We start from the raw sequence: 56,895 nt of genomic DNA on the forward strand, positions 1-56,895 counted from the left end.
TTTATTCGTTGCTGGCGTAATTGGTGGGATCATTAACTCCATAGCGGGAGGCGGAAGCTTTATTACTTTTCCGGCTCTATTGGCATTTGGTGTTCCTCCTATTATGGCTAACGCAACAAACACATATGCTTCATGTGCGGGTTACATTAGTGGAGCCGTCGGGTTCAGAGAAGAGATCATGAAGAACAAGCATGAACTGCTGTTCACAGTCTCATTCAGTTTAGTCGGCGGCGCTGTCGGAGCATATCTGTTGCTCAACACGCCAGAATCGCTATTTATGGAAGCCATCCCTTGGTTACTCTTATTTGCCACCGTGCTTTTTCTCACCGGTTCTCGTTTAACAATGCTAATCAAAACTGTCGCGAAAGAGCACAAACATGCTGGCATACTCGGAGCAATCGCGTTGGGTTTACTACTTGTTGGTGTCTCTGCTTACGGTGGTTTTTTCAACGCAGGTTTAGGGGTTATTGTTCTGAGTTATCTGGTAGTAGCTGGTCACCAAGACATTAATTTAATGAACGGTTTGAAATTGCTCGTATCTACGTGTGTTTCACTCATTGCTATCGTGATTTTTGTTGCCAATGGCTCCATTGATTGGCACACAGGTAGTGTTGTTTTGGTCGGTACGTTGGTAGGTGGGTATCTTGCAGCTCGTGTATCTCGTCAACTGAATCCCAATCATGTTAAAGGGTTTGTTGCTCTTTCTTCTATTCTCATCACTATCTACTTTTTCATTGATGTTTATGTTTAAGCAAAACTTGTACAAGTGGATAACACTCCTACAAAAACACCAGCGCGAAAGATTAATGCAGATAGCTTAACGATTTTTTGTGTCACTCCAGCGAGGTTAGGAATCTAATAGCACTACACTGAGCGGCTAATGAAACCATTTTTATCACAAAGTGCTCGGATAGAAGATCCTGTATCACGCTCCTTCGTCGCTGTACAGGATGACGAGAAATAGAAATATGCCACTCGCGGTTAAACGAGTGGCATTGATCGAGAAAGATGGCGTTTTACATCAATAATAAGAGAAAGTAACGCTTACTTAATCAGCCCTACTTCTTTGTAGTATTTGAGCGCACCTGGGTGAAGAGGCGCAGATAAACCGTCTTTTACCATTTCCTCTTTCTTCAAGTTTGCAAACGCTGGGTGGAGACGGCGGAAATCATCGAAGTTTTCAAATACCGCTTTAACCACGTTATAAACCACATCTTCTGGTACCGCAGTAGAAGAAACAAACGTCGCGCCCACACCAAAGGTTTGAACATCACTATCTGTGCCACGATACATACCACCTGGGACATTTGCGACACGATAGAAGCTGTTGTTTGCAACCAGTTTTTCTACATTAGGTCCAGCTACCGTTACGATATTACTATCACACGACGTAGTGGCTTCTTTAATCGCTCCACTTGGGTGACCAACGGTATAAATCATCGCATCAATTTTGTTATCACAAAGTGCTTTTGATTGCTCTGCTGCTTTTAACTCAGAGACAAGCTTAAAGTCGTCGTTACTCCAACCATACTGGTTCATTAGTACTTCCATAGTACCTCGCTGACCAGAACCAGGATTACCAATGTTAACGCGCTTACCTTTCAAATCATCAAAAGTTTTGATGTTCGCGTCTTTACGTGCAACGACAGTAAACGGTTCTGGATGAACGGAGAATACGGCGCGTAGCTCTTTAAAAGGCCCGCTTTCTTCAAACTTACTGGTTCCTTTGTAAGCATGATACTGCCAGTCTGATTGCGCGATACCGAGGTCCAATTCACCAGCACGAATAGTGTTGATGTTATAAATCGATCCCCCAGTACTTTCTACCGAACAACGGATACCGTGATCTTCTCGCGATTTGTTAACCAAGCGACAAATAGCGCCACCAGTCGGATAATAAACCCCTGTTACGCCACCGGTACCAATCGTGACAAACGTTTCCTCCGCAGACGCAGAAAAGCCTGTTGTGAGTGCCGCCAAAGAAGCCGCAAGTGCGATTTGCTTAAACTTAAACATTGAACATCCCTTTTACTTGTGTTGATGACCGTTTAAGTATAGCAACCGTTAACAATTTGATAACGTTTGAGTTCTCATCCTTGGCGGTTAGCTTAGTAATCACCATTTTATTGGCATATTCTGCCGTTATATAATGGCTCTATATAAGCGTAAACCGTATAGTCTAGAAAATTAAATCTTTAGACTGATATGTCCATTCTAAATTATCTATTAAATAGAAATACTCAGGTCAAATTACTATAATCTTGTTAAATAACCTTTATTCTATATAAATATGATGAGTTATAACTCCAGCCAGAAGACATGATGTACTTGAAATAAATAATACGAATGAGAGAACAAACAATCGTTGAATATGAATTGGAACCTTATCCCTCTTCTCTAACATTTTATATCGTTTCGCATGAAAAGTGCTCAGAAAAACAGTTCCATATTGTAGTACTCCGTGACCTGATAAGAATATATTCAGAGTGTAGTATCGAACTCCATTATCAAGAGCATCTTCAAGATACTTCAACCACTTGGATTTCAAATAAATAACAAACAAAAACCAAGCAAATATACCTAAAATTCCAACCGTAGTCAGATAAATCACTAAATCTGATGCTAAACTGATATCTTCCATCTTCGACTACTTATTAAGTTGAGTTTTATATAATTCTGTTCCCAAATACTCACCAGTCGAACTACCATATTTTGTTATTGAGTATCTAATTACACCCTTCACTACAAAAAATTCTTAAACACACTTTTTGTGAATAATAATGGCACTTTAACTTAATTTTACGCAACAAGGCTACTATGAAGTTGTTAGCTTTGAGCTGAGTTCAACAAAAACAGTAACTTTTATGCAATGTAACTCACTACGTTATATTGCTTTACAAACAAATCACCCAGTAAATATCCGTATCTAGTTTAGATAGCTGAAATAAAAAAAGCGTTGTATAAACAACGCTTTGTAGTTAGTGAAACGGATGGTTACACCGTTGGGACTGATGCTCGCCACGCTTGGTTCTGGCTATCTGAGATAGATCGGAACAAGTCACGTAGCTCTTTCAATAAGCCTTCTTGGAAACCAATGTTTTCATCGGCTTTCTGTTTGGCTGCTTGTGCGCGAGTCGCTTGTACTTCATCATCTTTGCTGCGCGCTTGCGCTTTGGTTTGCTCTACATTCGATGCTGAGTTTGCCATCTGGCCCAAAGCTTGAAGAATCGCGTTCTTTGCTTGGTTTGAGCTCATCAACTTATCGAACTTACGGCCACCACTTGTCAGCTGCGCTGTCGTGTCTGCGATATTGTCTTTCGCTAGTGAGTGCGCACGCTTAACCTGATCTTGCTGAGTTTTAGACAAGCTATTGTTATTTAATAACTCTTCTGCTTGATCGAAGCCAGCTTTTTGCGTTTTCAGTACATTATTGCTCGCCATTTCATTCTTGATTTCTTTCCCTGCTTTGAAAGAACCAAGGGCACCAATAATTGCGGTAGCACCCGCTAATACACCCGAAACGACTGCCATCGCGATCATTGCGCTTGCCGAGTTGTTGAGTTCTGCCGCTTGGCTTTCTAAACTCGCGACGTTTGCTTCAACAGCAATTTCACGTTGTAGCACTTGCTGCTCACGGCTCAGCTTTGATACTTGATACAACAATGTTAATAGCGTCAACGATTGTGATACCGCATCTGATGGTGACTTGATCACCTCCTCACCGTTAAGTGCTTTCATCGTTGTGCTCATTAATGAGCTCACCGTCGGCGCAAGAGCACTCATTAAGTTTGCAACAACTTGAGCTTGATTACTCACTGTAGGAGCTTTAGGTGTCTCTAACTGGTAGCGTGCTGCACCAGAAACACCTGACTCACTTTGGCTTTTAACGGCGCCCGCTTCAAGCTTTGTTTCCGGCGCTTTTTCTGCTTTGTTGGTTTTAATGGTGTCGCCTAAACCGTATAGTTCACCACGACCCGTTCCGCCTACTTTATCTAGCATAATAAACTCCTTATACCGTTGCAGGACGGCTTAACACCGTTTGCATAGTTTCACTTTTCGCTTGAATCATTTGCATGATGAGGCTCATCAGCTCTTGGAAGTCTTCCATCAACTTACCAATCTCTTCTTTGAGCTTATCAATGACAGCCTGGCTTAACGTCATTTTGGCTCGAAGGTCTGTGATATCAGCCTGAATCTCTGTCACGTGAGCATTGTTAGCAGCGTGAACACTGTCCGTTGCGCCTTTACCCACGTTGACGGCAAGATCGACGGTTTCTGCGCCATAACGAATCGCTTTCGCTGTTGTTGTCGCAGCTTTTGTGCCCATATCCGCCACTTTCGCCATGTTTGCAGCGGCTTTCGTAGCGATTTCCGTGACCTTTTGAGCTACCTTACCAGCACCTTTCGCTGCAAGTTTCGCGATACCGCCAGCTGCTGCACCACCAAACGTCACAACAGCTCCGATAACCGCGACGGCGATTTCTAATGCCATTACGACTTTGTTTAGCACATCGACATTTACGCCCGCTTCTTTTAGCGCATCTTGAACGGCTGGCTCTTGCAACGCCATGCTCACTGCTCCCATAACGCCACCAGCGATCATAAGTGCACCGGCTGCTGCACCAACACCCGTTGCCACCATTACGGCACCAACAACAATAGAAACCACCGCACTGATCCAACCAAAGATCTTCGCTGCTAAGCCTGATTTTTGGGCTTCTTTTGCAGCGGCTTCCGATTCTTTGATTTTGTCTTGGTTTTCCACCATCTCTTTTTCGTGTTTAGCTTTTGCGACCTTCACTTCCTGAATTTTCAGCTCGTTTTGAGCACTTTTCAGTTTATCCGTGATAGCAGCAAGCTCTACTTCAAAATCATCAGCAGATCCTGCGATGATTTTGACGGCAATCGAACCTGTTTGGTCTGCAACTGCATGGAGAGATTTTGCAATGGTATCGACGATCTTTTGCAGCTGTGCCATGGCTTTTAGCGTCAAATCATTCACTTTGTCACTAACAGCTGCGTTAGGTGCATCTAACTGAACTTTTACTTTTCCGGTGTTCAGTACATCTGCATCTTTACTCTTCACGTTTTCTACCGTCACAGAAGGCGTCGCTGTAGACGCCGTTTTCTGCAAGTTATCTAACGTGGCTTGGCCAGATTCAGGGCTATAAACCTGTGTCTGGATGCGGTCAAGTGCAATAGAACTCATAGTCTAATTACTCCTTTTTATTTCTCACCGCTTCTAACATGATGCCTGCACGCTCATGCAAATCTGCATATTGTGATTTTCCGGCAGACATCTCCTTCGCGCTGTAAAACCCACTCTCTGCTTCTGTCAGTTGTTCCAGTTTAAGGTGACATTCAGCAGAGTGAAAAGGTGGGCGTGGATCATTTACGTCCACTAGCGCTGCGTAGCTGTAGGCGTCTATTGCCTGCAGATACTCACCCAACTCCTGACGAGCCGCGCCAAGGCCAATGAAAAATCGCGCCTGATAATGATCAAGCATGCTGAGTAATTGAAATACTTTCGCTGCTTGCTCAATCTTTCCCGATTGGAAAAAGTTGTAACCTACGGCATAAATGTGTTCGATGGTGTCCTGAGACACATCGTGCAACATTTTTAGCGTGCCTCCCTCTTCCAAAAAAGACAGCAGTTCTTCTGCTTGCATTTGAGATGGATCGGTCGCGTTTGTTTTAGTCATGGTTGGTTATCCTTAAATGGCTCGTAGGATTTCTTGTAAAATACTGTGGTACTTCTGAACAAACTTATTCATCGCTTCAACGGTCGAGTTGTATTGAGAACTGGTGTCGTTCAGCTCAGTGGTTTTGATTTGCACTTCATCGTTAAGCAACTTGGATTTAGCACTGACAGAACTAGAAAAATTAGACAGCTTTTTCGACTTCTCTTCGTCTTGGTACGAAGCACCATCACCGATAGTAATACCTTGTGTTTGAAGGAAGTCTCGATGGTTTGTTATCTTATTATCCGTCAAATACTTGTACTCAGGTGAAGCTTCAAAATCCGTTTGATTGCTGTAGTTAAAGTCACTCGCTTTGAAGTTACTTTCTGGATATCCCGGTTTATAAACCCCATCAACACTTTGCGTAGAGTGAATTTTTGATTGCACAACACCAAAAACTTTAAGCTGTATTGTGAGATCCTCTAATGCCTCTTTCTGGTCATTACGTTTCTCTAAACGGTTAACACGACGCTCATTTAGTGCAAGCAGCACTTGCTCATCAAAACGGTCTCCAATGCTGGACTCAACAACGGCCAACAAATCACGAGCCGTTAGAGAGTGCTCTGCTCTCACCTCGCGATCCGCTTTCTCTTTATCGGTGATATTGAGTAGACGCTCTTTCAATGCCCCTAAGTTTTTGCGCAATGCCTCGTATCGCTCAGTAAATGAAGCCCCGGTAGATTCACCTTTTACTATTTTTTCAAACTGTAATCGGATATCTCGTTCGGTGTTTTCTTTGATCAAATTAACTTGAGCTGCCGTTATTTGTGTCTTTTGGACATCGGCTATCGCTCTGTCCTGGTAAAAGTCGTCGATTTCTATATTTGTTAAACTCACCGCGAAGTTGGCGAACAGACTAGAAAGGGTCAAAGGCTCAGTTCCACCAATGACAGTATTAAGTGCTGCTTTTAGATTGTTCGTTCCACTCGCCTCACCATAAGCTGCGCTATATTGGCCTTTCACTTGAGCGGCCATTTCATCTAACGCTTCTTTAAGCTGCTGTTTAGAAATACCAGGAGTCCAGGTAATTCTGCTAGCTAGCGCACTTGCGTCATCGGTGCTTAAAGTAATACCGATGCCTTGAAAACTACTTTTTAATTGAGCTGAGACTTGAAGAGCGAAACTCTCTTTAGTCAACAGAAAATCCGAGCTCTTCAGTTGCGCGAGATTAACGGTACCTAAGCTACTAAAGGCATTGCGAAGAAAAGAAATAGAAGCATCTCTCACTTCACGGGAGCCCATTTGATTAGCAAGCTCTGCAACAAAAAGAGAAATTTCTTTGGTGGCATTAGCCAGACCTGTCTCGGAGAGGTTGGCGATCTGCTCCGCTTGGTTACTCTGAGTGCCCAGATTAAATTGACTAACAAACTCAGTAGATAACGAGCTATCTACATTGTCCGTCAGTAACTTACTAAACCAAGACTGAAACTGATTTGATAGCGTTTGGTTTGTTTGAGCATTAAACTCGGCTGCGGTTAATTCACCATCTGAGTTAGCACTTTGTAGCGACTTTAGCCAAACAGATGCGGTGTCGGTCAATGATATACCAGTAAACGCGTTATTTTTCGCTTTTAGGTTTTCAAGCGTATCAACATAAAGCGCGATGCTTTGTGATTCCGTTTGTCCCGAGATAGTTGGCAATGAAGAGATTATCGAGGCAAGTTGCTGAGTCTCTGCTTCACCCAGTACAGGGGTAAATGCCTCTATCACGTTTTGTTGGAAAGTGGGTAATGGTGCACTACTCGCAGCTGTGTCTGTTGCTCCTGTCGTAGAGCCAGTCGTTTTCATATTCGTCATTTCCAAACCTCTAAATCATCATGCCGCGCATCACTGTGGGACGCTTTCTGCGTTTACCTGACGTACCTTGTAGCTGATTTTGTTGTTGCCGGCGGCGCTGGACTTCGTCTATTAGCTCTTGCTCTGCACGTTTCATGGTATCTACTGGCGCTTTTATGCCGCCAAGTAAAACATCCCCCGCAACAGGACCAACACCTAAGCCTTCCAATAGCTCGTTAAAAATATCGGTTCTGTCTTCAGCTTTTCTAATGGCAAGCTCAGCGTTCTCAATCGCATCGGTAAACGGTTGCTTCATCTTGATTCCTATCTTAAAGCGGGTCATCTCATCGGTGCTGTCAGTAACAGTCGTGAGTTTTTACTTTTTCAACTTTTTCAACTTTTTCAAAGGTCTATAATCTGCTAGGCGTAAACAGTACCAGTCTTCTAGCTCATCATGGCTTGCACCGCATGCTTTTAGATAGAACTGTGCCAATCGCTGGCTGCTCATGTTGCTACCACGTAACACATCGACGTTGCCGCGAATGACCCAATCGGAGGGATAAAGTTGAATGGCATGTTCAGCCAAGAGAAATAAGCCGGCAAAGGGGTTACTCAACCCCAATTTTGGACGAACGCGTTTCAGAAGAACGATGATGATTTCACCGTCCTCCACCCGAAAAACGAGCTCTAAGCCCTCAACTTCAATTCGATAACCAAGTTGAATTTCACTTTGTTGCCAAAAGTATGGCGTCACTTCGATCCCCGCTTGCGCCAGCGAGAGTATTAGTTTTGTTTTCATTACATCCCCACCCTTCCCAGTGGCTGAATATTGATTTGCTGGGTTAGTTCTTGAAATGACAAAACGGGCAGATCGTAGTATTCCGATTCAATAAGCTTTCGCACATATCGGCGTACATCCATAGACACAACTAGCACAGGTTTATTCGGCATGCGGCTTAAGTCACCAATGGTCTGTTTCACATCACTGACAAATTGTTGCGTTACTGACGGATCTAACGCCAAGTAACTCCCTGCTGAGGTTTGACGAATACCGCTGCGTATTGTGTCTTCGAGATTTTGATCCAATAAGTAAGCGGGCAACATGTTTTGTCCGCTTGCGTATTTGTAGCAAATGTAACGTTTTAAGCTGGAACGAATGTACTCCGTCAGCTGTACAACATCTTTCTCTTTTTGGCCCCACTCAACCATCGCTTCCAAGATCACGCGAAGGTTTCGGATAGAAATGTCTTCAGAAACCAAGCGTTGCAAGATTTCCGTCATTTTTTGCAACGGAACAATACGCTGGGCCTCTTTGACTAGCTCCGAATAACTGCCTTCCATCTGCTCCAACAGATAACGCGTCTCCTGAATACCAATAAAGTCTTGTGCGTACTCCTTGAGAACATGAGACAAGTGGTACGTTAAAATCCTGTCGGGTGTGAGAAAACCGACATGACTGGCTACGAGTTTTTGCTCATAACTCTGTGCCACCCAAATGCTAGAAATACCGGGTAGAAAATCTTCATCTTGCTCATAAGGCACGCCTAATAAGTCGATCTGCTCATTCCCTTCTGTCACCAAGAGTTGGTCTTTTACAATTCGTCCTCGTGCAACCGGAACTTCTTGTAACTGAATTAAATATTCGCCATTTTGCATCCCCTCGTTAAAGCGCAGGTGGATGCCTGGGAAAGGCACGCCTAGGTCGAGATATAGTGCGCGTCTAACCCTTGCTAGCTCTTCATTTAATGCGACCGCTTCCAAGCTTTCCTGAAGGCTCGCGTCAAGATCGATCAAGAGTGGGACCGTCATGGCAAACTCTTCTTGCTCACCTAATTTGCCTTTACTGTTTCTAGATGGAGTGGGTTTGTTTGGCTTCGCTGCTGGCGAACCGGCCCCTTGCGAAACAAAGCTTGATAAGTCAGTGCTATCTGATTCCGCTTGTTTTTTCTGTTGATAGAAAAGGAAGAAACCACCACCACCAACCACGGCGGCCAAGACCAGAAAAGTGATTTTTGGAAACCCAGGGATGAGCGCGAACAGCACCAAAAGCACACCACCAATAAGAAGCGCACGTGGCTGAGCAATCACCTGCCCACCAATATCCGATCCAAGATCAGAAGAGTCTTCATGAGAAACACGCGTCACGATAATACCGGCGGTAATCGCGATAAAGAGTGCCGGGATCTGCGATACCAAACCATCACCAACGGTCAAAATCGCAAATAATTCAAGTGCTTCAGAAGCACTCATGCCTTTTTGCGTTACCCCGATCGTGACGCCACCTAAGATGTTGACCACAATGATGACCAGACCCGCAATGGAGTCGCCTTTAACGAACTTCATCGCGCCATCCATCGAGCCATACATTTGGCTTTCTTTTTCAATCAGTGATCGTCGGTGCCTAGCTTCGTGTACGTCAATTACTCCGGCACGCATGTCACCGTCAATACTCATCTGCTTACCAGGCATCGCATCGAGTGAGAAGCGCGCACTAACTTCTGCTACCCTTTCTGAGCCTTTGGTGATCACCATAAACTGAACAATGGTAATGATCAGGAACACAACAATACCGACCACTAAGTTACCGCCCACAACGAAGTTACCGAATGTATAAACGATTTGACCAGCATCGCCTTGTAGCAAGATCAAGCGGGTTGTCGTGATAGATAAAGACAGACGAAACAATGTCGTGATCAATAGCACCGCAGGAAATGCAGAGAACTCAAGTGGCGTGGTGATGTAAATCGCTAACATAAGCAGCACCACCGCAATGCTCATGTTGGTGCCAATCAGTACATCCACCAGTGCGGTAGGAAGTGGCAATATCATCATAAAGACGATCGCGAGTAACATCACCGCAAGCATGATGTCTTTGCGTTGCCCTACTTTGTTTAGAATATCGATCAACTTATTCATGTGATTCACTATTTAAAGATTGCAGATAGCGTCGGTGCGCTTGGCGTGCCCCATCGACGTCATTTTGTTTCCAACGCGCTTGGCTTAAACAAAACCAGAGTCCTGCCGAGTCAGGATGAAGGTCGGATTTTAATAGGTGCTCACACACCTCAATCGCCCGGGTATATCGACCACTTTGTAAACACGCCACAGCAAGTGTTTGCATCGCCTCTTTGTGCTGCGGTTCTATTTCTAGAACCGCATCGAGAATAGAAATGGCATGCTCTGGCTTTTGGTATTGAACTTGTAGCGCAGCGTGAACAAGTAAGAGTTCAATGTCTTTGGATCTCAACATGTTGGTTAGACCTGGATAAGGAGATTGAGCGCCATAGTAAGGTAACGCTGATCAAGTTGTGTACTTTGTAGCGTTTCAGATGCTTTGATAAAAGAAGCGGAGCCTGAATCCTGTGCAAGAACTTGCAGCTGAGCTAACGTTTCATCAAATTGTTGACGGTATTTTTCTGGACGCAACAACTCTGAGTGCAGCAGCTTGGGCTTAGTTAACGCGATGAGATATTGGTCTGAAGGCCGGAGGTCATAGAGCTTCTCTAAATGTGTAGCGACCGCCTGACCATCAGGAAGCAATTGAAATCGCTCTGGGAAATCGGCCTTAACTTCACTATGAGTAACATGCGTAAAGGCTTCGATGCCTACGTTTAAAGTGCTGACTCGAGTCATGAGCCTGCCACATCGTTATGCAGACGAGCCAAAAGCGTAAACGCTTGCTCTAAGGTCGGAAGTGTTACTTCTTCTCCTTTTAGCCTTGCTGAAAAAACCAGAGTTTGTTCATCTAACAAGCCGGTTTTAATTTCGAAAGGCCAGCCTTGATCGGCATGACACAAACACAGTGCACTTTGAATAATGTCACTGGTTTGATGCCAAGATAACGCTCGAGACAACATCAAGAATAACTGCTCACCCTGTCGCTCAATATGCAGCGTACCACTTTGCTCAAAATCCAGCTGCACCCGTCCAGCTGATGAGAAATCGACGGCATCGAGCCCCATTCCTCGGCAAAATTCATCGACGGATGCATCAATCCAACTCATCTTCCCACGCTTCCTCTTCTTCTATATCAATGGCTTCGTCTAGCGCCTTTTGTACCGCTTGGATTAAATTCTGTCGTTGTTCTTCATCGGCGAATACGTCAATTGGGATTGCGCGAACTAACTTATGGAACTCTCGAAAAAAATCGATTTTTTGTTCTACCGCCGTCAATTCCATTGCGTTGGCGACTTTCCATATCTCATCACTGCTTACCCATCGCTGCTCTACCAACGCAATCACATCAGCCATCAAATTAGAAACTTGATAAGCCATAATTCGTCCTTTCCGGTTTAAACATTTGGAACAGCTGACTCACACGATCTTGCAACGTATTTAGAGTTTTGAGTTTTTGCATATCGGACATCAACCACTGCAACTTAACCGAATCGATACTGCTACCTTGAACACTAAGATCTGCACTCATGCCTTGCAGCATAAAGTCAACAGCGGTCGATACCTCCTGCTCACCAAAGCGCGCCACCACATCTTGATAAGCAGCGCCGAGCCCTTGATAACTATGAACGGTATCGCGGTAGAAGCCGCGCAGCTGATGCAAAGAGCTAAACTCTTGCTCTTGGCTGTATTCATCAGCAAAATTTGAGACGCGAATTTCCGTATCAATTTGAGACCATGTATCAGGGTTTTGCTCGATTCTTAGAAGTGCTTGGTCAATCAGCGCTAGTAGGTGTTTACTTTCTGGACTCGCACTCAAAAACTTTTTCACGGCTTTTAGCGCGAGGTATTGATGGCTTTTCTCCTCGGAAAACCCATTCAAATAGGCTTGCAATTGCGCGATGGTCGAGATATTCCCTCCCGCCATTTTTGTAGCCAAATCTTTGATCTTTTGATTCTTTTCAAGATCAGGGACTTTTCTTAAGTAGTCCGAAACGAGTTCATGTGCTTCATTAACTCGAACACCACTGTCTTTCACTTTGCGCTTAGTCAGATCTTTCTCTGCTTTTTCGGAACCGAGTGAAGTGAGTTCTTCCATCGCATCAAAAAGTGATTGTGTGGCATTGTGAACACGGACGGTTTCACCGCGATAATTGCCTTTTTGTGAAACGTCGGGGCGAGACGATTCCAACCCGTTTTGGATAGACGCATCAAACTTTGGATTTGTTGCGATATGATTGTTGATAATACTCATTCACTTGCACTCCTTCCGCACAATACAGGCGAATTATAGGAAGTGCGCTTTGTTGAAGCTGTCAAAATCAGACGTGTTTTTTTAGTGCGCTTTCAGTTTTCTAAAAACTCCCGACTGATATTCACTATAAATTGATTCTTATACTTTCTATCCTCTCAGCATCAATCATTGCGCATATTTTTACCTTGAACGATTTCTCATACATCACTGATATCCAACAATCTGCGATTAAACACACGCGTTTGATCCAAATTCGCGGGCGCGTTACACAAGTCACCGGCACCATTATCAAAGCTGTTGTCCCTGGCGTTCGTGTAGGTGAACTGTGTGAGTTGCGTAATCCCGATCAAACTCTGTCTTTGTTAGCGGAAGTGGTTGGCTTCCAGCAGCATCACGCTTTGCTCACCCCGTTAGGAAATATGTTTGGGATTTCCTCAAATACAGAAGTAAGCCCAATGGGTAAAATGCACGAAGTGGGTGTTGGCGACCACCTGTTAGGTACAACGCTTGACGGGCTTGGACGTCCTTTCGATGGTACGCAAAGTCAGGAACCAAGTGCTTGGTATCCTGTTTATCGCGATGCGCCACCACCAATGCAACGTAAACTGATTGAAAAGCCAATCTCTCTTGGCGTTCGATCCATTGATGGGCTACTGACCTGTGGTGAAGGTCAGCGCATGGGTATTTTTGCAGCGGCTGGCGGGGGTAAAAGTACCCTACTGGCAAAACTGATTCGCTCCGCAGAAGTTGACGTGACCGTTCTCGCCTTAATTGGTGAACGCGGACGCGAAGTACGCGAGTTTATTGAGCATGACCTAGGCGAAGAAGGAATGGCCAAATCGGTTTTAGTGGTCGCTACCTCTGATCGCCCAGCAATGGAGCGCGCCAAAGCCGCCTTTGTTGCCACTTCTATCGCAGAATATTTTCGTGACCAAGGTAAACGCGTGCTACTGCTGATGGATTCGGTGACGCGTTTCGCCCGCGCACAGAGGGAGATTGGACTAGCCGCAGGCGAGCCACCAACACGACGTGGCTATCCGCCTTCCGTTTTTGCCGCTTTGCCAAAGCTGATGGAACGAGCTGGACAATCAGACAAAGGATCAATTACAGCACTGTACACCGTGTTGGTGGAAGGTGACGACATGACAGAGCCTGTCGCGGATGAAACTCGCTCCATTTTAGATGGGCACATCATTCTCTCGCGTAAACTTGCCGCAATGAGCCATTACCCTGCGATTGATGTACTTCGGTCAGCAAGCCGAGTGATGAATCAAATCGTTGAATCCGATCATCAGGCGTCTGCTGCTCATATTCGCGAAATGTTAGCTAAGTATGAAGAAGTTGAACTGCTAATAAAAATTGGCGAATACCAACATGGCGCAGATAGCCGAGCGGATTTGGCCATTGCACAAAGTGATGATATACGCGCCTTTTTACGCCAAGGCACTCATGAACCAAGCGATCTTGATGGCACTATCGCTCAACTTAAAGGGATGGCGAAACAATGATAGAACGCTTATTAGAAATCAAAAAAATTCGCGCTGACCGTGCGGATAAAGCCGTCAAGCGTCAAGAATACCGAGTGTCAAACGCCGCAGCACAGGTTCAAAAGGCCGAACGTTCTGTCGCGGACTATCACGTTTGGCGCCAGGAAGAAGAAGAGCGACGTTTTGCTAAAGCAAAACAACAAACGCTCGTTCTCAAAGAGCTAGAAACATTAAGACAAGAAATCGCGTTGTTAAGAGAGAGAGAAGCCGAACTTAAACAACGTGTGGCCGAGTCAAAAAAAGCGCTTGAAATCGAACGCTCGGCACTTAAAGAAAAGCAAAAAGAGGCGCGACAAGCCCATAAAACCAAAGAAAAATTCGTTCAGTTGCAGCAAAAAGAAGTCGCGGAAAAATCGCGAGAAAGGCAATACCAAGAAGAACTCGAACAGGAAGAGTTTCGCACTGTCGACATTATCTAAAGGTTCACTATGCGCATTACCCCAACAACTGAAACATCGAATACGCTGCACAAATCAACGCCGGAACAAGCGCCTCTCGAGAAGGAGGCCGAGCTTCAATCACAATTCGAGCATGCAATGACGAAGAAGCCTAGCAAGGGAAAGGAGTCTATCGTTGGGAATCCCCAAAAAAATCATACTGGCGAAGAAGACATACCGCTAAGGCATAAGACATCTCAAGGTCTAGATAAGAAACTTAACCTATCGAACCAAGAAGCCAACGCTGACAAAAACATCTCCACTTTAAAAGGTCAAAGTGACGTCGTCAGTAAGAGAGATATAGAGAAATCGCAAGACGACGCAGCAAATAGCGAAGAAATAATTAGCAAAAACAATAAATTGCTTAAACATGATGGAAAAAGCGATGGCGACACAGTTCTAAGCTCCCCTTCTACCGAGCGTGTTGATCCTCACTTTCAAGCTCATTTGAAAGATGATAAACCGACGCCGATGGATAAACATACCTCGCCGGAGTATCTCTCTACGCTTGAATCTGGCTTGCTCCCCCAAAATGCGACAGCGACAGAGCTCGCTCAAGATGGGATTAACATTGTTGGCTTAACGAAAAGGCAAACTGAAAAAACGCACAATAAGCGTGCAACTCCGCCGCTACAGAATACAGGCAAACGATCAGACCAAACTGGTGGCCTGCCTGAAACCAAGCCTCTTGAAAAAATCGTGACGAAAAGCGCACTAGTCGCCGTTAAAACGGATGAAGAAAAAGTGCCTTCTCAACCCCTTGCAAGTGCGGTAACACAAGGCGATGTCATCCTAAAAAGTGTTGCTTCGCAGGCTCAACCAAGCCCAACGCGAGACGTAAACCAATTACTCCAGCAATTGGTGGATAAAATCTATGTTGCTCTGCCAACCGCATCGGACAACAAAGAGGTTCGGCTGTTTCTAAGTGAAGGACAATTAAAAGGTGGCGAAATCCACATCAAGTTGGACGCTCAAGGGTATAGCGTGACGATTCGACAAGAGCATGCCCTTTCCATTATTAGCCAGCAAGCTAGACAAGATCTTGCTGAACGGCTAAACCGATTCGGTGGTGAGCAGCCACTTCGCTTAGCGATCAGCGAACAAACTCAACAGCTCGATCAACAACAACATGAACAACAACACTCACGCCAACAACGCAGCGTGTATGAAGAATGGCAAGCGGAGAATGACCTATGACACCGTTAATAATACCCAAAGTGGATGCAGAAAGTATCGCGCTCAGCAATCAACTTTGTGCAAAACAGTGCCACTTCCAAGGGACTGATGGTCAGAGCGTATCGATTACTGTTGCTCAAATCCCTTCATTTGAAGGGTTCCGTTTAACCACGTTGATTGGAGGGCAAACCCTACAAGTAGACTTTTCTCGTGCGCAGCTCCAACATTGGCTGAAATCGACCTTAAATGCTACTGCGTTTGAGTCCCTGCCTAACTCCCTCCAGTTAGCACTTTTGAGCTCACAGATAGAACCGCATAGTGAGGCAATCAAAGCGCTATTTGGTCAGTTACCCATTCTTAGTCAACTACAGCCGTTAGAGGCGAGCCAGGCCCAAGAGCATACTTTAATGTTAACCCTCAATAAGCCTAACGGCTCTCTTTGTTTGTGGGTTAGCGAAGGATCAGACGTGTTGTTGGATGCGCTACCAAACAGCGCTGCTCTACAAGCTCGACACCTCGCTTTACCTGTGTGGTTAAGTCTTGGAAGGACCCATTTGACGTTAAGCGAATTTAAATCGCTCGAGCTGGGAGATGTCATCTTTTTTGACGATGGTTACATCGCCAAGCAACAAGCCATTTTTCAAGTATCTAACCAGAGTCTCTGGCGCTGCCAGCTAGATGACCAAACTCTTCACATTATTGAAAAAGAAACCAATATGAATGACGTAAACACTTCAGAAATGTTAACCGACCACCAGCAACTGCCTGTGGAACTCACGTTTGATATCGGCCATCAAACCATCACGCTAGAGCAGCTTAACCAGCTTCAGCCAGGGTACGTATTCGAGCTAAACCAGCCTGTATCTAAGCCGGTAACATTGCGTGCCAACGGCAAAATCATTGGTGAGTGTGAACTGGTTAATGTTAACGAACATTTAGGTGTGCGCGTACTGGAGCTGTTCGGTGGCACGCAGGAGCCAGCATGATCCAGTTACCCGACGAGCTCAATCTCATTGTCAGCTTAGCACTGCTGGCACTGATCCCATTTATCGCCATGATGGCGACGTCGTTTGTGAAACTCGCCGTTGTATTCTCACTGCTGCGTAACGCTCTCGGTGTACAGCAAATTCCGCCGAATATGGCGCTTTACGGATTGGCTATCATTCTGTCAATTTTCATCATGGCTCCCGTCGGGTTTGAAACCTACGACTACGTAAACCAGCATGATATCTCCCTTGAAGATTCTGCAAGTGTAGAAGGCCTCATTGAAAGCGGTTTACAGCCTTATCGAGAATTTTTGAAAAAGCATATTCGGGAAACCGAAGCCATATTCTTCACTGATGCTGCACGCACATTGTGGCCACAGAAATACGTAGACCGTTTAGAGTCGGACAGCTTATTGCTCTTACTGCCCGCATTTACCGTCAGCGAGCTTACTCGCGCTTTTGAAATTGGCTTTCTGTTGTACTTACCGTTCATCGCTATTGACCTAATTGTGTCGAATATCCTACTCGCGATGGGGATGATGATGGTATCGCCAATGACGATTTCCCTCCCCTTCAAATTGTTGCTTTTTGTCTTGCTTGACGGCTGGACAAAGCTCACCCACGGCTTAGTGTTGAGTTACGGTTAATCACGGAGAAAGTATGCATTCTGCTGAAATCATTCATTTCACGACTCAAGCATTAACCCTAGTGTTGTACTTGTCATTACCGCCGATTTTAGTCGCAGCATTGGTTGGTACATTGGTGTCGCTTATTCAGGCGTTAACTCAGGTCCAAGAACAAACGTTAGGCTTTGTGGTCAAGCTTATCGCGGTCATTATTACGCTGTTCGTCACAACGCAATGGCTAGGGGCAGAGCTCCACGCCTTCGCCTCGCTTGCTATGGATAAAATTCCTCAAATACGATGAGTTATCACGACTTACACCAGGCTTTATTTTTGTACAGCCTGACGTTACCTAGGTTAATGGCATGCTTCATCTTTTTGCCTATTTTGAGCAAGCAAATGTTAGGCGGCACCATGGTGAGAAATGGTGTGCTTTGCTCACTCGCACTGTTTATATTTCCGATGATTAATCAGCAAAGCTTGCCCGCAGAAACCGACGGCATTTGGCTGATAATGATTTTGGGTAAGGAGGTATTAATTGGGCTATTGATAGGGTTTGTTGCTGCTATCCCCTTTTGGGCGATAGAAGCGGCCGGTTTTCTGGTCGACAACCAACGTGGGGCTGCCATGGCAAGTATGTTTAACCCAACGCTAGGCTCACAATCCACACCAACAGCGGTATTACTGACCCAAACGTTGATTACCCTGTTCTTCTCTGGCGGGGGCTTTGTCACTTTTATCTATGCGTTATTCAAAAGCTATACATCTTGGCCGATCGTGGACTTTTTCCCAACCGTTAACGACGCATGGGTGAGCTTCTTCTACGCGCAATTTGAACAGCTTATGTGGCTTGGTGTGTTGATGTCCGCTCCATTAGTGTTGGCAATGTTTCTTGCTGAGTTTGGTCTAGCGCTTATCAGTCGTTTTGCACCGCAATTGAATGTTTTTTTCCTTGCCATGCCAATAAAAAGTGCCATCGCGAGTGTTTTACTGATCGTGTATCTCGGAATAATGATGGATCACTTTGAAGTACAGTTTTACGGCATTACCCGATTCGCAGAACAACTCAATACCATTTGGCAATAACGCTTAGGATTCTTTATGAGTGCAGAAAAAACAGAGCAACCCACCGCAAAAAAGTTACGCGATGCTCGGCAGAAAGGTCAGGTTGCCAAAAGCCAAGAAATCGTATCGTCTGCATTAATTTTGGCGCTCATAATTGTACTGTTTGCGTTCGCCGATTATTACATGTCGCACATCTCAGCGCTTATTCTCCTACCAAGTAAGCTTGCTTATCAGGGTTTCCAAGATGCGCTAGTCGATGTCGCTATCGCCATCGCAAAAGAAATTGCCTATCTACTCGCTCCGATTATTCTGGTTGCTGCACTCGTCGCCATCTTTTCCAATATGGGGCAGTTCGGGTTCCTATTTAGTGGTGAATCCGTTAAACCCGACATCAAAAAGATCAATCCCGTCGAAGGGGCCAAACGCATTTTTTCCCTCAAGAGTGTGATTGAGTTTATCAAGTCGATCCTTAAAGTCTCTCTTCTTTCCTGCATTATCTGGGTGACATTACGCGGTAACATCAACGCTTTAATGCAAATTCCAACTTGTGGGCTAGAATGTGTCCCGACCATTACTGGCGTCATGATTAAACAATTAATGATTATCTCTTCGGTAGGCTTCATCGTCATCGCTGCCGCAGATTTTGCGTACCAGAAGTTTGATCACACGAAAAAGCTCAAAATGAGCAAGGACGAAGTGAAGCGCGAATACAAAGAGATGGAAGGCAGTCCAGAAATAAAAAGCAAACGTCGTCAGTTACACCAAGAGCTACAAGCCTCTAATCAACGTGAAAACGTTAAACGTTCTAATGTATTAGTTACAAACCCAACACATATCGCGGTTGGCCTTTATTACAAGAAAGGCGAAACGCCCCTGCCCGTCATCACTTTGATGGAAACCGATGCGGTAGCCAAACGTATGGTCGCAATCGCTAAAGAGGAAGGCGTGCCTGTGATGCAAAAAGTCCCTCTTGCTCGTGCACTATACGCCGACGGTAACGTCGACCAGTACATCCCAAGCGATCTTATTGAGGCAACTGCGGAAGTGCTTCGTTGGTTGGCTTCGTTAGAGTCCGAGGCGGACTAACAAACCACATCCCATTCAAGATCTGGGCTTACAACTGCCCAGCTTTCAACCTCGATACTTTCAACGCTATAATGCGGTATCCTTTAACTGTATGTTGTTTTTATGAAATCTAGCTTAAGCATTCGCTCCTACACGAAACGTATGAGCCGACATACTCATAGTGATTATCATCAACTGGTGCTTCCTCTCCAGGGCAACATACATATTGATATGGATAGCTATGTCGGAAAGGTGGCGGTTGGCGACTGCATAGTCATCCCCAAAAGTTGTGCTCACGGGTTTAATGCCGAAGAGTCATCACGCTTTATTGTTGCGGATATGACCACTTTGCCCACTCATTTGATGGATAATAGTGTGGCTGTGTTTTCGATTAGCCCGCCTCTACTGAGCTTTATCCAGTTTGTCGAAAAGCAACTTGAGTATCAGGTTAATGATGAAATTGAAAACTCAATGGTTGCAACCTTCTATCTGTTGCTGGAGCAGCAAAAGCGGTCTCGCTCCGTGGATTTGCGTATTCGAGATGTACAGGTTGTGATCGCGGAGCAGCTTGATCAGCCACTCACCATTGCCTCATTAGCGAATGCCGCTTGCTTGAGTCCGACGCAGTTTAAAAAGCTTTTTAAAGAGCAGCTAAAAGTGAGCGTCCATAAGTACATTACACTACAACGTATGGAAAAAGCCAAAGCACTACTGACTCATACAGACCTTCCAGTTCAGTTGATAGCTGAACGAGTTGGTTATAGTGACCTTTCCGCGTTTAGTCGACGGTTTTCAATGCATTTTGGTATGTCTCCTAGAGAGTTTTCCCGATAGTCACTAAAATAGTCTTCTGGAACAAGTATTCCGTCTTTTCAGCACAAAAATCTCTATCGCTTTCTTTTATTCTTTCTACCCTAAAACAGCCATTCACTAGGTAGAAATTACAGTGTTAAAAAAACATTTCACCGACTATCAATTAGGAACTTTATCCATACTTTTTGCTTCAACCCTGTGGGGAACGACGGGCACCGCTGCCAGCTTGGCACCGGATGTCAGTGCTCTCGCCATTGGCGCATTTTCTATGGGTATTGGTGGGTTTATGCAAGCATGTCTATCTGCGAAGTCACTGAGGAGAGATTTTCGAAAAGTCGTACATAAGAAGAAAACGTTACTGATTAGTATTATCGCCTTAGCCACCTACCCACTGGCTTTTTATTCATCAATGCGATTCGCTGGTGTGGCTATTGGTACGGTTATTTCTATCTCCACTGCTCCTTTCTTTTCTGCTTTGTTAGAGTGTCTCTTTAGCCGAAATCAGACCATAACCAAGCGCTGGATGATGAGTTTCGCAATCGGGGTCATTGGCATTACCTTGTTGCTGGCTTCTGAGTCATCCGCAAATAGCTTATTTGATCAGGATATGAAGCATTGGGGTGTATTACTTGGCCTATTGGCAGGTTTGACGTACGCCATTTACTCATGGGGAGTAAAGGCTATGATTGACCACGGCATTGAATCGCAAACGGCCATGGGAAGTGTTTTTGGTATTGGTGGAGTTTTGCTTCTACCAACACTTTTCATCACGGGTGATAATCTATTTGCATCGTCAACTAATACGGCGGTCATGCTCTACATGGCCTTGATTCCAATGGGGTTAGGTTACGTCGCTTTTGGGTTTGGGCTACGGTTTGTTACAGCCAGTGGAGCTAGCATACTCACGCTATTTGAACCTGTTATCGCAGCAGCACTAGCAGTTGCGATTGTTGGGGAAGAAATTTCTTTCATTGGTTGGGTTGGTATAACGTTGACACTTGTGTGTTTGTTTCTTCAGTCGAAAAGTTAAATTAAACCGATATTAGCCAGCCCCAAAAAGGAACGCTGACGGTAGATAAAGTAAGGAGCAGCACCTACTCCCTACTTTACCATTTGAAATTACACCCAGCCTTCTGCCAAGTACATCAATCGCAATTGACTTGGTGAGCCTAGTTTTTCTAGCGCATCTAATTGGACGTCACTCAGGTTTGGGCATTTATCAAGATAAACTCGTCCGTTTGCTGCATCTAGGGGGAGCTTGTAGGTTAGCTTTTCGTTTATTTTACTTGCTTCCCCTTTATCAATCGCTCGAACAGCTGGCATGAGCCAATCCCAATCTTCTCCTAACAGTTTTTTAAACGCCCCGTTAGCAATAGACTCGGTTTTACTTGGTGCATCCTCTGGGCTTAGCTTCAAGATAGAGTCTACGTCAGGAACCAAGTGCTCACTTGGTTCTGAACCCAACATCTTTTTCAGTGTTAATCGAGCGGCTTCCATCTCTTGTGCCTCTTTAGGCGCTTGAGGAGAAGTCATTTCAGTATTCTCCTTAGGACCAAGGTACGCCATTAATGCGCGGACAGAAGCCGGATCTTGCATACTAAAGGTAAAGTCTCCTTTGGCATTAGAAACTTCAAGCCTTGGTAAAACACCAGACATCTCACCTTGCATGAGTTGTTCTTTGACTTCTGTATTTAGTCCGTATGCTCCAGCTTGGTTCGCCACAAAGCCACCGCCGCTCATGATAGCAGTCGTTGCCGCAGAACCGATTGCCTCTTTTGCTATCGGTGTGACGCCCACCGTTGCTACAGAGCTAACACCGAACGTGCCCAGGCTCCCCGTCGCCATACCTAACGTAGCTCCAATGCCACCTTCAGCCGACAGTATCGCATGACCTTGAGCCAAGGTTTGCTGCATCGGCATAGAAAGACGTTGATCTCGCCCTGGCAGCTGTGAAATTTGTTCTAACTGATGATGGTAAGCCTCAGCATCACCATTTACGGCCGCTTTGTGCAGCTCTCGACCTGTAGAAATCAATAAGCCAACGCCAGGTAATGCCAAGTTAATAACGGCGTTCACACCAGAACCTTTTAGCTTTTCTTTGCCCATCTGTAACAGTTCAGCAGCGAAGCCATCCATTTTTCCTGGATACTGGGCTTCTAAACTCACCTGCATACGCGGATCTTTGCTGATCGCATCAAACGTATTTTTAAGCTGCTGGTACGTATCGCTGCTCACTTTTATTTCATCCAATAGGCTGACAACTTCTAAGATTTTACGCTCAGTAAGTGGCTCACCGCGATAGCCTGAAGGACTCACTAGGGAGTAAGCCAACAGCGCAACCTCAGGTTTTTCTTGCTTAAGTAGCGCTTGTTTTAAATCAAGGTGAGTTTTGATGTTTTCTTGGAAAAACTTAGTGTATTTGCTTCTCAATACGCCTTCGTGAATAGAAGCAAACTTGTGACCTTTGTGGAATGTGGAAGGTTCTTTTACTTCACCTCTTTTACTGATCACTCGGTCATCTTTTTGCGCAGCAACTGCACGAAACTGCTCTAGATCAGGTACTGGGCTTTGGCTGATTTTTTGTGTTGTATTAACCATTTTTCTCTCCTACACACGAAGTGATTGAACATGAGCTTGTTCATGATTAGAGGTGGTTGGAATCGCTTGATCCAACATTGCGAAACGCGCTTGCCACAGCTCGGCCTGTTCAATAACTTCGTGAAACCAAGCGGTAAGGTTCGTCGTATTTAGATGCTCAACGGGTTTACGTCCTGCTAAGACAAGCTGTCGACCGTTTGGAGCCAAAGCAAGTGCGAGGCTGCCACTACCTATTCCTTGATAGTTAGCATGAGCAAGAAGCTCTAAACCTTTTAGTCGTTGTTCACCGGATTTTTCTAACCCTCCGAACGTTACAGACAGCATCAAATCATCCGTATCTGTCGCGATGAAATACAACATGTAGCGATCATCGACCAGTAGCTGACAACGTTCATTTTCTTCAAAATTCAGTTCGGGCAACTCATTGAGTTGGCAAAACTCCAAGAGCAGTTGTTGAATCGTGTTCATAACTTTTTCCTTTTGTTTCAATAACTCTATTGAACAACGATTGCAGATTGAACGATGTCGGTAATGGCTTTATTTTTGTCACTTTTTCGCCTTCATTGTGAGGTTTTCCGCAGAAATCTCGCTCTAAAATCGAGTTGCCAGAGTAATAAAAAAGAGCAGCTCAGAGCTGCTCTTTCAATAAAGGTTAGATGCTTAGCATGATGTATTTGCTCACTTCTTTTGCAGAGTGACTAACCCAGTTTATGGCTATCAAAAATGACTTCTGTTGGCGGGAACATATTCGAAACAGGTGGTCGTTGTGCATCTCCAAACATTGGTGCACCGAATGCAGATGTCGCCCACGGGTCAACAATTTTCACATCCTTACTCCACGTTGATGGATCTTTTATGTCGCTCTCCTCTTGTCGACCAACCAGTACATAAAGGTGTGTACCTGAATGACCCTTTTTAAACGCAACCACTTCTACTTTGGGTTCACTTTCAGGTGTTCCTGACATGCCTTGAATCATCTCAGCGGCGGCAGCAAAGGCAAATGTAGTACAGCAGCCGGCTTTCGCGGTTTGTACTGCCTTAGCAATGTTCTGTAGAGTGCTTAATTGCGGTGCGGTTCCTCTTTGTGCTGCAGCTTGAACTCCGTTTGCGGACATCGTCGCTCTGTGATCTTGCATGATTCGCGCTTGATCCGCGTGAAGCTCTTTTAGTCGTGGCTTTCCTTTTGTTTCATAAAACTGTGACCCCTTAACACCGAACGTATTTAAGTCCGTACAGGCAAAATCACCAAGCTTTTGAAGGTTGGCTTTATGTTCGTTGATAAGCGCGACACTCGATGAGGCTTTATTGGTTTTGGAAGAAGAGGCTGCCGTTTGTGCAGTGGGCCAATTTGAGCTAGGACCAGACGACAATCTCTCAAGATTTTTCAGGCTCCCAAGCGTTAACTTGTTTTCACCGTTCAACACATTTTTCAGCATGAGCTTCGCAACATCTTTAGGAATACCCTGCTTAGTAAGCAGGTTCACTACAATATCTTTCGCTTTATTCTGGTGGCTAATACGCGCGCTGATACTTTTATTTTTTGGTGCGCCCTCTTTAACAAAAATATCTTTACCGTTGTGTGCTCGAACCTCTTTGTCGTCAGCTTGATTTTGTGTCGCCAAATGTGACGTTAACTGACTCAACGAGTGCATTTGCGATGTATTAATATTGACCATGTGTGATGCCTTAAACTTGAATAAATGCGTGTACGTCTGTTTGGCTAAAATCTACAACCGTGTTGTTTTGAAATAACTGTCCCCAAGTATCAACTAATTCGTTCAACTGAATGATTAAGTTAGCAATGTTGGTGAGTTCACTTCCAGCCGCGATAGCAACTTGAAGAACAACGTCTTTGCGTGTTGGATTCACACAAAACTGCACACCACCTGTTTCTCGATACAAAAAGTTGTATTCAAGTAAAACTTGAAGTTTATCTAGCGTAATATCATCTTGTTCTATAAGCAGGTTTTTGGAAATCAATAACTCGCCTTTTTCCTCTACGAGCAGAACATCGACACTGTTGTTTTCAGCAAAATGCAGTGACCACATTTGATCGTCATACGCTGTCACGCGCTCAAGGTTCAGCACTTCTCCTAGCTCAGAGAGAAGCATATTAATCTTTCCTGTATCCATGTTGTGTCCTGTCTAATTTATTATAACTAAGTGACATCGATATATTTGTTTCAGCGAAGCCACTTGGGTATAACGGCTCATTTAAATAAGCGAATAAGGATAAAAGAGATTTTATGGCGAGATAGAAACCGACACTTTATTTCAACGTCTCATTTTTATTGCTATTAGCCGTTTTATTGAGAAGAAAAATTAAGGTTAAGCTGGAAAATAAAAGAGCGGCAATCGCCGCTCCAAAAATTAAATAGAAGTAGAAAATCACTTAATACCGTGAAGGCTATTTTCTGCATCCATAGCTAAAGGATTGAACGAGTCGTTACGAAGTTCTGCTATCGCGTATAGCATGCGCCCCATGCGACCATTTCCATCGGTAAAGCCATGGTACCCGATAACTCCGGCGAACAAATGTTTACCTAAGTCTTTATCTTCTACAGGGTTCTCTTTCAAAAAGCCTTCAATGTGCTGCTTTAACATGCCCTCACCGCCAATACTTGACGGCAAAGTACCACCCGAAATATTTGGCCCTCGGTAGTCACGTTCAACATCAGGTACCAATCGAGCGTGTAGCTCTTTTAGGTTTTCCATATTCAATAAGTCTTTACCATTAGACGCGTACTCTTTAAGTAAAGACGTAATGTTTTCGGCATCGTTTCCTTTAGAGTTAGAAGCATTAATGATCCACGCCGCAGCTCGTTCGACATTATCGGTGACGCCACTTTTGTTAAACGCGTCCTCTGCCAGTCCTTCAGCGTATACACCTTGGCTTAGATCGGTGCTTGCTAGACCTTCGATATGGCGTTGCGCCGATTTAAGATGCATCACCTCCATATCAAACACCGCTTGCATTTGAGTGATGCTACCTGCTGGATTTTTTTGCGCTGCAGACACACCACCGCCATAGTCTTTTACTACACGTCCAGCAAGCGACTTCGCTGCACTTTCGCCAATCAGTGATGTGAGGTTTTTACCAGAATCGGTTTCTAGCATTGATTCTGTCATTGCTCGCTCCGCTAACTGGTTTAGCTCAGCAGAGTGCGATTGGACCGTTTTGCTATCCAATTTTGCGAATGCATTTAATACATCTGATGCGGTTTTTATGTTTCCATCTTTGAAGAACATTTGTCCATGCTCAACAGAAGAAGCAGCTCGTAAACGCTGAGCTTGGCCTTGCTCATTATCAAATACGGCTTTTGTAAGGGCTTTCGCAACCGATTGTGAGCTGCCTTCGCGAAACAATTTTCCTGTCGCTTCAAAAAATCGCGCTACCGCACCATTAGTAGGATTGGTACGAGTAAATTCTTGGGTCGCTGCGTTGATTTGGTATTCTTTGCCACCAATACTCAGCTTGCCTTCGTTTAGTATCTCGTTGCGAGCTTGCGGCATGGCAGCCTGCAATGCGCTAACACTTCCAAAACTGATCATGTTTTAAACCCTTAATGTGGAAAAATGAGTAGTACTCGTTACCGGGACTTCGGTTGTTTTATTGGTTACTTTTTGCGTGTTCGCACTTTTTAACCACTCGATGAAATTCGCAAATGACTCATCGAAAAAAGATGCAGTTAGCAGTTGCTGAGGCAGGTGTATGAAACCGATATATCCGGTCTCTTCCTCCCAGCATACCGCTGGAGAGCCTTGCGTTAAGGCACCTTTCATATGTTGATGCAAAATATCAGCACTCGGTTCATCACCTGAAATCAGCCCGATAAGCGTCACACGATCTTCTTGTGCACGAATTGTGATTGCTGTGTTTTGCTCAACGAGTAGATGGCAACAATCATCCTCATCAAAAACCAACGGCTCCAATTGGCAGCGGCTGGCAAAATCTGTCAGTAAAGAAGTTATAAATCCATTAGCCATTCGACTAAATAATCCTATTTTTGTTGTTTTAGAGGCGCTGCTTGGTTACAACACTTATCAACTAAGCAGCTTTCTTAGGTGTATTCTTAAGGATTTATGGCAGTGAATATTTTAGAAATGGTCGGATTTTTTTTGTTTAAAGGCATTAAAATGAAAAAACTCAGCAAGTGCTGAGTTTTTGAGGTTTATTCATGAATCGTAATTTTACGCTCGCTGAGCTGCTTCACCATGGCTTGCTTTAATGCATGCAGCTGTCCATCAATACTAGCGTCGATGATCCCAACTTCTGTTTCCAAAATGCAGCCTCCATTTTTCAAGCGCGCATCTGCTACCACGTCAACGTAACCGACTTCAGGGAAATCACTTAATACTCCAGCCACCTTTTCTCTCACCTCAACAACCTGCTCTGGGTGGACATGTAAAATGACCTGCTTTTGGTTACTCACCAGTTGCAACGCTTCTCGAACTACACTCACCGTGGTATCGACATCATCGAAGGTATCGATGATCTTACGTACTGCTTCTAACACCACACCTGTCATTTTTTCTTCGACTTGCTGATAGTAGTCATTACAACGTGCTAAGGTTTCAACCATCGTTTGCGCATTTTCAATCTTGGCTTGTGCAAGGCCATCTTGATAACCACGTTGTTTTTCGGTTTCGTAGGCTTGTTGGGCATTAGCAATGATGCTCTCAGCTTTGGAGTTCGCGGCTTCAACTAAGTGTTGCGAATCCAGATAACTGGCATAATCTTTCGCTTTCAGCACCTTTAAGCCAGGTGCCAGCTGCAAATTGTCTGTTTTTATTTCAACAAATGAAACCATTGAGGAATAACCTGTTTTGCGATTTTTTTTGTGAGTCGATACGCCAGATCTCGTTGATCCGCTTCCAACCAGTTAGCTGTTTCCGCGTTTTCGCTAAGTTGCTTTTCTAATTTGAATTGCCAACGAAGAACAACATCTTCCGGTGAGTTAATCAAAATAAACCTCATCCAAAAATATCCCAGCGCCCTCATGCTTGCTTCAACAGACCTTTCATCCAATAGTTCTGGTAACGAACGCTGCCAGCCTTGCGGCCAGCTGGATAACAGCATAGGCCCGTTTTGAATTAAGAACCGAGCGCCTTCCAAACCAAAAACGTTGTTCAGAACCTGTTTCGGGCGTTTTAAAACAACGCCTCGCATTGCCACACAGTGTAAAGCTCCGCCCACCATCAATACGAGTTGGTTCAACGCATCCGCTGGGAGCAACGCCAAGCTATGGCAAGGTTTGTTAAAAGCCGTCTCAGGAACGGGAGATAACGCCCACTCATTTATGCACCATTGGTTAAACATGGGGTTATCTCTCCAGCCTTCGATATTTAGTAACCAAGGCTGCTTTTGCTCTATCCAACTTCTATGGATGTACTGGCAAGGCGCATAGTTAAACTGGTGTTGTACCTGCGCGAGTGGTGTTTCTGGTTTAACCACGCTTCGTGTTCCTACGACACCATGTAAAAGTAGCGATATTTGAGCCGATGAGTGCCGCTACCAAGAACACCAAAATGGCGATAAGATTATTCGCCGTCTCTTTGGTGACCTGAACCGACAAAATGCTTTTAAATTGATTGTTTTGAGTAGCAACTCGAACCTCTGATGAGGGTACCATCACTACGCTGATTCGATCGTAGTTCAGCCCCTCAATGCTATTGTTCACTAATAATTTGATCTGCGGAACATATGAATCAAGCGCAATATCTGCTGCGTGTTTAATAAATACGGAGGCAGAAGCTGGAGTTGGGCGCTCTCCTGGACGCAGATCTTGATCTTCCAAAACAACATGAACACGTGCCACCAGCACGCCATCAATCTGAGATAAGGTTGACGAGAGCTCTTGAGATTTCGCGTACACCAAACGGGCTCGTTCTGCTAATGGTGACGAGATCAAATCGTCTTTAGGAAACACCTCTTTCAGTGTAGAAAACTGCTCTCTTGGATAACCTTTTCGCTTTAGCGCATCTACCGCGAAGGCGATTTGAGAACTGTCTACCATTAACTTGACGGTGTTGTCTTTGTCAGGTTCTTTTGTTGCAACGACACCTTCGGATAGTAAGATCGACAACATCTCATTACCCTCTTTCTGAGTAACGTTGGTGTATAGCTCGGTCTGACAACCTACCAGAAACAACGTGAGCATGATGAAAACTGCTCTCATTTTATTCATCATCACTATTGTGCCTTCAATAAGGTTTCTACGTTTTGTGTGGTTTTACCCACGGTTTTCGCGATCAGCTCTTCTTGAAAAGTAATGCGTGTCAGCGCCCACTGCATTTGCAGTAATTGCGCCGGATCATCACCCACCATCTTCATGTTGTCTTGCAGGTTACTTTTCGCGTTATCGATAGTGTTTTTCAACTCGCTGATGTTTTCTAGCAAACCTCCCTCCAGGCCATTACTTGCCTCGGGAACCGACATGGCTTGCTCAAAACGTTCGCTTAAACCGTCTTCGACTTGCGCATCCTGCAACTTATCAATGTTGGTTTGCATCACCTCGGTGTACTGCGTGTTTATCATATGTACTCCTAAGATAAATCTAACTTGTGACTGTGAGTCATGATGTTTTTCACCATCGCATTTTTTTGGATCATGAAGCTAAGTTCATCACGAACCATGTCCAGTGTTGATGCCATATCAGGTAACGACTTCAACTCTGCCCAGCAATGCCATAAGGCTTGTTCTTTCTGGGCACCCAGTGGAAAATGCTGCGCTAGCATTGCTTTTAGTGCTGTTTTATCAGCAGGTGGTTCGGCAATAAGCTGTCCCGAAAAATTCCCTAGTAACTCCTGCTTCAACACCTTTAACAAATCAGATTGTGGCTGCTCGTTGCCTTTTGCACTCTTCGCCTCATGAAAGGCGTACCACATTGCCTCTCGTTTAACTTGAGGGTCGGAAAACGCTTCATTTAACGATGATAAGACGCTTTGTTTACTGACAACCTCTGCGTCTTTTAATGATTCGTACCACGCTTTAATCTCCGCCAGTTTCGCTTCTGTTTTCTCTAGCGTCTCTTTTGGAGAAACATGTGAAACTTGCTCTTGCTTGTCACTTCGCTCCATGAGTGCTTTCATCTTGTCTTCATCGCTCCGCTCATAATGGCGCGACTCCGACTGACGCAAAGATTGGTGTTGAAGACTTAGGTTGCTTGAATCAATGATCATCCAAGATTCCTAATGTCCTGAGAAAAGCTCGCAGCAAATGCTTGGCTTTCTTCGCTTCCTTGTGACGCAAGTTCTACCCAGTTTTCCGCTTTGCTCAGTAAACCGGCTTTGGCAGAAGCAAGAGCCGCTAAGCTGATCAGATCTGGATAGGCGTTACAAAGTGGTTCGAGTAATTGATGAGCCTCTTCATACAAGCCTTTATTCATGAGGCTCATTGCACGAATCATCGCAACGGTCTCTTCAGAACCTGAGCTTGCTTCAAGGCCATCTGCAATGGTGTTGGCTTCTTGATGACGATGCATACCTGTTGCCATCAGCGCGATTTCAGCCAGCAGTTGGCGCGTTTCTCGTTCCATGCTTTACACCTTCTGGAGAATCGACTGCATCACATCTTTAATCGCACGAGTGGTGGTCGCATTGATATTGTAAACAACAGACCATTTGTTGATCGCGTGCTGAAGCTCGGCAAGCTTTGATGGATCATCGGCATTGGTTTCTAGGTTCTTGATGGCTGCCGTCACTTCTGTGTTGGCATCTTTCGCTTGTTGTTCTAACTTAGCTTTAACATCATCAAGGTTTACACTGTTACTAGCATCGTAAAATGACATAAGACTTCCTCGTATTTTTTAGTTAGCTTCGTATGATTCAACGACCGCATGGGCGGCTGTGTAAGCTTCATACTGTTTGAGTAGCAATTGGTACTGCTGTGGTGAGCACCCTAAATCCAACTGACGTTTCACCACCGCTTGTGCTTCTAAGAGCTTGCTCTTAATCTTGTGCACTTCCGCACCGTTTGTGTCGTTATTTAAAATTTGTTCAAGATTTGTCATTGTTCGTCTCGCCTTCATATCCAAGTTCTATTGTTATCACCCGCCCGCCTTTAACCAACTCAATACCAGCAGGTGTAACACTGGATATTCGGTAGCCCTGAGGCGTTCTTGCACCGACCATATAGCGAACGTTATCGGTCAGAATCACATATGGAACCTGGCCAAAGTTGACGCTACGAAACGGGAAATCGATGTTGGTGCCTTTACTCACCTTAGGTATGGATTTCAAAACTAAGTACGGTTTCTCACCATATTGTTCCCGGAAGTCTCGGGTCACACCGTAAAATCGAGTCGTTTCGATATCATCAAGCTCACCACGAACTTCGATGCGATCACCGCTGGTGACCAACTGGACTTTTTTCAGTAACTCCGCATCCGTCAATAACGCTTTTAGCGTATCCATGTAGGCACCCGCTCGCTGCAGTTCAACCTTCCACGCAATAAGACCCGGCACGTCTCGCTCCAAGATTTGTTCAACTTGGTTCCAGCGGCTTGCATCATCGATATAGCCCGTCAGCAGCAGTGTGCCGGTCTCATCGCCATTTTCGACTTTCACTTGGTGATAGCCGAGGTTGCGCAAAATAAATCGAACCCCGCGACGGATTTCTTCCATCGTTCTTAAGTCACTTTTGTAATTGATGCCCAATACATCAATTCGACCAAGCAGATCGAGTTTCTGTGTTCGGTCTTCAACATAGCCCTCTAAGACTGCTTGGCGTGCGGCGGCATTCCATTCCACACGAACGTCGCTAAGTTTGAGCTCGCCTAAGATGTTACGTACCAAAACAATGGGTTCTGCTTCTGTAACAATTTCATTGTTGTTTCCGTTAGCTTGGCTGTACCACATACCGGCAAAAATGACACTCGGGACAAAACTACAGAGCAAAGCGATGAGCGTTGTTTTTTTCCAGCTAGAGCGTTGCACAGCAACCACAGGTGTATTCTGTTGGCTAGATTCGTCGCTGACGTTACTCACAATTAACGCATCTTCCGCGTATCCCAGAGCGAACTTCACAACGCCGACCGAGACAACAGCATGGCGTGACAACTCGATACCATCACCTGCAACAGCGATGTCTTCACTGTTAATATTTGCCTCTTCGCAGCCTCGTAAAATGACCGAGTCTTGCTGGCAAACGAGGGTGAAATGGTTCGCTTCGACCCCAGCATCAGACAGTACAAGATCAGCAATAAAGTCGTCACTGCCAAGCACGAGAGCACCTTCAGGTAAGGTGACTTCTACTCCGGTATGCACGCCTGATAAAATACGAATTTTCCATTGCTGCATCGCGGTTAAGACTCCTCTGAAGAGCGCACACACTCACTTTGTGAGTCATCACATTCCAATACTTTCACCCGCCAACCCTTTTGCCCTGTTGGTAATTGGCACTGCGTTAATTGAGACGACTTTTGCTGTGACAATAAGTCTTGTTGATAGCGCTCGGCTTGAACCCTCGATGTGCAGCTATATACTTCCACTACCGATTTAAATTCAGCGCTATTGTTGGAGATGTTGTTAAGCTTGCCGATACTTGGTCGCAAGTCATATTCGTTGCCAATCAACACACTATCGCCAATACCATCCACAACAATTCGAGGTTCTAAAATAAACATTCGTACTGTGCGGCGCTTAGTGTTGGTATTACTTCTAAACAGCGCGCCTAAATATGGGATGTCTCCTAGCAATGGCACTTTACGTAACTGATGGCTCACTTCATCTCGGTACACACCACCGATAAGTAAGCTTTGCCCTTGTTTAACCGTCGCTAAGGTGCTGATTTCAGTTTTACGAACGGAAGGAAGATCATCGACGCCACCATCAGCGATCTTTGCACCGTCTTCGAGATGAAGGCTCAGGTTAATTTCAGGTCGTGCAGCAAATCTATCACCAACGATACGTGGGACAATTCTCAGTAACGTGCCATACGTGACCTCTTCCAGCGCTGCGGTTTCTTTACCAACCAGCTTGACGTAAAAAGTGCTGCTGTTGTTCAGTACCGCTTCGACATTTTCCTGAGTTAACAATGTTGGTCTTGAAACCACTTGAGCACTGCCTTTGGATTCCAATAAACGAATTTGAGCCAGCAAGTAATTTAGGTTGGTTGAATCAAGCAAGGACTTAAAGTTCTGTCCACTGCCGAGCGTCACATCCCCCGAATTCACATCACCTGTTGTTTTGATATCGACAATGCGGTTGTTTCCGACAGACACTCCCGCTCGCCAATCCACGCCTAACTGACTTAGATCGTTGGCACTGATATCGACAATCGATAGCGCGACTTCAATTCTTGATTGCGGCTGGTCTAATTGCGCGACCAGTTTACGATAGAGCGGTAATCGTGCTTGAGTATCACGAACGATAATCGCATTAAGACCCGGCTCTGCTTCAACTGTTGCGCCACCATGAACTGAGGCGGTTTTATTACTTTTTACAGGCTTATCTGGACTGGTAACTTCTTTGCTAGACGCACTCGCCACTTGCGTTTGAACACCAGACACGACCCGTTTTAACACCGATGCGATGCCCGGGACCGTAATTGTCTGATCTCGATATGCAATTTCTCTATCCGTTGCAGAAGCGTACTTCAAAGGAATTATCTCAACGAATAATTCGTCGGTTGAATTCGATTTCTGCAGCAAGCGCGTTTCCAATGCCTCCGCCGTTTGTACCACTAAGTCGACATAACGTGGAGGACCCGCAAGATAGACTAACCCTTTGCTCTCAGCAGCTCTCCAACCATAACGAGAATCCCAAACGCCGGTGGAAATTAACGTACTGCGTAGCTCTCTAGCCGTAAGTAATTCCAATTGAAGTAAACGTGAGCGAGTTTCTGTCGCCTTATAGACATGTAAGACGGCTCCATCGAAATACCACATCAAGTTGTACACTTGCGATAAGTAATCGAGGAATTCCGCCGGATCTTCAGGGGTAAAACGCCCATTCACTCGATCGTTGACTTTGTCACTAACAGAAACCGAGACACGATAATTTGCACCGAAGTTATTCAACAACTCTTTTAATGAGTCATTATCTGCATAGTAGCGGAACGGTTGTTCGGGCCAGTGTAAGTCTGTTGCTTGCGCGTATCCCAAAGGAACAACACTCACTGCGCATAACAATGCCTTTGTTGCAGCACGCCTAATGTTGGGAAAGATTTTTAGCATCATGGTAACCACACTGTATGGTTGATTGTGTGGTTCACGCGTTCTTGTTCCAATAATGCAATGTAACGCTCACATAGATTGACGTGCTTAGAAAGCAAAGCAGAGAACCGTTCCACCGAACAGTCCTCAACCCTTACTTTACTTTGCAAAATCAATTGCTGATCATCATTGGTTGTCAGTACGCCGCCATCCTCACGAATGGTTTTTAATGAGAGCTGCATGCAACGTTGTAACGCTTGTTCTTGTTGATAATCTAGATGCTCTTTAAACTGGAAGGGTAACGTCGCTTCCCATAAAATCCATGACGCATGTTGCTTGATGGTCAGTGATAACTGGTCAACCTCGATGTTGTAAGAACCATTTTCTGAGGCAATAAAATCCCCTACCTTTAGCGCTTCCGCTAAAGATTTCATCATCTTATCTAACATTTAACGCCCTATTTAGATCTGGCTGAGGTGATTGCAAGCCTGGCCGCACTGACCACTTTGAGTATCAAAATAGTAGTGATCGATATCACCAACAGTTTGCATGTTCTTGAACCATTGCCATACTTTCGCAACCGCATTTTGGTCGTTGTAAACCACATCGCATGCATCCCAAACTTCGTTCAGCTCGGGGGCTTCAAGTCGCACTTCCGAACACCAATTTTTCCACTCAGAAATAAATTGTTCGGTTGTAGAGGTGTACTCCGCGAACCCTTTCAGCTCGTCTAAAGACGGTTGCCACTTCTCAATTAACAAACGATGACATTCAATCACTTGCAACTGTTGTTCGCTTAACGTCCCAAGTTGCTTTTTAAGTTGATGCTGCTGGCTCTTAATAAGATCGAGTTGCTGTTGAACAAAGACGGCACTGGTGTCTTCCCCTGATAGCTTCGACCAATATTCCTTCTGAATATCGAGTTGATTGATAAGTTGTTCAACTTTAATCGAAGCATGAAGAGCACTTTGATCGACTTGTCGGTTAATCCACTCGTTGAGTGATAAATGGAAACAAAGCATCAACGTTTTTGGGACAGCCAAATTAAAGCGAAAGCCCAGACGAGAGTTGATGTAGTCCAGCCTTTGTTCGAACGTTGTGATTGTGCTGCTATCACTGAGCTGCGATCCAATCTCCAAAAATAAACGCATGGCAAACCGGTCTATCGAAGCACCAAGTTTTTGATACGTTTTAACTAACTGGCTAGCGCATAGGCTATCGACGACATTTCTATCCAACAAGCGTTGAAGTAAAGATAACTGCTCATAATTTATGACGCCTTCACTCAACAATTGTCGGTGATTGACGTGCACAACATTGAGATCCTGCGTAGGTTTAGAGGCGCTTTCATAACGAGCTCCTCTTTGTAAAACAGTCACTTTCCGCTGTGTCACTATGCTGTCTGGAAAAAGCGAACGGCGTCGCCAATGCTGCTTTTTCATTTATGTTCGTCTCCGCACCCCTTTCGAACAATCCAGAAAGAAAGAGATGTAATAATTTTTAATCGTTCGTTGTTACACGATACATAATAGAATTTACACTGGTGAGTGACTTTCAAAATTAGTCAGAAAATTTTAGTCCCAAGTCATTTCATTTCGCGATAGCCACTTGATCGTCTCCCGAACGTACGCGGCTTGGGGTCGTTCCAAAACGACGACGGTAACTCTGCGTAAAGTAAGACTGACTGGAAAACCCTGCCTCCATCGCCACATCTACGATGCTCATCTTGCTCGTCAACAGCAGTTTATGAGCATGCAGTAGTCGACGCTCACTGATCCAAGCTCTTGGAGAAATGCCATAGTGCTCATTAAAAAGCTCTTTAAAAGTGGTTAAGCTGGCACCAAACTCCTGCGCGTAGTCTGTCAACTTCCATTCTTTTAAGTAATGCTGTTCCATAAATCGACGTAACCGTTCCGACGTACGGTTTGTTTGTTGTGACAGCAACGCATACAGTGATTCTCCTCCTTTGCTGTGTAGCAAGAGAATGAGTAGTTCTTCGTATTTTAGGCACATAATGGCATCAGGGTACGCTTGTTGCTCAAGCGTCTGCATGCTAGAAAGCACTTGTTCAACGAGTATGTTCAAACCAAAAGTAAACAAACCAGAACAAACTTTGTCTACCTTAGGCAGCATCATCAAGAGATCACTGTGTTTTTGCAGCAACTGACTAACGAGTTCATTGTCGTAAGCAATAATCGACGCTTTGTATGCCCCATCTAGCGGAGAGTACTCTAACAAGTAATCCCCTTGAGATAGAAATACCCCATTTTCTGCAGCAACATCGATTGTGCAATCACCTGTTTGAACTCGAAGCTGACCATTGTGAACGACAACAATGTGAGACTGGTCTGAGTGAAATACTTCGTCAGATTTTTCATAGCAGGAAAAACTACGAATTTTTCGTGAACTCGAGTCGACCCTTTCTGAGTTTAGTTGGCCTGACACATCCATTTTCTACCCTTCATTATTTTGAGTTTCTCAGTGCAAATGTTGAGAAACTTTCAAAGCACTACTTTGATCGTTGTTATTTCTAAGTACTGCTGTATGAATTAAAGAAGCAAAGAAAAGAGCATAGAAGTTCTATCACTTACCATACCCCCCGAATAATTAGCAAATAACCCAAGCATTACCTTTACCTGAAGGTAAAGGTTTGACTTAGTAAATTTCTGCTGTCCGTCTTTATTATTTTTATCAGATAGCGTTTATCATTAGCCAAAACTTAAATATCATTTCGTTATTTAAGTTTGGTTGTTTTGTTATACATTAGAATACAATTAAATAGATTTCGGCACCGTTTCGAGAACAAAATTAAATTTCCAAAATCATAAAAATGTATATTTTATAGCCTAAAACGCCAAGCCAACGTGTTCAAGGAGCGAGATATAATCATAAAAAATACTGTTTTTGCAACAAGTATGAGTCTAAAAAACAACTGACCCGATGACTTCAAAGTCATGTAATTAATGTTTATAAAAGACAACAAATCTTTCACAACAGGAAAGATATAGTCTTTATTTTTATAAATTAGAAAATTCTAATAAAAATGTAGTGCTTAAAATTTTATCTGTTTATTTTTGGAACAAGAATCAAGTTTTCTTGTTTATTTCCCTCTAAAAATAAATAGTTCTTTTCTTTTTCCGCAACGAGCTCACCGTTTGAATAAAGCTTTCCAATAATCTTCATTTTTCCTTCACCAGCTTGAATTGGTGCAATTAAAAACGAATACTGCACAGGCAACTGAACGCCTTGGTAGCTCTGAGATACCGATTTAAGACATTGATTATCAATAACTTTACATATTTCCGCTTCAAGAGAAGTAATCGAAGGTGGAAAGTAGCCGTCGACAGAAACCCAACCATAGACTGATGCCTGACTCTGTGTATCAAAGCCATCCCCCCCATTAACGGACACAGTCTGACTGCACCCACTCAGTATGAATAACCCAATAAAACCAGCCCATATAGAATTGTTCATTATGACCCCATAAACTTATTTTATATAATCTAGCTCATTTGAAATTCACACAATTCTTTATGTAAAAATATAAAAGATCAACTTATATTTATACTACAAGCGGACAATAAATCGCATTTTTTAACAACACGTAGTTAACATGGACTGTAATTTCAAAAGCAGTTTCTGCTCACTTTCATTCCTTCCTTAATTGAAGTTTATTAGAGAAAAATGATATTCATATATCTCATTGCCATTGAGATATGCATCTGAACACATTTACTTTTGCCTTTCTATTTCTCTCAACACATTTAAAAGCCAAAATATAATAACAACCGACTAATATTGATAAACATGAAGAGATACATCTAATATTTTCCTTGATAAAATTTCAAAAGGGACTATTCCTATGTCAGCACGCCAAACTATCGATGAGATTTTGCTAAAGTTTGCTCATCAAATAGGCTTGCCTGCACTGCATCTAACGGAAAATGAAGTAAGCTTAGCCTTTGATGATAATCTAAGGGTGCATATCATCTTTCATCCTGAATCGACAACTCTGCAGCTCGAAGCTGAGATTGTTGGCCTTCAAATTGTAAATTCCGATCTTTATCGTTCTTTTTTGGCCTTTAATTATCACTGGCCTGAGCACCAGTTATTTTTTAGTTTAGATAACCACCGACATGTCCTATGTTTAAACCGACTCATTAACATTAGGCGACTGGATTACGAATATTTTGAAACAGCTTTAGCAGAATTGCTGACGCACAGCGAGTCGTGGGAAGCGTTATTGTCTTCTCATGTAACCATTGATGAGGCACCACCGATGCCACAAACTTTAGACTTGAGAGTTTAGGTGTCTTTATGTCCAATGACATCCAATCCACATACACCAATTCATCGGTTCATGACGCTCAACAAGCGCAGCAAAGTGATGCAGTGCCGCAAGGAACGTTTCATGGCCGTAAAGTCACCCTACTCTCCTCATCAGAAAGCAGTCTGATGCGAACAAGCTCTAAAAGAGAGCTTGGTGAATGTTTAAATCAATTTGCCAGTCTCGAATCTTGCAATCGCGTTTTGGACTTTGATCCGCAACTCAACATTGACAAGCAAAACGCCGCCGTAGAAAAGCTTATGGAACGAAAAGTGGCGATAATTCAACGTTCCTGATATCACAATATAAGCAGGTTAAACATCTAAGTTAACCTTCAGCCGACAAGCTCACGCTAATAAAAAACCCCGAAGATTCGGGGTTTTGATTCATACTGCTTTTTCTTTATTAATTACTTAGTTTCACTAGAAGAAGCCTAACGGGTCGATGCTGTAGCTAATCAGCAAGTTCTTCGTGTTCTGGTAGTGATCCAGCATCATCTTGTGCGTTTCGCGCCCGATACCCGATTTTTTGTAACCACCGAACGCTGCGTGTGCAGGGTAAGCGTGGTAACAGTTAATCCAGATCCGGCCAGCTTCAATATTACGGCCCATACGATATGCAACGTTCGCATCACGTGTCCAAACACCTGCGCCTAAGCCATATTCAGTGTCGTTTGCGATTTCCAACGCTTCAGCCTCATCTTTGAATTTGGTGATAGCGATCACTGGGCCAAAGATTTCTTCTTGGAAGATTCGCATCTTGTTGTGGCCTTCCAACATGGTTGGCTGAATGTAGTACCCCTGGTTGATAGACTCTGGCTGTTCTGACACTCCCCCACCAAAGACCACTTTTGCGCCTTCTTCACGGCCGATTTCCAGGTAACTTAAAATCTTATCAAACTGTTCTTGAGAAGCCTGAGCACCAACTTGAGTATCGGTATCGAGCGGATTACCTTGTTTAATCAGCTGTGCACGTTCCGTCAGTTTCTCTACAAACTTGTCATAAATCGCTTCATGAACCAGTACGCGAGATGGACAAGTACAAACTTCACCTTGGTTGAAGAAACCAAGTAACGTACCTTCGATACACTTATCAAGATACTCATCTTCGTAATCGAAGATATCTGAGAAGTAGATGTTTGGAGATTTACCACCTAACTCAACTGTCGATGGGATCAAGTTGTCTGCTGCACATTTCAGAATGTGGTTGCCAACTTGCGTAGACCCGGTAAAAGCGAGTTTCGCAATGCGGTTGCTGGTTGCTAATGCTTGACCCGCTTCAGAACCATATCCGTTTACAACGTTGATGACACCAGGAGGAAGAAGGTCACCGATTTTTTCCATCAGAACCAGAATGGATGTTGGGGTTTGCTCTGCTGGCTTCAATACCACACAGCAGCCCGCCGCTAGTGCCGGTGCTAGTTTCCAAGCCGCCATCAACATTGGGAAGTTCCACGGAATAATTTGACCAACCACACCAATCGGTTCTGGGAAGTGGTAGCTTGCGGTGTGCTCATCCAGTTCTGCCGCACTGCCTTCTTGTGCGCGAATACAGCCAGCGAAGTAACGGAAGTGATCCACTACTAAAGGTAAATCTGCCGCCAAGGTTTCGCGAACTGGTTTGCCGTTTTCCCAAGTTTCTGCAACAGCAAGCTCTTCTAGATGCTGCTCAATACGGTCAGCAATTTTCAGCAAGATGTTCGAACGTTCTGTCACGCTGGTTTTGGCCCATTTTGCTCTGATGTTGTGCGCGGCATCCAGTGCTAAATTAATATCTTCCTCGCCAGAGCGAGCAACTTTACAATACGCTTGTCCGTTGATTGGTGAGATATTGTCAAAGTACTCACCACCCGTTGGTTTTACCCATTCCCCACCGATAAAGTTATCGTAATGCGATTTAAAGTTAACAATGGCATTTTCACTACCTGGCTGTGCATAGATCATAACTCTTCCTTTTGTTTCTCGTTCAATGTGTTATTGCAGTGTCGTATCGCACTGTTCACAAAGAGCATTACGCAAGTCACACGCCAACTACGCCACGCTTGTTGTTAATTAAATGTAAAACTATGATTACCAAGCGATAACAAACCAAGTGAGCGATGTTTGAGCGGATGTATGGTGTGAACACCAATGTTCAAGTGTTCCAAAATGGCACACCCTCACTGTGACAAAATGGTACAGTCATGGAACTTCAACATATTAGCGATAACAATTGGCTTTCAACTTCATGGGTCAGAAGTGAACAAGCGGGTTTAAAACAGCGTCGACGCCCTGAAGATATTCGAGTAACGCCAGCGACGCTCCAAGATAGGCGTCACCAACTCAATTTTTTGCTGGAGGCAGTCACTCAATTTGCGCTCCCTTTGTTTAATCAGCTATTTGCTCATAGCGACAGTCGCTTAATTTTGACGGATTCAGATGGTGTCATCATCGGCAGTTGGGGACAGCCTAGATTTCGTGAAAAGTTAACGGAAATCTCGCTAAGCTCTGGAGCATGCTGGCAAGAAAAGGTCAAAGGCACCAACGCGATTGGTACAGCTTTGGTTGAAGCAAAGCCCGTTTCTGTTATTGGTGATCAGCACTTTATCCAACACCATCGTTTTATTAGCTGTTCGGCTAATCCTATTTTCGATCATCTTGGTAACCTCATTGGCGTATTAGATATTACAAGCGAGCAAAAGAGACATGACTTCTCAACGCAAGTACTAGTACAAAACATGGTCCAGCAAGTGGAGAATCAACTACTTAACTTGATTCCACAAGGGCATATTCGTGTGGATTTAGCGTGCGAAAAAGGTTTACTGAATAGTGGTTGGCAAGGAATTATCATTGCAAATGAAGACGGACAAGTTTTGGCTCACAATCAAGTAGCCTCTCAACTTTTTGCGCAAAAAAGTATCATTGGGCAATCCTTAGACGACATTCTATCCACTCGGGGAAATGAGCACCCTTTCGTTTTCAAAACAAAACCGCTTACCGATAAAGATAGCAAGGTCAAGTCTCGTGCTGTAGCGGCGTCCAATGATCTTCATTATGGCGACTCCGCAGTTGAGCACTGTTGGCAGCAAGCCAATCGCGTCATCGATAAAGACATCAGTTTGTTGATTCTCGGAGAGACTGGTGTTGGCAAAAACGAGTTTGTGAAAGCGCTTCATAAAAACAGCCAGAGAAAAACGGGACCGTTGGTTTCCGTTAACTGCGGAGCGCTACCAAAAGATCTGGTTGAATCTGAATTATTTGGCTACGTAGCCGGTGCCTTTACTGGCGCAAACAGCAAAGGCTATCAGGGGAAAATTCGCCAAGCACACAAAGGGATTTTGTTTCTGGATGAAATCGCAGATTTACCCTTGGAAGCTCAAAGCCGCTTGCTCCATGTATTGCAAGATAAAACCGTGCTTCCCGTGGGTTCAAACCAAAGTATTCAAGTCGATACGCAAATCATTGCAGCCACGCATAAAGATCTGGAACATTTGGTCAGCGAAGGATTGTTCCGCCAAGATTTGTATTATCGCCTTAATGGCTTGATCATTGAGCTACCTCGCTTTGAGGAACGTGATGACAAACGACAACTGATTGAGAACATTCATCGGCGTCACGCCGAATCTGAACAACAGCTTTGCCCTCACCTACTTTCTCTGATGCTGTCTTACTCATGGCCAGGAAATTTGCGTGAACTCGATAGTTTAATCAAAGTATCCGCCTTAATGGCGCAAGGTGAAGAAATATTGGAACTCACACACGTCCCAGCCCACCTAAGTAAGAAACTCAGCCAAGCTCAAGAAGGAGCAGCATCCGCTGAACCAACTTCAGAACTGCGTGCAACCGTCGAAGATAAGTTGCTCAAAACATATCAAGCCAACCAGGGGAACATTAGCAAAACGTCTCGTATGCTTGGTGTGAGCCGAAATACCATTTACAGAAAGTTGAAAAGCCTTGGCATATTAAGTTAATTCTACGACCTCAGATACAAAAAGAGCACCGTTGCGGTGCTCTTTCTCTTTGAAACCTAGCTTACAGGCCGCCTTGTTGTTGTGCCTGTTTTACTAATGCCTGACGTTGAGTTTCCTTCTCAGAGATCACTTGATTGTCCTTGTGCATTTCCTGTTCCAATTCTGCTGGAATGAAAACAAAGTACTTGTTAAGAGTCATCTTAGAACCTCAATTTGCTGTGTTAATTACCTTCTTGGTCAACGTAAACAAAACCAGAAAAACATGTTTTACTGGATCCTTGTTGCTGGTTTCAAAAAATAAAGGATGTTCATATAGTAAACATCCTCCATGTGGGCGCTAATTATAGGCGTAGTTTAAAGGCTTACCTAGCACTCTTTTTCACCTTTTATGCAATCTGAGTTTCGATCGAAAAACAGATTTAATTGCCCGTAGTTACTAAGGTATTGTTAAAAAGAGAAAAAAACTTTTACTGTAACTGACGACAGGGATGAGCTTACGAGTGTAGGTTCACTTGCAATTGTGTATCGTAGAGTTCGAATACGATAATAATAACGCTACATGCCCTTAATCTGCGTAGTTAAAAACTTTGAAGTGATAGACAACCGAAGTCATATCTGTGCAACTCAGTTTAACGATTTGTCTACCAGTTCAATATTTCACCTTTTTTGAGAAATCTTTAGCCACTTTTTTGTGTGAAACGCCCCAAAAGAGCAGATAATTAAAAGTGTGGCATATGACCACAATTGTCTATCCCCACTTAGCATCGGGAGGCGTTTATGAAAAGTAACAAACTTGGCCATGTGATGTCTTTCAGCAGGATGTTTTCCTTCATTGCATTCTTGACGGCCACATTCGCATGGATTCTCAGCATGTACGCCCTATTTACTGTTTCTTTAGTGGCTCTTGTGGTCAGTGCAATTCTCTACCTAAAAGACAGGTTTTATCAAAACAAGAAAACGACCACTGAAAAGAGCGCCTAGGCGCTCTTTTCTATTGGATGTCATTTCCGTGTGACTTGATATAGTTATCAATCCGTTCGAGTTCGTGAAAATAACCATACATACCAATACGATTAATTTCTGGTTCTATACAGTATTTTTCTTCTTTTACCATAGCTTCTACAAACATTCCGCTTGATGCAATTGTGAAAGGTGGACACGCTGAGTAACCATTACTTTCTGCAATATATTTCAATCGCCCAAATTCAAAAATTTGACCTGGAATAGCAACGATAAGGGACAAGACAATTGTTATAGTTATCACTTTAATCGGCACTTTGACTAACTGAGTCATTCGATCAAATAAAATATAGACCAATAATGTAGGGCATAAGAGTAAGCTTGCGATACTTAAAACATATGACGCATCAATGTAGAGCACTTGAAAACCACTACTGAGCTGAAGCGGTAGAGATTCGAAAACGAAATGATGATAAAGGCGATAGATAGAGTAAGTAATCAGTAATATGAACATAAGCAACACGAAAGCTGTGTGAAATGGATGCTTCTGTTGTGTCATTTCTATTACCTTATAGTTGAGGAGAAGACAGAGAGCTGCTTAGCTTCACTCTTCGAAGAGAAATATTAAACTGCTAGCAAATGCATGCTCTCCCATTTCTGAGAAGTGCGTGACGAATCAACGTTTAATGTAACTTTTAAATCTACCAATATCTTACAGACACAAAAAAGGATGCCACTTGGGCATCCCTTTATATCTTTATATTTAGTCGGTTTACTTAAAACGATTACACGTCGTAAGTTGTAGACGCTGTGTCGCCGCCTGTACCAGTCCAGTTAGTGTGGAAGAATTCACCACGTGGACGGTCAATACGCTCATAAGTGTGAGCACCGAAGTAGTCACGTTGAGCTTGAAGCAGGTTCGCTGGTAGACGAGCTGTTGTGTAACCGTCTAGGAAAGATAGCGCAGAAATCGTACATGGCATTGGGATACCAGACTCTAGAGATTTCGCTGCTACTTTACGCCATGCTGCTAGGCTGCCTTGTAGGATGTTTTTGAAGTACTCATCAGAACCAAGGAAAGCGATGTCTGGGTTCGCTTCGTACGCATCACGGATGTTGCCTAGAAACGCAGAGCGGATGATACAACCACCACGCCACATTAGTGCTACGTTACCGTAGTTTAGGTCCCAACCGTTCTCGTTAGACGCTTCGCGCATTAGCATGAAGCCTTGAGCGTAAGAGATGATCTTAGAAGCTAGTAGCGCTTGACGTAGTGCATCAACCCACTCTTGCTTGTCGCCTTCAACTGGAGTGATTGTCTTACCGAATAGAGACTCGGCTTCAACACGTTGGTCTTTCAGTGCAGATAGACAACGAGAGAATACAGACTCAGAGATAAGCGTTAGTGGAATACCTAGGTCTAGTGCGTTGATACCAGTCCATTTACCAGTACCTTTTTGGCCTGCTGTGTCTAGGATCTTTTCAACGAGAGGCTCACCGTCTTCATCTTTGTAGCCAAGAATGTCAGCCGTGATTTCAACAAGGTAGCTGTCTAGCTCAGTCTTGTTCCAATCAGCGAATACTGCTTGCATCTCGTCTGCAGACATACCAAGACCGTCTTTCATGAACTGGTAAGCTTCTGTGATAAGCTGCATGTCACCGTATTCGATACCGTTGTGTACCATCTTAACGAAGTGACCAGCACCGTCGTTACCAACCCAGTCACAACATGGCTCACCAGCGTCAGTTTTCGCAGCGATACCTTGGAAGATAGGCTTAACCGCTTCCCATGCTTCAGCAGCACCGCCAGGCATGATAGATGGACCGAAGCGCGCACCTTCTTCACCACCAGATACACCAGTACCGATGAAGTGGATACCTTTTTCACGTAGTGCAGCAACACGACGGTTTGTATCTGGGTAGTTAGTGTTACCACCGTCAATAATGATGTCGCCTTTGTCTAGCAGAGGTACTAGCGCTTCGATGAACTTGTCTACAACGTCACCAGCGCGAACCATCAACATTACTTTACGCGGCGTTTCTAGCTTCTCTACTAGTTCTTCTAGAGAGTATGCACCGATGATGTTCGTGCCTTTTGCTGGACCTTCCAGGAACTCGTCTACTTTAGCAGCAGTACGGTTGTGAGCAACCACTTTAAAGCCGTGATCGTTCATGTTTAGGATAAGGTTTTGACCCATTACTGCTAGGCCAATTACACCGATATCACCTTTCATTGTTTCTCTCCAATTTTATTTCATCGACGAGCAGCGTCTTAAGCAATTTTTGCTGCCGCGTCTAAATCTAAATACCATTCCGTTAGGCCCGATTTCGCTTGAATCTTAGCCGCTGGGTATGGCAGTGCGTGTGCTGGTGAACTGTTAATTTCTTCAACAATGTCCGCTTTTCCTGCACCAAGCACTAAGTAACTAATGCGTTTCGCTGCTTCTAATACGCGTGCGGTTTTCGACACACGAAGTTGGCCCGATTCAGGATGCGACGCCACAAGAGATAGGTTCGCATCATCATAATTCGTTTGGCCAGGGAACAGAGAAGCTGTATGACCATCTGCACCAACGCCTAATAAGATCCAGTCAAACACAGGTGTGCCGTTTTCACTCGGGATCACCTCTGCCATCTCTTTTGCAAAGCGCTCGGCTTCTGCTTTAGGCTCATTTTCGCCACGGATGCGGTGAATGTTTTCCGCAGGAATATTTACTTGGCTAAACAACAACGTGTTCGCTTCACCGTAGTTGCTTTCTGCATCGTCAGGGGCAACACAACGTTCGTCACCCCACCAAAAGTGGAGGTTTTCCCATTGAATGGAGGTTGCGTAAGCCTCTGAAGCCAGTAGTTTAAACAGCATTTTAGGAGTGCTGCCGCCAGAAAGAGAGATGTGAACAGGTCTGCCCATTTCGCTAAACGCTTTCATATCGTTAGCTAGGCTTTCAACTACCTGTTCTGCTGTTTGGTAGATCTTATGGTTGATCATAGTTCACAGTAATCCGTATCTGTTAAGTTTTTACATGGGAAACGCCAAGCGCGGCCATCACGCTGTAACAAGTCATCTGACTCTTTAGGTCCCCAAGTGCCGCATGCGTACCCGAAGAGGGATTGTGGATCTTGCTTAAAATCTAAGATTGGCTGTACGTATTGCCAGCACGCTTCCACCGCATCACTACGTGCAAATAGCGTAGCATCACCATTCAAAGCATCAAGTAGAAGGCGCTCGTATGCCGTCAGCATTTGCGTTTCTTGCAAGTCAGCGTAATGGAAGTTCATTTTCACTTCCTTCGCTTCAAAGCCTGCGCCTGGCTCTTTCAAGCCAAAGCTCATTTGAATGCCTTCGTCTGGTTGAATACGAATGATCAGCTTGTTTTCTGGTGCGTTTTGACCAAACACAGGATGCGGTGTTTGTTTAAAGTGGATAACCACCTCAGTAACGCGTGTTGGAAGACGCTTACCAGTACGCACGTAAAATGGCACGCCATTCCAACGCCAGTTGTTGATGTACGCTTTCAAACCGATGTAAGTCTCTGTACGAGAATCGTCTGCAACTCCCGGCTCTTCACGGTAGCCGCGTAGGCTTTGCCCACGAACTTCAGACGCCGTGTATTGGCCTAATACTAGGTCGTTGCGCAGAGCGTTTTCGTCTAATGGCTTTAAGCATTGAAGCACTTTTACCACTTCATCACGCATCGAGTCTGCATTGATTTGCGCTGGTGGTTCCATACCTACCATTGCTAATACTTGTAGCAAGTGGTTTTGGAACATGTCGCGCACAGCGCCAGAGTTGTCGTAGTAACCACCACGCTCCTCTACGCCAAGGAATTCTGCGCCTGTGATTTCAACGTAATCAATGAAGTTACGGTTCCAAAGCGGCTCAAACATCGCATTAGAGAAACGAAGCACAAGTAGGTTTTGTACCGTTTCTTTACCTAAGTAATGGTCAATTCGGTAGATTTGATGCTCTTGGAAGTGCTCGTGAATTTCTTTGTCCAGAATACGCGCCGATTCAAGATCATAGCCGAATGGTTTCTCAATGATCAGGCGTTTCCAGCCATCCTCTTCACTGTTAAGACCATGTGCTGCAAGACTTGCAGGGATCACACTGTATAAACTTGGTGGGGTTGCTAAGTAAAAAAGCGTATTGCGTTGCTCGAATTGATATTCGTCCGCAAGTTGGTCTAAGCGAGAAGATAGCTTACCGTAATCTTGTGTGTCAGAAGTATTAATTGCTTGGTAGTGCAGATGGTTAATAAATGCATCAAGCGTTTCTGGCTCAGTCTTTTCCATTTCCTGAAGCGATTTTTTCAGCTTCGCGCGGTAAGACTCATCACTGTATTCAGTGCGACTTACACCCAGAATGGCAAAATTCTCTGGAAGCTGCTTGTTCGCGTAGAGGTGGTATAAAGCAGGAATGAGCTTACGGTACGTAAGGTCACCTGAAGCACCAAAAATAACGATGCTGCTGTTTTCTGGTATTACCATCATCTTTCCCTTAAAAACGAGGTACTTATTGTGTGCCCGGATACGGCTAGAGAATGAGCCAACCCTATCAATGGCACCTCAAAATAGAAAATTGGTCTTACCTATTACGTTGATAGGTAAAGTCTATGGGCCCAAAGAACCTCAAGAAGTTGCATTTCCGATTCTTGAAAACACGACGTATTGAGGTCATTTAAGTCACTTATGTCTCAAAAGTACACACTGTACTCGCTGGAGGAGAGTCCGACACGGGGCAATATTGTCTACGACTATTTGATTTACATCAACACTTGCCAGTGCAAACGTTTAAATAAGTTGCACAAAACGTCATAAGCGATTGTATTTTATTGATAAAAAAAGTTTCATCTGAACACTCCAAAATTTAAGCAAAAACTCTAATGTGGGCAATAATTACTCATCCTTGCAAGCCATTACAGTTTTATCGTGATCTGTGTTACTTACTTTTTATTTCATCACCCTATTGATAATGATACTCAATTAAAGATAATGAAATCACTATTAATGTGAAAGTAGAACGCCATGAAATCAAGCGCCATTAACCCACATCCCATAAACCGAATACAATCGGTGCTTGACTACATTCACACCAACTTAGACAGCACTCTGAGCGTAGATGAAATATCGAAAGCAAGTTGTTGGTCGCGCTGGCAACTGCAACGCGTATTTCAACAACACACTGGCGTATCCGTCGCTCACTACATCAGAGAGCTTAAACTTAGCCTTGCGGCTGAGCGCTTAATCCATACTTCTGACCGCTCGTTAGATATAGCGATAGAAATGGGATTTACATCTGAACACGCATTTAGCCGTGCGTTCAGGAATATGTTTTCAAAAAGCCCCCGCGAATATCGAAAAACGCAACAACTCTCCGGGTTGAGGCAACCTTTGACGCTGCGTAAGACACCAGAAGAAGAGAAAAAACATCAGCGCTTTATTGAAGTTCGAATAGAAACAAAACCGGCTTTTGAACTTGCTGGTTATCATGAACCTATTCACGGATTGTTTTCCGCTACGCCCGATTTCCAATCCAAAGTACCGTCACTTTGGTCACGTCTTTATTCATCTGAAAACCTTAACAATTCGGAAAGTAGTTACTTTGGCGTGATTGATGTGACGCAAGCGTATTCAAACAACCAACAACTTGAGTATTGGGCAGGTTATGAGTGCAGTCCAACAGCAAACGCACCAAGATCAACGAACTCTTCCAACTCGGGGTTAGACCTCTTGGCTGTTCCTGAGCAAACCTACGCCGTCATTACACACATAGGCAAAGCATCAGAGCTCGCCTCAACGCTGGAATGGTTTATTTTACATTGGCTACCCTACTCTAATTATCATGCTATCGATGGTTATGAGTTAGAGCTTTATCCAGAAGGTTATGATGTTGATAGCGAACAAGCACAAATGCAGTATTGGATTCCTGTAGAGCCAAACGACGCGCTATCTTTAAAACCTAAGAACAGAAGAATAAGTTCCAAAGATTAGTGTTTTGCACCAAATTGTTAACTTTTCCTATTTCTTTGAATATAGAATACAAATAACAATCATTATCAATAAATAGAAAAAGTAGTGGAATTTATAAATATGGAAAGTCCGATTCGATTTCATCGTTCAGCGGTTGCTGTCGTCGTATCCGCATTGCTCGCTGGCCACGCCAATGCAACTGAGAGCACATCCCAACACGAAACGATTACGGTGCTAGGAGAAACATACCGAAACACCGCAACTAAAACCGTTTTAGAACCGGAGGAAACACCGCAAGCGATCACGGTAATCACTAAAGATGACATGGACCTGCGCGGCGTAAACTCGGTGAGCGAAGCATTGCGTTATGCACCTGGCGTAAATACAGAATTGCGTGGCGGTGCCGTTTCCCGACTTGACCTATTCAATATTCGTGGTTTTATTAACTACACCAACTTTTATGATGGTCTTCCTTTGCTGTACAACGGTTGGAACCTTCAACCGCAGGTCGATTCCGTTGCTCTTGAGCAAATCGAGGTTTTTAAAGGGCCAACGTCTGTTCTTTACGGCAATATTCCACCAGGAGGTATGGTCAACATTATCGCCAAGGCGCCTCAGTCAACACCCTCGCACTCTGTCTCGATTAGTACAGGGACTAACAGCCTAAAAGAACTGACGTTCGACACCACAGGACAAGTTGGTGATTCTAATGTTGATTACCGTATCGTCGGCCTGGCAAAACAGCGAGATGGTCAAGCCGATACGTCTGAAGATGAACGTTACGTACTCGCCCCATCTTTCAATTGGCAAGCGACAGAAAGCACATTAGTGAACGTGAATGTTTACTATCAAAATGATCCATCAGCAGGTATCTACACGACTGTGCCTGCGTCTGGCTCAGTGATTAAAAACCCACTTGGCTCGATGTCACCAAGCACTTATTTAGGGGATGAGGACTGGAACACTTACGAACGCGAAGTTCTGATGATGGGTTACAAAGTCCAACACGACTTTAACAACAATTGGCAATTTCTACAGAATGCCCGCTACATGACCGCCGATGCCTATCAGGAAAACACATATAACGGTGCACTTGAAGCGGATAACCGTACCGTTGGTCGAAATGCCTATTTAACCGATGAAAAATCCAAATCCTTTGTGATTGACAACCAACTATCTGGCTACGTTAAAACAGGAAATTTTGAACATAACTTATTGTTCGGGCTTGATTATCAGTATCTAGATTCAGATGTAAAATACAAAGACACGCTTGGGTATTCGCTAACTCAGGACATTTTTAATCCTGACCACAACAGCATTGATCGTAATGCACTGAATTTCCAATACAAACAAAACTTAGATATCAAAACGAAGCAGATTGGCGTTTATTTCCAAGATCAAGTTCGTTACGACCAACTTGTAATGATTGCAGGTCTTCGTTGGGATAAATACGATTCAAATACAGACGCCGTTAGCGATTATCTAGGAGCAGTATCCAAGAGCAAGGAAGAGTTAGACGATACCAACGTATCTTTCCGAGTCGGTGGTTTGTATGAGCTAGATTTTGGTCTCTCGCCATATCTTACTTACTCGGAAAGTTTTGAGCCAATTGCGGGTGCCGACTCTTCTGGTAAAGCATTTGAGCCATCAACCGGTCATCAATGGGAGTTAGGCTTTAAATACGCCCCATTATCTGGTGATATCTCAGGTAACTTAGCACTCTTCCATATTACGAAGAAAAACGCGATCTTGACCGATCCGAATAATCCATATGCACCGAACTATCAAGCGGGCGAAGTGGTATCACAAGGTATTGAACTTGAGGCAAAATGGCAAGCCACAGCACAAGCTGATTTCACTCTAGGCTATACATATACCGATATGGAGATTACCGAGGACAGTTATTACAACCAAGAAGGTAAAACGCCGGTTTGGGTACCTGAGCAAACGGCCTCTCTATGGGCCAATTACTTCTTTGAAGGAAATCTTTCAGGCCTTCGTACCAGTGCTGGCGTTCGCTATGTCGGAGAAGCACAAATTGATGCACAGAATAGTCAAAACGTACCGGACTACACCTTGTTTGATTTAGCAGCAAGTTACGATTTCTCAACGGTATCTGAATCAATGAAAGGGGCTAGCGTCACGCTTTCTGCAAGCAATCTATTCGATAAAGAATACTATTCTTGTTACGACAAAAATAACTGTTGGTTTGGCGCTGAGCGCTCTATCGAAGCGAAGTTAGAATACAACTTCTAACCTCTTAGAGCGGAACAGCAGTAATTTGTAAAGCGATGGTTTCTAAAACAAGCCATCGCTTTTTATTTTGCATAGAGCATCAATGTAAACGCTACCGTGTCACTTTTTTATAGCACCTTTCTGGCCTACCTACCGACCCATAGTTTAAATCAGCCTCTAGTTCACCAGTACTAATAAGAAACTCAAGATAACGTCTAGCGGTTGTTCGACTCACTCCGATTTTTTCACCTGCCTCATCAGCGGTCAGCGCACTTCCATTTGAGAACAACTCTCTGATCTTGTCTAGGGTTACACCATCAATCCCTTTTGGTAATCGGTTCGGCAAGTTGTCTTGATTGGCGTGAGACTGCAGCATTTTATCAACGAGGTTCTGATCCAAACTCTCTACGATGTCTAGTTGTTGGCGTTGGGACACATACTTTTTCAGTGCGGCATCTAAGCGTGGAAACATCACTGGTTTTAACAGGTAATCGACAACGCCACCCCTCATCGCCTGTTGTAATGTATCGACATCCCTTGCGGCTGTAATCAAAATGACATCACACGTTTGGTTACTTGCACGCAGTGTATTTAGTATCTCAAGCCCTGTGCCATCGGGAAGATAGACATCCATCAATAGTAAATCTGGCTTAAGAATGTCGAGTTGCATTTCTGCTTCCATTCTCGTGGTCGCAATTCCAACCACTTCCAAACCTGTCAGTTGGCTTAAGTATTTGTGGTGCAGCTCAGCAATAGCCAGATCATCTTCAATGATCATTACGCGAGTCGCCATACTCATAATTGTTCTTCCTTGGGTAAGTACACCGTTATTCTTGTCCCATAATTTGTATTGGGTATCATCTCAACATGGCCGTGATATCGAGTAGCAAGCTGATTGACAAGGTGTAACCCAACACCTCGATTTTGACGAGATTTCGTCGAAACGCCTTTTGTAAATAATGTTTGTGGATCCACTGTTTTTGGGAGGCCACAGCCATGATCTATCACCTCAAGTATCACTTCATTTCCGTAATCGCTAACGGACACATCAATGTTTCTGCGTTCTGACGCAACATTTGATTCATCGCGAATTGAAGTTAACGTGGCATCGAAAGCGTTATCAATCAAATTACCCAAAATTGTGACTAGGTCTTCCGAATTTAGCCACTCAGGCAGGGGCTCCAGACGACTGCCTTCCTCAACCACCAGTTGTAAGCCTAACTCGCGAGCACGTTCAGTTTTTCCAAGCAACATACCTGCAATTAGCGGGTCCTTAACGGTATCTCTTAAAAACTCAATCATTGCTTGATAGTGTGCGGTTTCTTGTCCAATTAACTTTTGCACCGCATCAAGCTCACCCATTTGTACTAGCCCGCTGATAGTGTTTAGCTTATTGCGATGCTCATGGGTTTGCGAACGTAACAAATCTGCATATTCCTTGGTTTGTGATAGCTGCTCGGTTAGATCATTGATTTCATCCCTTAAACGGAAACTCGATACCGCCCCCACGATTTTTCCATCAACATAAATTGGAGAGCGATTTGCAATCAGGCGCTTATGATTAAGGAATATTTCAATATCATGATCTTCCTGCCCGCTTTCTAACACTGTATATAGATCGCTATCACGCAGCGTGTCAGTCAAAGGTTTATTGAGCGCTGATTCTCTATCAATACCGAGAATCTGGCAGGCACTACGATTTATCGAGCGAAGTATCCCTTGGGCATCAATGCTTAACACGCCCTCTTTGATAGTGCTCATCGTCACTTCTAATTCGCCGTACAACCGCCCTATTTCTTCAGGCTCAAAGCCTAAAATCGCGCGCTGAAACTTTCTCGACGCATAATTGGATACAATGGCATTAGCGACGACAACTACGATGACCATTAAAATCAAAAAGGCCAAAAATGGTTCGATGCGGTCTTGCAGTCGGTCGAGCAAATAGCCAACCGAAACCACACCAATGATGTTCCCTTGCTCGTCAAAAATCGCAGCTTTACCACGAACTGAATAACCTAACGAACCCTGTGCCGTCGAAACATAAGACAATCCCCGTTCTAGCGCTCGACGATTGTCGCCACCTCTCATTGGCTTGCCCAACCGCTCATCAACAGGGTGGATTAAGCGTACTCCCTTATGGTCGCCAATAACGATGAATGCAGCACCTATGGCTTCGGTTAATTCTCTAAAGCGAAGTTGGTATGGCTGGGGGTTTTGGGTTTCGATCATTTCACGAACAACCGCTGAGTCCGCTAAAAAACGGGCAACACCCAGTGCTTTTTCTCCCATTTCTTGCTCTTGATTGATTTTGAGATAAGTGAAACCCGCGGCGACGAGCAATAACAGCTCTATCAACCCCGATAGCGTCATGATAATGAGCATCCGCTTACGAAAGCTGATGGTTTTCCAACTCATTGATACATCCTTGTGATTCACTCTTGAGCGTAACGTTAACACTCAGTTAACAGCATGACGTTGTCGCGGTGATAAATCTGTGAGGAAGGCAAGCAAACCGCAGAGTTTACGGTTAATTAATCGACGAGCTGAAACATAAAATTACAACCATTCACCAAATTTAGCATTCCTCTCTGATACTCAATTCCATACATAAATTGCCCTTAAAATCATGATCGCGATCACATCGATTTTAGCGGTTTTTGAGGCGTTTTTAGACTTTACAACGTATAATTTTTAATCAACGAAACCAATGAGAGTTTCGGTTTGAAAGCAGTGAAGCTGGAAGTCTATTAAAAGCTCAACATTGATGTCAGTGATTTGGACACAAATAAAACAAAACACAAATACTGACTATATGACAAACACTTAGACACCATCTGAAAACTGGAAAACTATAAACAGAGGTGCATTTATAGTTAGAAGGAACACCAAACATGGAACGCGATACCTTTGGAATATGCCTGAATAAGGCGATGCTGTCAGAGAATATGTATTCAACATTTACACACGTCAGGGCTTATGAAAAAAACGGAGGCGGTACTTCTGATCTCAAAGTCCTGTTATCGTTCCCTCAAATGAGCGGAAAAGATCTATTGAATACGATGCGAGGTTCTCGTCAGCTCGAGTGGAGAGCGGAGTTTCACTGTCCATATACGAAATAAATTTGTAACATCTCCCGCGCCCAGCACAAATATAACTGGGCGCATACTACTGCCCAATTTTCCCTCCTACTTAACACGCAGTTACGAATCCTTTATATTAGAGCTAATACTCTACGACAAAGCAGCCATTATGAAAAAAACAGGAAAGTTTTGGATACTGGGCTTACTTAGCAGCTCGATTTCCCTTGCCTGTCATGCGGCACCGATCACTTTTGATACCGCATGGCAGCTATTGCTAGAAAACAACTATTCTCTCAAAGCTCAACGCTCAAACGTCGAGAACTACCAATACCAAGAGAGTGCCACCAGCAATCTCAACTTACCTCAGGTTACTATTGGCGCGAATTACACGCGTTTAGATACCGATATCACGCTGTCGGGAAAACAGATCCTAGACAGCACAGGAGCACACATTAACGTACCTCCTGCTTTTCAGCCTATTTTTGGTGCCTTAGCTAATACCACTTCGACCATAACCGAGCGCGATATTTTCTCTTCGTCTATTCGTGCGATTTGGCCGATTTTTACTGGTGGTCGAATTTCTGCGGCTCAATCAGCTGCAGAAGGCAAAACGGATGAGGCGAAAAGTCAGCTTCTAATGGAACAACAAGCGCGTTTTGAAGATTTATCGAAGTACTACTTTTCTGTCGTACTGGCAAAGGAAGTACTCGCAACGCGGCAAGCGGTTGAAGCAGGGCTAAAAAAGCATCGAGATTTTGCCATTAAGCTTGAAGAGCAAGGACAAATCGCGCACGTTGAGCGCCTGCAAGCCGAGGCTTCTTTAGATAAAGCATCCGTAGAAACACGTAAAGCAGCCAGTGATTTGAGTATCGCTCAGGCTGCATTAGGTAAATTACTCGCGCAAGATGATGCCGTAGAGCCCGCTGAATCTTTGTTTATCAACGACAGTCTTCCCCCTCTTACTGCTTTTGTCGATCAAACGTTGCTTACCTATCCGGGGTTGGAGCTTCTGAGCGCTAAACACAAACAAGCCTCTAGCTTAATCAAAGCAGAAAAAGGGAAATACTACCCTGAAGTTTATCTTTACGGCGACTACAGCTTGTATGAAGACGATTCTCTCGCAAGCCAAATGAAGCCTGACTGGTTAGTTGGTGTTGGTGTCAGCATTCCACTGATTGAATCATCAGGGCGAAGCGAAAAAGTCAAAGCCGCTCAAAGCGTCGTCTCGCAGGTCGACTCATTAAAGTCCCAAGCCAAACAAGACTTATCGCTGTTAGTCCAAAAAACATACTTGGAGGCTCAGCAAGCCATTGATGAAGTACAAGGGCTCGCATCTAGCATTGAACTCGCTAACGAAAACCTGCGCTTGCGTGAAAAAGCATTTACTCAGGGTCTGTCGTCTTCTCTGGATGTTGTGGATGCACAACTTTATGTCGCGAGTATAGAAACACAACGTTCAGCGGCGCGTTTCCGCTATTTAATATCTTTAACCAAGCTACTCGCATTGAGCAGTGAAATGAACAGCTTCGAACAATATCAAAATACCGCTTATATCCCTGCTTCAACATCCAAAGAGGTGAAATAAATCATGGCAGCTAAATCACTAAAACCCGTTTTACTCTCACTTTGTGCTTTGGGTGTTGCCTCTTGGGTTGGGTATCAATTTTACCAAGCCTATCAACCGGAACCGATCCGCTTACAGGGATTAATTGAAGCCCAGCAATACAGTATTTCCTCAAAAGTTCCAGGGCGTATTGATGAGGTCATGGTACGTAAAGGCGACGATGTAGAGAAAGGTCAGCTTATTTTTACCCTTCATAGTCCTGAAATTGAAGCGAAGTTAGAACAAGCAAAAGCAGGTGAAAAAGCGGCGGACGCCTTAGCTCAAGAAGCTGAGAAAGGCGCACGTGAGCAACAAATCCAAGCAGCAAAAGATCAGTGGATGAAAGCCAAAGCCGCTGCGAATTTAATGGAAAAAACCTACAATCGTGTGAATAACCTTTATAACGATGGCGTGGTTGCAGAACAAAAACGCGATGAAGCTTTAACTCAGTGGCAAGCAGCGAAATACACAGAAAGTGCCGCGTTTCAAATGTACGAAATGGCAAAAGAAGGCGCTAGAAGTGAAACCAAAGTGGCTGCGGCGGAAAAAGCGCGCATGGCATCAGGTGCCGTAGCCGAAGTAGAAGCGTATGCGAAAGATACTCAGATCTACAGCTGGTTCGACGGCGAAGTCTCTCAA

62 protein-coding genes (2 of these 62 running past the window's edge) are annotated in these 56,895 nt (G+C 44.2%); 20 read left to right on the forward strand and 42 right to left on the reverse strand.

The window, feature by feature from the left end:
- A protein-coding gene (locus tag IJ23_RS09875) for a sulfite exporter TauE/SafE family protein (protein WP_033906156.1) crosses the window boundary here: on the forward strand, positions 1–751 show its 3' portion. The gene continues 20 nt to the left of window position 1, outside the view; the window shows 751 of its 771 coding nt (coding positions 21–771); its start codon lies beyond the left edge, outside the window; its stop codon occupies positions 749–751.
- A gap of 293 nt (positions 752–1,044) precedes the next feature.
- Here the strand turns inward: IJ23_RS09875 and IJ23_RS09880 are convergent, their stop codons facing one another.
- The 14 genes from IJ23_RS09880 to sctW all read right to left on the reverse strand — a co-directional run bounded on the left by IJ23_RS09880 (position 1,045) and on the right by sctW (position 12,666).
- The gene (locus IJ23_RS09880) at positions 1,045–2,016 is read right to left on the reverse strand and encodes a TAXI family TRAP transporter solute-binding subunit (protein ID WP_017821698.1); all 972 of its coding nucleotides are present in this window, start codon (positions 2,014–2,016) and stop codon (positions 1,045–1,047) included.
- 259 nt (positions 2,017–2,275) lie between these two features.
- Entirely contained in the window at positions 2,276–2,641 is a 366-nt protein-coding gene (locus IJ23_RS09885; protein ID WP_017821699.1) for a hypothetical protein, read from the reverse strand.
- Between the two features lie 353 nt (positions 2,642–2,994).
- Complete coding sequence (gene vopD, locus IJ23_RS09890; protein ID WP_005377262.1) at positions 2,995–3,999, reverse strand: type III secretion system translocon subunit VopD; 1,005 nt, start codon at positions 3,997–3,999, stop codon at positions 2,995–2,997.
- A 10-nt stretch (positions 4,000–4,009) separates the two neighbouring features.
- Positions 4,010–5,209 (reverse strand): type III secretion system translocon subunit VopB, encoded by a 1,200-nt coding sequence (gene vopB / locus IJ23_RS09895; protein WP_033906157.1) that lies wholly within the window; start codon positions 5,207–5,209, stop codon positions 4,010–4,012.
- A 7-nt stretch (positions 5,210–5,216) separates the two neighbouring features.
- Entirely contained in the window at positions 5,217–5,702 is a 486-nt protein-coding gene (vcrH, locus tag IJ23_RS09900; RefSeq protein ID WP_005377258.1) for a SycD/LcrH family type III secretion system chaperone VcrH, read from the reverse strand.
- A gap of 12 nt (positions 5,703–5,714) precedes the next feature.
- Entirely contained in the window at positions 5,715–7,538 is a 1,824-nt protein-coding gene (locus tag IJ23_RS09905; RefSeq protein ID WP_033906158.1) for a virulence-associated V antigen, read from the reverse strand.
- Positions 7,539–7,548: 10 nt separating this feature from the next.
- Positions 7,549–7,833 carry an LcrG family type III secretion system chaperone gene (locus IJ23_RS09910; RefSeq protein ID WP_005395092.1) on the reverse strand — a complete coding sequence of 95 codons (285 nt, stop codon included), beginning with the start codon at positions 7,831–7,833 and terminating at the stop codon, positions 7,549–7,551.
- A gap of 60 nt (positions 7,834–7,893) precedes the next feature.
- Positions 7,894–8,316, reverse strand: coding sequence for an LcrR family type III secretion system chaperone (locus IJ23_RS09915; RefSeq protein ID WP_033906159.1), 423 nt, complete (start codon positions 8,314–8,316; stop codon positions 7,894–7,896).
- Complete coding sequence (gene vcrD, locus IJ23_RS09920) at positions 8,316–10,442, reverse strand: SctV family type III secretion system export apparatus subunit VcrD (RefSeq protein WP_086013853.1); 2,127 nt, start codon at positions 10,440–10,442, stop codon at positions 8,316–8,318. Before vcrD ends, IJ23_RS09915 begins: the two co-directional genes overlap by 1 nt.
- Complete coding sequence (gene vscY / locus IJ23_RS09925; RefSeq protein WP_005377248.1) at positions 10,426–10,767, reverse strand: type III secretion system chaperone VscY; 342 nt, start codon at positions 10,765–10,767, stop codon at positions 10,426–10,428. Before vscY ends, vcrD begins: the two co-directional genes overlap by 17 nt.
- Before the next feature lie 5 nt (positions 10,768–10,772).
- Positions 10,773–11,150, reverse strand: a complete 378-nt coding sequence (vscX, locus tag IJ23_RS09930) for a type III secretion system protein VscX (RefSeq protein ID WP_005377246.1) — start codon at positions 11,148–11,150, stop codon at positions 10,773–10,775.
- On the reverse strand, positions 11,147–11,521 hold the full coding sequence (gene sycN, locus IJ23_RS09935) for a type III secretion chaperone SycN (protein ID WP_005377240.1): 375 nt from the start codon (positions 11,519–11,521) through the stop codon (positions 11,147–11,149). The genes vscX and sycN overlap by 4 nt, the downstream gene beginning before the upstream one ends.
- Positions 11,508–11,792 (reverse strand): TyeA family type III secretion system gatekeeper subunit, encoded by a 285-nt coding sequence (locus IJ23_RS09940; RefSeq protein ID WP_005377239.1) that lies wholly within the window; start codon positions 11,790–11,792, stop codon positions 11,508–11,510. The genes sycN and IJ23_RS09940 overlap by 14 nt, the downstream gene beginning before the upstream one ends.
- The gene (sctW, locus tag IJ23_RS09945; protein WP_017821331.1) at positions 11,773–12,666 is read right to left on the reverse strand and encodes a type III secretion system gatekeeper subunit SctW; all 894 of its coding nucleotides are present in this window, start codon (positions 12,664–12,666) and stop codon (positions 11,773–11,775) included. Before sctW ends, IJ23_RS09940 begins: the two co-directional genes overlap by 20 nt.
- A 185-nt stretch (positions 12,667–12,851) precedes the next feature.
- Between sctW and vscN the strand changes: the two genes are divergently transcribed.
- The 10 genes from vscN to IJ23_RS09995 all read left to right on the forward strand — a co-directional run bounded on the left by vscN (position 12,852) and on the right by IJ23_RS09995 (position 21,408).
- Positions 12,852–14,174 (forward strand): SctN family type III secretion system ATPase VscN, encoded by a 1,323-nt coding sequence (gene vscN / locus IJ23_RS09950; RefSeq protein ID WP_033906160.1) that lies wholly within the window; start codon positions 12,852–12,854, stop codon positions 14,172–14,174.
- The gene (locus IJ23_RS09955) at positions 14,171–14,632 is read left to right on the forward strand and encodes a type III secretion protein (RefSeq protein ID WP_033906161.1); all 462 of its coding nucleotides are present in this window, start codon (positions 14,171–14,173) and stop codon (positions 14,630–14,632) included. Before vscN ends, IJ23_RS09955 begins: the two co-directional genes overlap by 4 nt.
- 9 nt (positions 14,633–14,641) lie before the next feature.
- Entirely contained in the window at positions 14,642–15,847 is a 1,206-nt protein-coding gene (locus tag IJ23_RS09960) for a type III secretion system needle length determinant (protein ID WP_033906162.1), read from the forward strand.
- A complete protein-coding gene (vscQ, locus tag IJ23_RS09965; protein ID WP_033906163.1) occupies positions 15,844–16,812 on the forward strand; it encodes a SctQ family type III secretion system cytoplasmic ring protein VscQ in 969 nt (322 codons plus the stop codon). Before IJ23_RS09960 ends, vscQ begins: the two co-directional genes overlap by 4 nt.
- Positions 16,809–17,459, forward strand: a complete 651-nt coding sequence (gene vscR, locus IJ23_RS09970; protein ID WP_033906164.1) for a SctR family type III secretion system export apparatus subunit VscR — start codon at positions 16,809–16,811, stop codon at positions 17,457–17,459. Before vscQ ends, vscR begins: the two co-directional genes overlap by 4 nt.
- A 13-nt stretch (positions 17,460–17,472) precedes the next feature.
- A complete protein-coding gene (vscS, locus tag IJ23_RS09975) occupies positions 17,473–17,739 on the forward strand; it encodes a SctS family type III secretion system export apparatus subunit VscS (protein WP_005377227.1) in 267 nt (88 codons plus the stop codon).
- Complete coding sequence (gene sctT / locus IJ23_RS09980) at positions 17,736–18,521, forward strand: type III secretion system export apparatus subunit SctT (protein ID WP_033906165.1); 786 nt, start codon at positions 17,736–17,738, stop codon at positions 18,519–18,521. Before vscS ends, sctT begins: the two co-directional genes overlap by 4 nt.
- 15 nt (positions 18,522–18,536) lie before the next feature.
- Positions 18,537–19,586 (forward strand): SctU family type III secretion system export apparatus subunit VscU, encoded by a 1,050-nt coding sequence (vscU, locus tag IJ23_RS09985; protein ID WP_005387129.1) that lies wholly within the window; start codon positions 18,537–18,539, stop codon positions 19,584–19,586.
- A 102-nt stretch (positions 19,587–19,688) separates the two neighbouring features.
- Positions 19,689–20,399 carry a helix-turn-helix domain-containing protein gene (locus tag IJ23_RS09990; RefSeq protein WP_021707757.1) on the forward strand — a complete coding sequence of 237 codons (711 nt, stop codon included), beginning with the start codon at positions 19,689–19,691 and terminating at the stop codon, positions 20,397–20,399.
- Between the two features lie 106 nt (positions 20,400–20,505).
- On the forward strand, positions 20,506–21,408 hold the full coding sequence (locus IJ23_RS09995; RefSeq protein WP_443083026.1) for a DMT family transporter: 903 nt from the start codon (positions 20,506–20,508) through the stop codon (positions 21,406–21,408).
- Positions 21,409–21,497: 89 nt separating this feature from the next.
- Here the strand turns inward: IJ23_RS09995 and IJ23_RS10000 are convergent, their stop codons facing one another.
- From IJ23_RS10000 to IJ23_RS10095, 20 genes are all read right to left on the reverse strand, one after another.
- Positions 21,498–22,976, reverse strand: coding sequence for a hypothetical protein (locus tag IJ23_RS10000; RefSeq protein WP_017821337.1), 1,479 nt, complete (start codon positions 22,974–22,976; stop codon positions 21,498–21,500).
- 9 nt (positions 22,977–22,985) lie between these two features.
- Entirely contained in the window at positions 22,986–23,444 is a 459-nt protein-coding gene (locus IJ23_RS10005; protein WP_005387141.1) for a CesT family type III secretion system chaperone, read from the reverse strand.
- 230 nt (positions 23,445–23,674) lie between these two features.
- Positions 23,675–24,652 carry a type III secretion system effector VopR gene (gene vopR / locus IJ23_RS10010; protein WP_033906167.1) on the reverse strand — a complete coding sequence of 326 codons (978 nt, stop codon included), beginning with the start codon at positions 24,650–24,652 and terminating at the stop codon, positions 23,675–23,677.
- Positions 24,653–24,662: 10 nt separating this feature from the next.
- Entirely contained in the window at positions 24,663–25,109 is a 447-nt protein-coding gene (locus tag IJ23_RS10015) for a type III secretion system chaperone (protein ID WP_033906168.1), read from the reverse strand.
- A gap of 255 nt (positions 25,110–25,364) precedes the next feature.
- Entirely contained in the window at positions 25,365–26,528 is a 1,164-nt protein-coding gene (locus IJ23_RS10020; protein ID WP_033906169.1) for a VopS family T3SS effector adenosine monophosphate-protein transferase, read from the reverse strand.
- Positions 26,529–26,531: 3 nt separating this feature from the next.
- Positions 26,532–26,963: a type III secretion system chaperone gene (locus IJ23_RS10025; protein WP_033906170.1), complete on the reverse strand. Its 432-nt coding sequence runs from the start codon at positions 26,961–26,963 to the stop codon at positions 26,532–26,534.
- Positions 26,964–27,148: 185 nt separating this feature from the next.
- Positions 27,149–27,787, reverse strand: a complete 639-nt coding sequence (locus tag IJ23_RS10030) for an HrpE/YscL family type III secretion apparatus protein (protein WP_005387146.1) — start codon at positions 27,785–27,787, stop codon at positions 27,149–27,151.
- Complete coding sequence (gene vscK, locus IJ23_RS10035; protein WP_005387147.1) at positions 27,766–28,431, reverse strand: SctK family type III secretion system sorting platform protein VscK; 666 nt, start codon at positions 28,429–28,431, stop codon at positions 27,766–27,768. Before vscK ends, IJ23_RS10030 begins: the two co-directional genes overlap by 22 nt.
- Positions 28,424–29,170: a type III secretion system inner membrane ring lipoprotein SctJ gene (sctJ, locus tag IJ23_RS10040; RefSeq protein WP_086012989.1), complete on the reverse strand. Its 747-nt coding sequence runs from the start codon at positions 29,168–29,170 to the stop codon at positions 28,424–28,426. Before sctJ ends, vscK begins: the two co-directional genes overlap by 8 nt.
- The gene (gene sctI, locus IJ23_RS10045) at positions 29,170–29,514 is read right to left on the reverse strand and encodes a type III secretion system inner rod subunit SctI (RefSeq protein ID WP_005387149.1); all 345 of its coding nucleotides are present in this window, start codon (positions 29,512–29,514) and stop codon (positions 29,170–29,172) included. The genes sctJ and sctI overlap by 1 nt, the downstream gene beginning before the upstream one ends.
- A gap of 8 nt (positions 29,515–29,522) precedes the next feature.
- Entirely contained in the window at positions 29,523–30,158 is a 636-nt protein-coding gene (locus tag IJ23_RS10050) for a YopR family T3SS polymerization control protein (RefSeq protein WP_025768115.1), read from the reverse strand.
- Positions 30,155–30,514: a YscG family type III secretion system chaperone gene (locus IJ23_RS10055; RefSeq protein WP_033906171.1), complete on the reverse strand. Its 360-nt coding sequence runs from the start codon at positions 30,512–30,514 to the stop codon at positions 30,155–30,157. The genes IJ23_RS10050 and IJ23_RS10055 overlap by 4 nt, the downstream gene beginning before the upstream one ends.
- Before the next feature lie 3 nt (positions 30,515–30,517).
- A complete protein-coding gene (gene sctF, locus IJ23_RS10060; protein WP_005377199.1) occupies positions 30,518–30,766 on the reverse strand; it encodes a type III secretion system needle filament subunit SctF in 249 nt (82 codons plus the stop codon).
- Positions 30,767–30,784: 18 nt separating this feature from the next.
- Complete coding sequence (locus IJ23_RS10065; protein ID WP_005377198.1) at positions 30,785–30,988, reverse strand: EscE/YscE/SsaE family type III secretion system needle protein co-chaperone; 204 nt, start codon at positions 30,986–30,988, stop codon at positions 30,785–30,787.
- Positions 30,975–32,276, reverse strand: coding sequence for a type III secretion system inner membrane ring subunit SctD (gene sctD, locus IJ23_RS10070; RefSeq protein ID WP_005377197.1), 1,302 nt, complete (start codon positions 32,274–32,276; stop codon positions 30,975–30,977). The genes IJ23_RS10065 and sctD overlap by 14 nt, the downstream gene beginning before the upstream one ends.
- A 5-nt stretch (positions 32,277–32,281) precedes the next feature.
- Entirely contained in the window at positions 32,282–34,156 is a 1,875-nt protein-coding gene (gene sctC / locus IJ23_RS10075) for a type III secretion system outer membrane ring subunit SctC (RefSeq protein WP_033906172.1), read from the reverse strand.
- A complete protein-coding gene (locus tag IJ23_RS10080; RefSeq protein ID WP_005377195.1) occupies positions 34,153–34,581 on the reverse strand; it encodes a YscB family type III secretion system chaperone in 429 nt (142 codons plus the stop codon). Before IJ23_RS10080 ends, sctC begins: the two co-directional genes overlap by 4 nt.
- 12 nt (positions 34,582–34,593) lie before the next feature.
- Positions 34,594–35,574 carry a T3SS regulon anti-activator ExsD domain-containing protein gene (locus IJ23_RS10085; protein WP_005377193.1) on the reverse strand — a complete coding sequence of 327 codons (981 nt, stop codon included), beginning with the start codon at positions 35,572–35,574 and terminating at the stop codon, positions 34,594–34,596.
- A gap of 148 nt (positions 35,575–35,722) precedes the next feature.
- Complete coding sequence (locus IJ23_RS10090) at positions 35,723–36,583, reverse strand: AraC family transcriptional regulator (protein WP_005377191.1); 861 nt, start codon at positions 36,581–36,583, stop codon at positions 35,723–35,725.
- A gap of 609 nt (positions 36,584–37,192) precedes the next feature.
- Positions 37,193–37,606 (reverse strand): YscW family type III secretion system pilotin, encoded by a 414-nt coding sequence (locus IJ23_RS10095; RefSeq protein ID WP_033906173.1) that lies wholly within the window; start codon positions 37,604–37,606, stop codon positions 37,193–37,195.
- 388 nt (positions 37,607–37,994) lie between these two features.
- Here IJ23_RS10095 and exsC point away from each other — a divergent pair, with 388 nt between their 5' ends.
- A complete protein-coding gene (gene exsC / locus IJ23_RS10100) occupies positions 37,995–38,441 on the forward strand; it encodes a type III secretion system regulatory chaperone ExsC (RefSeq protein ID WP_005377174.1) in 447 nt (148 codons plus the stop codon).
- A gap of 8 nt (positions 38,442–38,449) precedes the next feature.
- Positions 38,450–38,755: a T3SS regulon translocated regulator ExsE2 gene (exsE2, locus tag IJ23_RS10105; protein WP_005387156.1), complete on the forward strand. Its 306-nt coding sequence runs from the start codon at positions 38,450–38,452 to the stop codon at positions 38,753–38,755.
- Between the two features lie 126 nt (positions 38,756–38,881).
- On the opposite strand, the gene exaC is transcribed toward exsE2, so the two are convergent.
- Positions 38,882–40,402 (reverse strand): acetaldehyde dehydrogenase ExaC, encoded by a 1,521-nt coding sequence (exaC, locus tag IJ23_RS10110; protein ID WP_005377169.1) that lies wholly within the window; start codon positions 40,400–40,402, stop codon positions 38,882–38,884.
- A 239-nt stretch (positions 40,403–40,641) separates the two neighbouring features.
- Here exaC and IJ23_RS10115 point away from each other — a divergent pair, with 239 nt between their 5' ends.
- On the forward strand, positions 40,642–42,408 hold the full coding sequence (locus tag IJ23_RS10115; RefSeq protein ID WP_005377167.1) for a sigma-54-dependent Fis family transcriptional regulator: 1,767 nt from the start codon (positions 40,642–40,644) through the stop codon (positions 42,406–42,408).
- A 61-nt stretch (positions 42,409–42,469) separates the two neighbouring features.
- On the opposite strand, the gene IJ23_RS25405 is transcribed toward IJ23_RS10115, so the two are convergent.
- Positions 42,470–42,607 carry a hypothetical protein gene (locus IJ23_RS25405; protein WP_005377165.1) on the reverse strand — a complete coding sequence of 46 codons (138 nt, stop codon included), beginning with the start codon at positions 42,605–42,607 and terminating at the stop codon, positions 42,470–42,472.
- 578 nt (positions 42,608–43,185) lie between these two features.
- Here IJ23_RS25405 and IJ23_RS10120 point away from each other — a divergent pair.
- Positions 43,186–43,389: a hypothetical protein gene (locus IJ23_RS10120; RefSeq protein WP_005377162.1), complete on the forward strand. Its 204-nt coding sequence runs from the start codon at positions 43,186–43,188 to the stop codon at positions 43,387–43,389.
- A 10-nt stretch (positions 43,390–43,399) separates the two neighbouring features.
- Here the strand turns inward: IJ23_RS10120 and IJ23_RS10125 are convergent, their stop codons facing one another.
- The 4 genes from IJ23_RS10125 to zwf all read right to left on the reverse strand — a co-directional run bounded on the left by IJ23_RS10125 (position 43,400) and on the right by zwf (position 47,856).
- Positions 43,400–43,927 (reverse strand): hypothetical protein, encoded by a 528-nt coding sequence (locus tag IJ23_RS10125; RefSeq protein ID WP_033906174.1) that lies wholly within the window; start codon positions 43,925–43,927, stop codon positions 43,400–43,402.
- Positions 43,928–44,153: 226 nt separating this feature from the next.
- Positions 44,154–45,602 carry a decarboxylating NADP(+)-dependent phosphogluconate dehydrogenase gene (gene gnd, locus IJ23_RS10130; protein WP_005377160.1) on the reverse strand — a complete coding sequence of 483 codons (1,449 nt, stop codon included), beginning with the start codon at positions 45,600–45,602 and terminating at the stop codon, positions 44,154–44,156.
- 38 nt (positions 45,603–45,640) lie between these two features.
- The gene (gene pgl, locus IJ23_RS10135; RefSeq protein WP_033906175.1) at positions 45,641–46,357 is read right to left on the reverse strand and encodes a 6-phosphogluconolactonase; all 717 of its coding nucleotides are present in this window, start codon (positions 46,355–46,357) and stop codon (positions 45,641–45,643) included.
- The gene (zwf, locus tag IJ23_RS10140) at positions 46,354–47,856 is read right to left on the reverse strand and encodes a glucose-6-phosphate dehydrogenase (protein ID WP_017634563.1); all 1,503 of its coding nucleotides are present in this window, start codon (positions 47,854–47,856) and stop codon (positions 46,354–46,356) included. The genes pgl and zwf overlap by 4 nt, the downstream gene beginning before the upstream one ends.
- Positions 47,857–48,393: 537 nt before the next feature.
- On the opposite strand from zwf, the gene IJ23_RS10145 reads away from it, so the two are divergent.
- A complete protein-coding gene (locus IJ23_RS10145; RefSeq protein WP_033906176.1) occupies positions 48,394–49,359 on the forward strand; it encodes a helix-turn-helix domain-containing protein in 966 nt (321 codons plus the stop codon).
- A gap of 99 nt (positions 49,360–49,458) precedes the next feature.
- Complete coding sequence (locus IJ23_RS10150; protein ID WP_033906177.1) at positions 49,459–51,594, forward strand: TonB-dependent siderophore receptor; 2,136 nt, start codon at positions 49,459–49,461, stop codon at positions 51,592–51,594.
- Between the two features lie 91 nt (positions 51,595–51,685).
- On the opposite strand, the gene IJ23_RS10155 is transcribed toward IJ23_RS10150, so the two are convergent.
- Positions 51,686–52,372 carry a response regulator gene (locus tag IJ23_RS10155; protein ID WP_033906178.1) on the reverse strand — a complete coding sequence of 229 codons (687 nt, stop codon included), beginning with the start codon at positions 52,370–52,372 and terminating at the stop codon, positions 51,686–51,688.
- Entirely contained in the window at positions 52,369–53,988 is a 1,620-nt protein-coding gene (locus IJ23_RS10160; RefSeq protein WP_033906179.1) for an ATP-binding protein, read from the reverse strand. Before IJ23_RS10160 ends, IJ23_RS10155 begins: the two co-directional genes overlap by 4 nt.
- 476 nt (positions 53,989–54,464) lie before the next feature.
- Between IJ23_RS10160 and IJ23_RS10165 the strand changes: the two genes are divergently transcribed.
- From IJ23_RS10165 to IJ23_RS10175, 3 genes are all read left to right on the forward strand, one after another.
- A complete protein-coding gene (locus tag IJ23_RS10165) occupies positions 54,465–54,692 on the forward strand; it encodes a hypothetical protein (RefSeq protein ID WP_005377125.1) in 228 nt (75 codons plus the stop codon).
- 130 nt (positions 54,693–54,822) lie between these two features.
- On the forward strand, positions 54,823–56,238 hold the full coding sequence (locus IJ23_RS10170; RefSeq protein WP_005387166.1) for a TolC family protein: 1,416 nt from the start codon (positions 54,823–54,825) through the stop codon (positions 56,236–56,238).
- Positions 56,239–56,241: 3 nt separating this feature from the next.
- Positions 56,242–56,895 carry the 5' portion of an HlyD family secretion protein gene (locus IJ23_RS10175; RefSeq protein WP_033906180.1) on the forward strand. Its footprint extends 327 nt past the window's final position, so the window shows 654 of its 981 coding nt (coding positions 1–654); the start codon lies at positions 56,242–56,244; its stop codon lies off the right edge, out of view.

It is taken from the genome of Vibrio sp. OY15 (assembly GCF_000742455.1).
Lineage (GTDB): Bacteria > Pseudomonadota > Gammaproteobacteria > Enterobacterales > Vibrionaceae > Vibrio > Vibrio alginolyticus.

Coding starts and splice junctions, on each gene's coding strand:
- IJ23_RS09880 (WP_017821698.1), bottom strand. CDS start 2,016: ATGTTTAAGTTTAAGCAAATCGCACTTGCGGCTTCTTTGGCGGCACTC.
- IJ23_RS09885 (WP_017821699.1), bottom strand. CDS start 2,641: ATGGAAGATATCAGTTTAGCATCAGATTTAGTGATTTATCTGACTACG.
- vopD (WP_005377262.1), bottom strand. CDS start 3,999: ATGCTAGATAAAGTAGGCGGAACGGGTCGTGGTGAACTATACGGTTTA.
- vopB (WP_033906157.1), bottom strand. CDS start 5,209: ATGAGTTCTATTGCACTTGACCGCATCCAGACACAGGTTTATAGCCCT.
- vcrH (WP_005377258.1), bottom strand. CDS start 5,702: ATGACTAAAACAAACGCGACCGATCCATCTCAAATGCAAGCAGAAGAA.
- IJ23_RS09905 (WP_033906158.1), bottom strand. CDS start 7,538: ATGACGAATATGAAAACGACTGGCTCTACGACAGGAGCAACAGACACA.
- IJ23_RS09910 (WP_005395092.1), bottom strand. CDS start 7,833: ATGAAGCAACCGTTTACCGATGCGATTGAGAACGCTGAGCTTGCCATT.
- IJ23_RS09915 (WP_033906159.1), bottom strand. CDS start 8,316: ATGAAAACAAAACTAATACTCTCGCTGGCGCAAGCGGGGATCGAAGTG.
- vscY (WP_005377248.1), bottom strand. CDS start 10,767: ATGTTGAGATCCAAAGACATTGAACTCTTACTTGTTCACGCTGCGCTA.
- vscX (WP_005377246.1), bottom strand. CDS start 11,150: ATGACTCGAGTCAGCACTTTAAACGTAGGCATCGAAGCCTTTACGCAT.
- sycN (WP_005377240.1), bottom strand. CDS start 11,521: ATGAGTTGGATTGATGCATCCGTCGATGAATTTTGCCGAGGAATGGGG.
- IJ23_RS09940 (WP_005377239.1), bottom strand. CDS start 11,792: ATGGCTTATCAAGTTTCTAATTTGATGGCTGATGTGATTGCGTTGGTA.
- sctW (WP_017821331.1), bottom strand. CDS start 12,666: ATGAGTATTATCAACAATCATATCGCAACAAATCCAAAGTTTGATGCG.
- IJ23_RS09955 (WP_033906161.1), top strand. CDS start 14,171: ATGATAGAACGCTTATTAGAAATCAAAAAAATTCGCGCTGACCGTGCG.
- IJ23_RS09960 (WP_033906162.1), top strand. CDS start 14,642: ATGCGCATTACCCCAACAACTGAAACATCGAATACGCTGCACAAATCA.
- vscQ (WP_033906163.1), top strand. CDS start 15,844: ATGACACCGTTAATAATACCCAAAGTGGATGCAGAAAGTATCGCGCTC.
- vscR (WP_033906164.1), top strand. CDS start 16,809: ATGATCCAGTTACCCGACGAGCTCAATCTCATTGTCAGCTTAGCACTG.
- vscS (WP_005377227.1), top strand. CDS start 17,473: ATGCATTCTGCTGAAATCATTCATTTCACGACTCAAGCATTAACCCTA.
- sctT (WP_033906165.1), top strand. CDS start 17,736: ATGAGTTATCACGACTTACACCAGGCTTTATTTTTGTACAGCCTGACG.
- vscU (WP_005387129.1), top strand. CDS start 18,537: ATGAGTGCAGAAAAAACAGAGCAACCCACCGCAAAAAAGTTACGCGAT.
- IJ23_RS09990 (WP_021707757.1), top strand. CDS start 19,689: ATGAAATCTAGCTTAAGCATTCGCTCCTACACGAAACGTATGAGCCGA.
- IJ23_RS10000 (WP_017821337.1), bottom strand. CDS start 22,976: ATGGTTAATACAACACAAAAAATCAGCCAAAGCCCAGTACCTGATCTA.
- IJ23_RS10005 (WP_005387141.1), bottom strand. CDS start 23,444: ATGAACACGATTCAACAACTGCTCTTGGAGTTTTGCCAACTCAATGAG.
- vopR (WP_033906167.1), bottom strand. CDS start 24,652: ATGGTCAATATTAATACATCGCAAATGCACTCGTTGAGTCAGTTAACG.
- IJ23_RS10015 (WP_033906168.1), bottom strand. CDS start 25,109: ATGGATACAGGAAAGATTAATATGCTTCTCTCTGAGCTAGGAGAAGTG.
- IJ23_RS10020 (WP_033906169.1), bottom strand. CDS start 26,528: ATGATCAGTTTTGGAAGTGTTAGCGCATTGCAGGCTGCCATGCCGCAA.
- IJ23_RS10025 (WP_033906170.1), bottom strand. CDS start 26,963: ATGGCTAATGGATTTATAACTTCTTTACTGACAGATTTTGCCAGCCGC.
- IJ23_RS10030 (WP_005387146.1), bottom strand. CDS start 27,787: ATGGTTTCATTTGTTGAAATAAAAACAGACAATTTGCAGCTGGCACCT.
- sctI (WP_005387149.1), bottom strand. CDS start 29,514: ATGATAAACACGCAGTACACCGAGGTGATGCAAACCAACATTGATAAG.
- IJ23_RS10050 (WP_025768115.1), bottom strand. CDS start 30,158: ATGATCATTGATTCAAGCAACCTAAGTCTTCAACACCAATCTTTGCGT.
- IJ23_RS10055 (WP_033906171.1), bottom strand. CDS start 30,514: ATGGAACGAGAAACGCGCCAACTGCTGGCTGAAATCGCGCTGATGGCA.
- sctF (WP_005377199.1), bottom strand. CDS start 30,766: ATGTCATTTTACGATGCTAGTAACAGTGTAAACCTTGATGATGTTAAA.
- IJ23_RS10065 (WP_005377198.1), bottom strand. CDS start 30,988: ATGACAAATCTTGAACAAATTTTAAATAACGACACAAACGGTGCGGAA.
- sctD (WP_005377197.1), bottom strand. CDS start 32,276: ATGCAGCAATGGAAAATTCGTATTTTATCAGGCGTGCATACCGGAGTA.
- sctC (WP_033906172.1), bottom strand. CDS start 34,156: ATGATGCTAAAAATCTTTCCCAACATTAGGCGTGCTGCAACAAAGGCA.
- IJ23_RS10080 (WP_005377195.1), bottom strand. CDS start 34,581: ATGTTAGATAAGATGATGAAATCTTTAGCGGAAGCGCTAAAGGTAGGG.
- IJ23_RS10085 (WP_005377193.1), bottom strand. CDS start 35,574: ATGAAAAAGCAGCATTGGCGACGCCGTTCGCTTTTTCCAGACAGCATA.
- IJ23_RS10090 (WP_005377191.1), bottom strand. CDS start 36,583: ATGGATGTGTCAGGCCAACTAAACTCAGAAAGGGTCGACTCGAGTTCA.
- IJ23_RS10095 (WP_033906173.1), bottom strand. CDS start 37,606: ATGAACAATTCTATATGGGCTGGTTTTATTGGGTTATTCATACTGAGT.
- exsC (WP_005377174.1), top strand. CDS start 37,995: ATGTCAGCACGCCAAACTATCGATGAGATTTTGCTAAAGTTTGCTCAT.
- exsE2 (WP_005387156.1), top strand. CDS start 38,450: ATGTCCAATGACATCCAATCCACATACACCAATTCATCGGTTCATGAC.
- exaC (WP_005377169.1), bottom strand. CDS start 40,402: ATGATCTATGCACAGCCAGGTAGTGAAAATGCCATTGTTAACTTTAAA.
- IJ23_RS10115 (WP_005377167.1), top strand. CDS start 40,642: ATGGAACTTCAACATATTAGCGATAACAATTGGCTTTCAACTTCATGG.
- IJ23_RS25405 (WP_005377165.1), bottom strand. CDS start 42,607: ATGACTCTTAACAAGTACTTTGTTTTCATTCCAGCAGAATTGGAACAG.
- IJ23_RS10120 (WP_005377162.1), top strand. CDS start 43,186: ATGAAAAGTAACAAACTTGGCCATGTGATGTCTTTCAGCAGGATGTTT.
- IJ23_RS10125 (WP_033906174.1), bottom strand. CDS start 43,927: ATGACACAACAGAAGCATCCATTTCACACAGCTTTCGTGTTGCTTATG.
- gnd (WP_005377160.1), bottom strand. CDS start 45,602: ATGAAAGGTGATATCGGTGTAATTGGCCTAGCAGTAATGGGTCAAAAC.
- pgl (WP_033906175.1), bottom strand. CDS start 46,357: ATGATCAACCATAAGATCTACCAAACAGCAGAACAGGTAGTTGAAAGC.
- zwf (WP_017634563.1), bottom strand. CDS start 47,856: ATGGTAATACCAGAAAACAGCAGCATCGTTATTTTTGGTGCTTCAGGT.
- IJ23_RS10145 (WP_033906176.1), top strand. CDS start 48,394: ATGAAATCAAGCGCCATTAACCCACATCCCATAAACCGAATACAATCG.
- IJ23_RS10150 (WP_033906177.1), top strand. CDS start 49,459: ATGGAAAGTCCGATTCGATTTCATCGTTCAGCGGTTGCTGTCGTCGTA.
- IJ23_RS10155 (WP_033906178.1), bottom strand. CDS start 52,372: ATGAGTATGGCGACTCGCGTAATGATCATTGAAGATGATCTGGCTATT.
- IJ23_RS10160 (WP_033906179.1), bottom strand. CDS start 53,988: ATGAGTTGGAAAACCATCAGCTTTCGTAAGCGGATGCTCATTATCATG.
- IJ23_RS10165 (WP_005377125.1), top strand. CDS start 54,465: ATGGAACGCGATACCTTTGGAATATGCCTGAATAAGGCGATGCTGTCA.
- IJ23_RS10170 (WP_005387166.1), top strand. CDS start 54,823: ATGAAAAAAACAGGAAAGTTTTGGATACTGGGCTTACTTAGCAGCTCG.